This is a genomic window from Bradyrhizobium sp. CCBAU 45389, from assembly GCF_028128625.1.
Taxonomy (GTDB): Bacteria; Pseudomonadota; Alphaproteobacteria; order Rhizobiales; family Xanthobacteraceae; genus Bradyrhizobium; species Bradyrhizobium liaoningense_B.
In genome coordinates, this window is sequence record NZ_LBIY01000073.1 from 1 (window position 1) to 56,491 (window position 56,491).

Below are 56,491 nucleotides of genomic sequence, written 5' to 3' on the forward strand. Positions count from 1 at the left end.
GCTGGCGGGGTTTGGCTTGGCGATGAAAGAGGCCTTGAGGAGCGATCACGCAGCCCTTCGACACCTTCCGCGCGGAATCGCTTGACCCATTTGGCAACGGTCTTCGATGTCGTGTTGAACTGGTGGGCCGCGTCGGCTTGGCTCAGCCCACCTTCGACAACGCTGCGCACCATCGCCTCTCGACCTTTGGGCGTCAAAGGCGCATTCTTGTGGACGTTCATCTGGTCTTTCCTTGGAACACTGAAGCTTCGCAACCTCAGCTTCCTCGGTTCAGACCAGATGGACAACCTCCTGAGACACCAAAGTTAGCCCTGCGGCTGCGCGAAGCGCAGTCGCTCGGCGTAACCCACCACGTCTTTCGACGCGTGGGACGTCAAAGAGGTGGGTTACGCTTCGCTAACCCACCCTACTCAGCTATAATCTGCTCCAAACAAGACCAGGGAGCACGCCATGCAACACACCATGGTTCCCAGTGACCGCGTGCAGCACGTCGCCGTCTATGGTTGTGACGGCACGAAGCTCGGCACGATCGAGCGGTTGATGCTCGACAAGGTGAGCGGAACGGTCGCCTACGCGGTGATCAAGACCGGCGGCCTGCTCGGTACGCACCACCACTATCCGGTGCAGTGGAGTGCGCTGAAATATGATCCGGCCCGCCAGGCCTTCCAGGTCGAGCTGACGTCGGAGCAATTGAGCAGCGGCCCCTGCGAGTTCGATGGCGAGGAGTTCGATTGGGGCGACCGCTCGCGGCCCTACCAGCATCCGAATTACTGGTCGATCTAGCTGTGTCGGAAGCGGGCTACGCCCCGGCGAGCAGCCTCACGTCCGGTTGCGCATCCAGTCGGCGAGGCCTGATATCGCCTTGTCGAGATCCTGCCGCGCGGTGCCATCTGTCACCGTCTCCTCCATCGCGCCGCGCATGCAGAGCATCCACGCATCGCGCTCGGCGTCGCCGATGGCGAAGCCGAAATGGCGCTGGCGCAGCCGCGGATGGCCCTTCTCGGGGGTATAGAGTTTTGGGCCGCCGGTCCATTCGGTGAGATAGCGCTTCAGCACGTCCCTGATCAGGCCGAGATCGGCCGCATGCATGGCACGGATCACTTGCGCTTCCGGCAGCGTATCCATGCGGTCATAGAAGCGGTCGACGAGGGCGTCGATCGTGGCGCTGCCGCCGATCCGCTCGAACATGGAGATTGCGACGTCGCTATCGGTCATCATGGATCCTGTGTGATGCAAGGCCCTTCATATCGTCTCTGTTTCAGAAACGAAAAGGGGGCCGAAACGCTTCGGCGTGCTCAGCTGCGCTCCCTCCCCCCTTGCGGGGGAGGGCGGGGGAGAGGGGTAGCCCAGGTAAAGGTGTTCGTTGTTACGAAGGAGAAGAGGCGCGTAGCGCGAACGATGGAGTCCCCGTGTGGACCCCTCTCCCTAACCCTCCCCCGCAAGGTGGGAGGGAACGCAGCGAGGAACGGAGCTGGCTGTTTGCCTTACAGCGCCACGCTGCGCAGCCCGAAGCTGCGGGCTTCGTTCTGCAGCACCGGCCGCACCGCATCGATCAGCCTTGCTGCCGCCGCGTCGACCGACAGTCCCGCCGTATCCACCACCGCGGTCGCGCGCGAATACAGCGGCTCGCGGCTGAGCAGGATGTTGCGCAGCTCCGTCATCGCCGAGCGATCATCGGCCATCGGGCGCAGGTCGCCCTGGCGGCGCACGCGCGCCATGTGCTCTTCCGGCTCGGCCTTCAGCCAGATCGTGTAGAACGACGACAGGATCTGGTCGAAGGTCAGCGGCTCGGAGACGATGCCGCCGCCGGTCGCCAGCACCATCAGCTCGTTACGCGCGAGCAGCTGTTGCAGCGCCGCCTGCTCCATGCGGCGAAAGCCTTCCTGGCCGTAGAGCGCAATGATCTCGGCGACCGAGAGCCCGTTCTGCTGCTCGACCTCCTTGTTGAGCTCGACGAAGCTCCAGCCGATCTTCTTCGCCAGCATCCGCCCAAGCGTCGACTTGCCGGCGCCGCGCAGGCCGATCAGCGCAATGCCGCAGAACGGCGCACGTCGCGGCGCGGACGCGCTGCCGCCGGTGAGCAGATCTTTTGCTTGTGCGATCTGCGCGGGCGTGGCCTTGCGCAAGAGGTCGCGAAACATCTGCCAGTCCGGCGTCGGATCGGTTGAGGGAAGCAGGTCTTCGAGATGCGCGCCCATCGCGCCGGAGACGCGGCGCAGCAGCACGATGGAGACGTTGCCCTTGCCGCTCTCGAGCTGCGCGATGTAGCGCTCCGAAATCCCTGACACCTTGGCGAGCACTTTTCGCGACATGCCGCGCAGCGCGCGCATGGTGCGCACACGCTGGCCGAGCTGTTCGAGGAAGCGGGATTCGGCGTCGGGACTGTCGGTCATGAGCCTTCTTTAGCGGATGCCTTCTTTGAAGGTCCTGCGGCGCGTTTTAATGAAACATAGTGCCTGCTGGCATTGACAGCAAGCCGCCGGAGTGTCTTTCTATGAATTATAATTCTAAATTCGGGAGAGATGTCCGTGAGCGAGGGATCCTATAACGCGGTGACCTGGCTGCTCGACCGTAACGTCGAGGAGGGCAGGGGAGGCAAGCTCGTCTTCGACGACACCGTCTCGCGGCTCACCTATGGCGAGCTCCAGCAACAGACCCGGCGCGCCGCCAACATGCTGCGCCGGCTCGGCGTCCGCCGCGAGGAACGCGTGGCGATGATCATGCTTGATACGGTCGACTTCCCGATCGTGTTTTTGGGCGCGATCCGCGCCGGCATCGTGCCGGTGCCGCTCAACACGCTGCTGACCGCGGACCAGTACGCCTACATCCTAGCCGACTGCCGCGCGCGCGTGCTGTTCGTGTCCGAAGCGCTCTACCCCGTCATCAAGGACGTGGTCGGCCGCATGCCGGATCTCGAGCATGTCGTCGTGTCCGGCGCCAAGCAGAATGGTCACAAGCAACTCGCTGAAGAGATCGCGGGCGAAAGCGATCAATTCACCACCGCCGCGACGCATCCCGATGAGCCCGCGTTCTGGCTCTACTCGTCGGGGTCGACCGGCATGCCCAAGGGCGTGCGCCATCTGCATTCGAATCTGCAGGCCACCGCGGACACCTACGCCAAGCAGGTGCTCGGCATCCGCGAGAGCGACGTCTGTCTCTCCGCCGCAAAACTGTTCTTCGCCTATGGCCTCGGCAATGCGCTGACCTTTCCGATGTCGGTCGGCGCCACCGTGATCCTCAACAGCGAGCGGCCGACACCGGCGCGCATGTTCGACCTGATGAACCGCTACAACCCCTCGATCTTCTACGGCGTGCCGACGCTGTTCGCGGCGATGCTCAACGACGAGACGATGAAGGGCGAGCGCGGTGGCAAGGCCTTGCGCATCTGCACCTCCGCCGGCGAGGCGCTGCCGGAATCCGTCGGCAACAGCTGGAAATCGCGGTTCGGCGTCGACATTCTCGACGGCGTCGGCTCGACCGAGTTGCTGCACATCTTCCTGTCGAATGCGCCCGGCGACATCAAATACGGCTCGTCCGGCAAGCCGGTGCCGGGCTATGCGGTGCGGCTCGTCAACGAGGCCGGGCAGGACGTCGCCGACGGCGAGGTTGGCGAGCTCCTGGTCGATGCGCCGTCCGCCGGCGAAGGCTACTGGAATCAGCGCCACAAGAGCCGCCGTACCTTCGAGGGACCGTGGACCCGCACCGGCGACAAATACATTCGCGACGCGGATGGCCGCTACACCTTCTGCGGCCGCGCCGACGACATGTTCAAGGTCTCCGGCATCTGGGTCTCGCCCTTCGAGGTCGAGAGCGCGCTGATCACGCACCCTGCCGTGCTGGAAGCCGCCGTCGTGCCCGAGGCCGATCCGGAAGGGCTGTTGAAACCGAAGGCCTTCGTCGTGCTGCGCCCCGGCGTCAAGACGACGGAGCTGCAGGAGATGCTGAAGGAGCACGTCAAGCAGAAGATCGGCCCGTGGAAATATCCGCGCTGGATCGATGTGGTGGAATCCTTGCCGAAAACGGCGACGGGCAAGATCCAGCGGTTCAAGTTGCGGGAAGGGACGAATTGATGGTGCCGGCGGCGGGTGCGCTTTCTTACCCTCCCCTGGAGGGGGAGGGTCGCTTCGCATGGAGCAAAGCGCAATGCGAAGCGGGGTGGGGTGATCTCTCCACACGGGCACCGCATCCCCGGAGGGACTGTCACCCCACCCCGCTTCACATCTCGCTACGCTCGCTGTGAATCGACCCTCCCCCTCCAGGGGAGGGTGGGCATCTCGGCATTGGCTAGGAAAGAGAATTCGACCATGACCAACCTCACCCCCACCGGCTTCCTCAGCATCGGCAGTGCCAGCCTCGAATACAAATGGCTGGCGCCGCAATCAGCCGACGCGCCGACCATCGTCATGCTGCACGAAGGCCTCGGCTCCGTCGGCCTCTGGGGTGATTTCCCCGAGAAGCTGCAACAGGCCACCGGCGCCGGCATCTTCGTCTATTCGCGCGCGGGTTACGGCCAGTCGAGCCCGGCCGCGCTGCCGCGGCCGCTCGATTACATGCAGCGCGAAGCGCTGGACGTGCTGCCGAAAATCCTCGACGCGATCGGATTCAAGCGTGGCCTATTGCTCGGCCATTCCGACGGTGCCTCGATCGCAACGATCTATGCCGGTGCGCACCAGGATCATCGCCTGAGCGGCCTCGTGCTGATTGCGCCGCATTTCATCGTCGAGGACATCTCGGTCAAATCCATCGCTGCGATCAAGACGGCTTACGAGACGACCGACCTGAAGCCAAAACTCGCGCGCTGGCACAAGGACGTCGACAACGCCTTCTTGGGGTGGAACGGCGCCTGGCTCGACCCAAAATTCCGCGACTGGGACATCTCGGAATATCTCGCCTACATCCGCGTTCCCGTCATGGTCCTGCAAGGCGTCGACGACCAATATGGGACATTGCGCCAGGTCGAAATCGCGCAGGAAGAGTGCTATTGTCCGGTCGATTTTAAAGTCATTTCAGACGCGGGTCATTCCCCGCATCGTGAAGCGCCGGGGGCGACGCTTGACGCGATTGAGCAATTTGCAAGAGCGGCCCTGCGCGACGATCAGGGACTTCAGGGACGCGCCGCATGATCCTGCGGAGGCACATCTGTGAATGTGCCTTCACATGTGACCGGTCCGCTGCCGTGGCCGCGATGGGCCTATGTGCCGGGCGAGACCGGCGGGGTCGACGCCGATTACGAGACGCTCGATAGGGCGAAGGCGCTGGTGCCCTCGGCCTTCCGCGGCTATGTGCCGGCACGGCATCCGGCGCTGCGCTACGGGCTCACGCTCAACGACCGCGGCTATTTCTGGGAATCGCAGGAGGTGCTGGAGGCCGTGTGGGCCGCGGCGCCGCAAGGCGGCCGCGAGCGCATCCTGCTGCGCGCCTGCATCCATGTAGCCAATGCGAATCTGCGGCTGCGGATGCAGAGGCTGCATTCGGCCGCGCGCCTGTTCGGCGACGCGCAGGCCGAGCTTCGGGCGCTGAGCGCGCACAAGGCGGCGGCCGGCGGCGACGGCTTTGTCGAGAGCTTTCCGATTCCCGCACTGACCGCGCTGCTCCAGGCCAAGCTCGGCCGTCCCCAGCTCTCCAAGGCGGACTGGATTGCGCTTGGCGCTATCGTGCGGTCCTAGGCCATCTGCATGAAACAAAGTGCATGCGTGAGCGGTTAAGGGCTAGACGCCTTCCAAAAGATGCACTATTGTGCATCTAAAGGTAAACGCCAGAACGCATAATCAAGCTCAAGGGTGGCCCATGGCCGGGGAAGATCGGCGCCTCGCAGGCGGCGCGACATTCATCGATTTCCAGACCGAACCGTCCCGCTACAAGCACTGGAAGCTCGCGGTCGACGGCGATGTCGCGACGCTGACCATGGACGTCGACGAGAATGGCGGCCTGTTCGAGGGCTACCTGCTCAAGCTCAATTCCTACGATCTCGGCGTCGATATCGAGCTTGCGGATGCGATCCAGCGCCTGCGCTTCGAGCATCCCGAGGTGAAGGTCGTGGTGATGCGCTCGGCCAAGAATCGCGTGTTCTGCGCCGGCGCCAACATCCGCATGCTCGCGGGCTCGACCCATGCCCACAAGGTGAACTTCTGCAAGTTCACCAACGAGACCCGCAACGGCATGGAGGATTCGTCCGAGAATTCCGGCCAGCGCTTCATCACCGTGGTGAACGGCTCGGCCGCCGGCGGCGGCTATGAGCTCGCGCTCGCCACCGACCACATCATCCTGGCCGATGACGGTGCGTCGTCTGTCGCTCTGCCCGAAGTGCCGCTGCTCGCGGTGCTGCCGGGCACCGGCGGCCTCACCCGCGTCGTCGACAAGCGCAAGGTGCGCCGCGACCACGCCGACTTCTTCTGCACCATCGAGGAAGGCGTGAAGGGCAAGCGCGCCGTGCAGTGGCGTCTCGTCGACGAGATCGCGCCGAACTCGAAGCTCGAAGGCAAGATCGCCGAGCGCGCCAAGGAGTTTGCCGGCAAGTCGAAGCGCGCCGGCAGCGGCAAGGGCATTGCGCTGTCCCCGCTCAAGCGCATCATCGGCGAGACCGGTATCCAATACGGCTTCGTCAGCGTCGATATCGACCGCGCCGCGCGCATTGCGACCATCTCGATCAAGGCGCCGGAGGCCGCGCCGCCCGCCGACATCGACGGCATGATGGCGCAGGGCGCCTCGTTCTGGCCGCTCCAGGTCGCGCGCGAGCTCGACGATGCCATCCTTCACTTGCGCATCAACGAGCTCGAGATCGCCATGCTCGTGTTCAAGAGTCATGGCGACCGTGCCCATGTGCTCGCGCACGACGCCTTCCTCGAAGCCAACAAGGCGCACTGGTTGGTCAACGAGATCAGGCACTACTGGAAGCGCGTACTCAAGCGCATCGACGTCACCTCGCGCACGCTGGTGACGTTGGTCGAGCCCGGCTCCTGCTTTGCCGGCACGCTGGCCGAGCTCGTCTTCGCCGCCGATCGCTCCTACATGCTGATCGGCGCGCGCCAGGGCGACAACCGCCCGCCGCCGTCGATCGAGCTCTCCGCGATGAATTTCGGCCCGTACCCGATGAGCCATGGCCTGACCCGGCTGGAATCGCGCTTCCAGGCCGATCCGTCCGACGTGGAGCGCGCTGAAGCCACCCTCGGCACCGCGCTCGACGCCGAGCAGGCCGAGGAACTCGGCCTCGTCACCTTCGCGCTCGACGACATCGACTGGGACGACGAGGTCCGCGTGTTTCTGGAAGAGCGCGCCAGCTTCTCGCCTGACAGCCTCACCGGCATGGAAGCAAGCCTGCGCTTCGTCGGCCCCGAGACGATGGAATCAAAGATCTTCGCCCGCCTCACCGCCTGGCAGAACTGGATCTTCCAGCGCCCCAACGCCGTCGGCGAGGAAGGCGCGCTGCGCCGCTACGGCAGCGGCCAGAAGCCGAAATTCGATATGACGCGAGTGTAACGACTTTCGTGTCCCGGGCGCGGCGCAGCGCGAAGCGGTGCGACGCAGAACCGGGACCCACAGACCGAGCAACAGGTCCCGGCTCAGCAGTGCAGCACTTCGCGCCGCACTGCATCCGGGACACGAGACCGATCAAGGAGCACGGCCATGAACATGAACATCATGAACGTCGACTACTCGACCAAGATTCCCAACAACGTGAATCTCGCCGAAGACCGCCAGGTGCTGAAGGCGCTGGAAGGCTGGCATCCCGGCTACATGGACTGGTGGAGCGACATGGGGCCGGAAGGCTTCCAGGAATCGCTGGTCTATTTGCGCACCGCCTACTCCGTCGATCCGCGCGGCTGGGCCAAGTTCGATTACGTGCGCATGCCCGAATATCGCTGGGGCATCCTTCTTGCTCCCCAGGAAGAAAATCGCGTCGTGCCGTTCGGCGAGCATTATGGCGAGCCGGCCTGGCAGGAAGTCCCGGGCGAGCATCGCGCCATGCTGCGTCGCCTGATCGTGATCCAGGGTGACACCGAGCCCGCCTCGGTCGAGCAGCAGCGCCATCTCGGCAAGACCGCGCCCTCGCTCTACGACATGCGCAACCTGTTCCAGGTCAATGTCGAGGAAGGTCGCCATCTCTGGGCGATGGTCTATCTGCTGCAAAAGTATTTCGGCCGCGACGGACGTGAGGAAGCCGATGATCTGCTGCGCCGCCGCTCGGGCGATGCCGACGCACCGCGCATGTTGGGCGCCTTCAACGAAGCGACGCCGGACTGGCTGTCCTTCTTCATGTTCACCTATTTCACCGACCGCGACGGCAAGATGCAGCTGCACTCGCTGGCGCAGTCGGGCTTCGATCCGCTGTCGCGCACCTGCCGCTTCATGCTGACGGAAGAAGCGCACCACATGTTCGTCGGCGAGACCGGTATCACCCGCGTCGTGCAGCGCACCTGTGACGCCATGCGCGAAGCCGGCATCACGGATCCGACCGATATCGCCAAGGTCCGTGCGCTCGGCGTCATCGATCTTCCGACCATCCAGAAGAAGCTGAACCTGCACTACACGCTGTCTCTTGATCTCTTTGGCTCGGAAGTCTCGACCAACGCGGCCAATGCCTTCAACGCCGGCATCAAGGGGCGCTATCACGAGACCCAGATCGAGGACGACCACCAGCTCAAGAACGCCACCTATCCGGTGCTCAAGTTCGTCAATGGTGAGATCAAGCTGGTCGACGAGCCGGCGCTGACCGCGCTCAACATGCGCCTGCGTGACGATTACAGCCAGGATTGCGTCAAGGGTATGCTGCGCTGGAACAAGGTGATCTCGACCGCCGGCTACGACTTCAAGCTGACGCTGCCGAACGTCGCCTTCCACCGCCACATCGGCGAGTTCAAGGACGTGCACGCGACGCCCGACGGCATCCTGATCGACGATGCCACCTGGGCGAAGCGCAAGGACGAATGGCTGCCCTCGACCGCGGATGGCGACTTCATCACCTCGTTGATGCAGCCCGTCACCGAGACCGGCAAGTTCGCCTCCTGGATCTCGCCGCCGAAAGTCGGCATCGACAACAAGCCGGGCGATTTCGAGTACGTGAAGATCGAGTCGTAACGGCTGTCAGCGAAGCGCAATGGCCGCGCCACACACTCACTGTCATCGCCCGGCTTGACCGGGCGATCCAGTATTCCAGAGACGTTCGTGATAGAGTCGAGAGGCCGCGGCGTACTGGATGCCCCGGTCAAGCCGGGGCATGACAGCGGAGTTTGAAGACCCTACCCCGCAATCTCCAGCCCCGCATTGGCGTACACCACGCCGCCGTCCACTGCGATGGTGTTGCCGACCACGTAGTCGCCAGCGCGCGAGGCGAGATAGATCGCCACACCCGCCATATCCTCGTCGGTTCCGATCCGCCGTGCCGGAATGCGCTTTGCGACCTCGTCCGCGTGGTCGCGCGCGGCGCGGTTCATGTCGGACTTGAACGCGCCCGGCGCGATCGCGGTGACGTTGATGTTGTCCTTGACCAGCTTCGTCGCCATGCGCCGCGTCAGATGGATCACCGCGGCCTTGCTCGCGGCGTAGGAGTAGGTCTCGCTCGGATTGACGAAGATGCCGTCGACCGAGGCGATGTTGATGACCTTCGCCGGCCGCTCCGTGCTGGCTGCCGCGCGCAGCGGCTTTGCCAGCGCCTTGGTCAGGAAGAACAGCGACTTGACGTTGAGGTCCATCACCTTGTCCCAGCCGCTCTCGGGGAATTCGTCGAACTCGGCGCCCCAGGCGGCGCCCGCATTGTTGACGAGGATGTCGAGCTTCGGCTCCAGCCTGATGATTTCGCCGGCGAGCCTGTTGCAGCCTTCGACGGTGGAGATGTCGATCGGCAGCGCGATGCACTCGCCGTCATATTGCGCGGTGAGCTCTTGCGCGGTCGCCTCGCACGGTCCGGCCTTGCGTGCGGTGATGTAGACCTTCGCAGCTCCAGCGCTGAGGTATCCCGCCGCGATCATCTTGCCGATGCCGCGCGAGCCGCCGGTCACGAGTGCGATGCGGCCTTTGAGCGAGAACAGATCGTTGAACATGGTACCTCCCTTGGTTGACGCCCGTTGTGGGCGGGGCGGGCAGGGGAGTCAAGGAACGGTGGGAGTGTGGTGCGATAGCCGTTCAACCAACTCGGTGTCCTCCCGGCCTAGTGCGCAATTGCGCACGGGGGGCCGGGACCCGTAACCACAGGGAGAAGTTTGGCGAAAGCTGGTTGTTTGGGATTGATACCGATCGCAATCGAAAAATCACGCGGTATGGGTCCCGGCGTTCGCCGGGACGACAGCGGAGATTGGAGGGACTACGCCGCCGCGATCCGGCGAAAGCCGTTCCACATCGCGGTCGCAGCGCCCGAGGTCAGCACCGGCAAAATCCGCGTGTCCTGGTAGTTGCCGTTGAGCGAGACGCGCGGCAGTGCGGTCATGTGGCCGGCATTCTCGGCGAACAGCATGCCGGGCCGCGTCGTCACCGCGGTCTTGAAGCCGGCGGAGGCGGCCAGGTTGAATTCGCGTTCGCCCGCGGCATCGCGGTCGCCATAGGGATAGGCGAAATGCAGCACGGGACGATCCAGCGCCTGCTCGATCCGCGTGCGGCTCACCGCCATCTCTTGCGCGGCGATCTCTTCCGCCTGCTTGGCGAGATTGCAATGGCTGATGGTGTGGGCGCCGATCGTGACCAGCGGATCCGCGGCCAGCCGCTTCACGCCGTCCCAGGACAGGCAGAGGCCGCGGCACAACGCTTCCATGTCGACGCCATGGCGGGTGCAGAGCGCTGCGATCTCGCGCGCCAGATCATGCTCGCCGGGCAGCGCGCGCAGCCAGTCGTGCAGGCGGTCGAAAGCCGCCTGCTTCGCGGCCGGCGTCGTCGCATCCAGCCGCAGTGCGGAATTGCCGATTGTGACCTCGATCTGCTCGGCCCTGGCGATCGCGGCCTCCAGCGCGGTCCACCACAGCCGTCCGGTGCCTTCCGCAAAATCGCTGGCGACATAGACCGCCAAAGGCGCGTCAAATTCGCGCAGCACCGGCAGTGCATAGTCCAGATTGTCGCGATAGCCGTCGTCCAGCGTGAAGGCGGCGAAGCGGCGGTCGAACCGGCCCTGCGCCAGCCGCTCATGCAGCTCGTCCATGCTGACGATGTCGATGTCGCGCGTGCGCAGATGGCTCAGCGTCGCGCGGAGGAATTCGGGGGTGACTTCGAGGTGTCGGTTCGGCTGGAACGCATCCTCGCGGGCCGGCCGCACGTGATGCAGCATGAAAATGGCGCCGACGCCCGAGAGCAGCGGACGCAGCAAATGGTGCGCGCCACTGAAGTAGAGCGCCCCCAGCCCGGCGCGGATGACGTTGTTGCGCAGTTGTTTCATTGCAGGCTGGCGGACCCCCGGGCATTCCGCCCGCAACTCTAAGGAAGGACCCTTGAAGAAAAAGTTATTCCAATTGTCCACGCAGGGCCCTCGGAAGGGCATGATTTCCGGTTTGACAGCCCGCCAAGGGTTTGTTTTGTCTCCGGTTCCAGAGTTCGGGTCGTCGAATGCAGAAGCTTTTCAGGTGGGCCAGCAAATGGTGGCCGGGGTTGATTCCCCTGGCCGTCATGTGGGGATTTGCGGCCTGGAATAATACCTTGCCGGTCGAGGCGGATTTGTCCGCCCGCAGCTCGGCGGCGTTGAAGGATACCGTTCTGGACAAGACCCGGATCGCGGTGGACGGCCGCGACGTCAGTCTGGCCGCGGACGCCTTTTCCGAGGAGGGGCGTCGCGACGCGGTGATGGCGGTCGAGCTCGTCCCGGGCGTGCGCCTGGTCGACGACCGCACCCGCCTCGTTCCCGAGGCAAAACCCTTCGTCTGGAATGCCGAGCGCGACGTGGTGCGGGTGACGCTGTCGGGTTCCGCCCCCCTGCCGTCGATCAAGGCCCGCCTGACCGAGGCGGCGCGCAAGGAGGTCGGCGGCGTCGAGGTGGCCGATCAGATGGGTCTTGCACGCGGCGCGCCGCCGCGCTTCGAGGCTGCCGCGACGCTGCTGCTCGACCAGATCGGCAAGCTCAAGGACGGCAAGATCACGATATCAGACACCAAGGTCAACCTGTCGGGCATGGCGCGCGAGCTCGGCGGTCGCGAGGCGATCGCGGCCGCGCTGAAGAATTTGCCCGAGGGGTTCTCGATCGCCGCCAACGAGATCAAGGCGCCGCCCTACATCTTCCAGGCCTACAAGGATCCGGTCGCCGCGACCGTGACGCTGACTGGCTACGTCCCCGACAACAATGTCCACGCGGCGATCGGCACCAGCGCGTCGCGCAAGTTCTTTGGCGAAAAGGTCGTCGACAATCTCAAGGCCAGCATCGGCGCACCCGCCTCGTTCAATCCCGCCGTGGTCGCAGCGCTCGGGGCGCTGTCGCGGCTGTCGACCGGCACGCTCGTGGTCTCCGACCGCGAGGTGAAGCTGTCGGGCGATGCGCTCTATGAAGGCGCCGCCAACGACATCCGCGCCGGCCTCGGCAAGGATTTCCCGAAGACCTGGCAGTACAAGCCGGAGATTACGGTGAAGCCGGCGGCGGGCCCGGTGGACGGCACGGTCTGCCAGCAATTGTTCTCCGAGCTTCTGGGCAAGGGCAAGATCCGCTTCGCGGCCAAGCGCGCCGACATCGATCCGGATTCCGCCGGCATCCTCGACCATCTGATCGAGACGGCGCTACGCTGCCCCAACGCCAATATCGAGGTCGCGGGCCACACCGATGCCGACGGCGAGGATTCGTTCAACCAGGCGCTCTCCGAGAAGCGGGCGCAGGCGGTGATCGACTATCTGGTCAAGGCCGGCCTGCCCGCCAACCGCTTCAGCGCGGTCGGCTATGGTGCAACGCAGCCCGTTGCCGGCAACGACACCGACGACGGCAAGGCCCAGAACCGTCGCATCGAATTTCTGGTGAGGTGACGATGCCCTATCTCGTCTCGTTCCATATGGGCTGGCTGATCGGCTCGGTGCTGCTGGGCTTCTGCATGGGCTGGATTTCGGTAGTCCAGCGCGGCAACGGCACCTCGAAGGTCACCGCGCGCTGGCTCGCCTTGCTCGCCGCGGGCCTGGTCGCGGCCTCATTCGCGCATGTGGTCCCCGGCCGCTTCGGCTATTGGCTCGACCTCGGCCTGATCATGTTCGCCTGCTACCTGGTCGGCTGCACCATCGGTGCCTGGCTGCGCGACCGGGTGGTCGCGCGCACCGCGCCGCCCGCCGCTCTGTGATGTTGCTATGCACCCTGACCATTGCGTCAGCAGGTGCCTCCGGCACATCCGAAATCCGTGAACGGGCTCCGGAATGTCCCCCTCTTTCAACCGGCCGGCGCGGCCCATAGATTGATTTCGACTTAAGGCGTGAAGGAACATTGTGCGGCCGAAATCATCAAAACTTCATGGCGACTGCGCAGGATTGCCGCGGAGATTCGCGTCAAGCCTTGCCGCCGAAAGCGCCAAACCGTGCATCCGGAGCTCGCAACCTGCCTAAAACATTGAAGGCACGTGTTTTTGTTCGAATTGCCGAATTCCACTCCGCGCCAAAACGCGCTAGTGGAGAGGCGGGGGGCGTGCGCGATGCCGGAGCCGGCGGTGAGGGGCCGTCGAGTGCCTGTGCGTCGTTCGCCTGTTCGCCGGCCGTCCTGGCCGTTGAAGCGTTGTTCGAGGTCTAGATGCTGGAAGCCATACGCAGGGCGATGACGTTTCTGCGCCAGAAGCAAATCCTGCATAAGCTTGGAGTTGTGATCAGCGTCGCGGTGATCGGCATCGCTTGCTATGTGCTCTACCACATGCTGCGCGGCATCGATGTCAACGAGGTCCTCGAAGCGATCAAGAGCACCGAGCCGAGCCAGATTGCGATGGCCGCGCTGTTCGTCGCCGCCGGCTATTTCACCCTGACCTTCTACGACCTGTTCGCCACGCGCGCGATCGGTCACGCCCACGTGCCCTACCGCATCAACGCGCTCGCCGCCTTCACCAGCTATTCGATCGGCCACAATGTCGGCGCCAGCGTCTTCACCGGCGGTGCGGTGCGCTATCGCATCTATTCGGCCTACGGCCTCAACGCGATCGACGTCGCGAAGATCTGCTTCCTTGCCGGCCTGACCTTCTGGCTCGGCAATGCCGCCGTGCTCGGCCTCGGCATCTCCTACCATCCGGAGGCGGCGGCCTCGATCGACCAGCTTCCGCCCTGGCTGAACCGGACGCTGGCGTTGATGATCATCGTGGCGCTGGTCGCCTATGTGGTCTGGGTCTGGACCCAGCCGCGCGTGGTCGGCCGCGGGCCCTGGACCGTGGTGCTGCCGGGCGGGCCTCTGACGCTGCTCCAGATCGCGATCGGCATCATCGACCTCGGCTTCTGCGCGCTGGCCATGTACGTGCTGGTTCCGGACGAGCCCAATCTCGGCTTCGTCGTGGTCGCGGTGATCTTCGTGTCCGCCACCCTGCTCGGCTTTGCCAGCCACTCGCCCGGGGGCCTCGGCGTGTTCGACGCCGCGATGCTGGTCGGCCTCTGGCAGATGGACCGGGAGGAGCTGCTCGGCGGCATGCTCCTGTTCCGCGTGCTCTATTATCTGTCCCCCTTCGTCATATCTGTAATCTTGCTGACGTTTCGCGAAGTTATAATCGGTGCCCGATCGAAGCGCTTGCAGCAGGCGGCGCTCAAGCTCGACCCCGGCCCGGCGCCTGAAGCCGCCTATGTGAGAGAGCGCAGCGACGGCGGCGTCTGACCGGCGCCAGGCCCTTAAAGACAAGGCCGTTAGGACACGTCCTCCAGGAGAAGCCCGCCCGATGGCGATCGACGCCCCTTCTTCTCCCGCTGCCCAGCCCTGGTCCGACCGGCTGCGGCACTCCACCATCATCCTGATCGCCGCGGCGCTGGCGCTGTCGGTGGTGGTCTCGCTCGGGGAATTGTCGGTGCTGCACGCCATTGCCGTGTTCCTCTGCATTGCCGCCGCGGCGCTGATCCCGTGGCGACTGCACGATCCCGCCGCCTCGCGCGACGATGTCAGGCGCATCAATCCGGTCGAGGGCGCCGCGGTGGCCGCGGTCGTCGCCGGCATGCCGGATCCGGCCGTGCTGCTCGACCGCGCCGGCCGCGTCATCCATCTCAATGCCGCAGCCGCCCAGCTCGCGCCGGCGCTGCGCCGGAACGAGCTGGCCCAGTTCGCGCTGCGCTCGCCGGAGATCATCACCGCGCTGCGCGAGTCGATCGCGACCACCGAGCCGCGGCGTGCGACCTATCTCGACCACGTCCCGGTCGACCGCTGGATGGAGCTCATCATCACGCCGGTGCCGGTGCCGACCACCTTCGGAGGTGCCGACAAATGCATGCTGATGACGTTCCACGACCAGACGCCGCTGCGCCGGGTCGAGGAGATGCGCGCCGACTTCGTCGCCAATGCCAGCCATGAGCTGCGTACGCCGCTCGCTGCCCTCTCGGGCTTCATCGACACGCTGCAGGGCCAGGCCAAGGACGATCCCAAGGCACGGGAACGCTTCCTCGGCATCATGCACAACCAGGCCACCCGCATGGCGCGCCTGATCGACGATCTGCTGTCGCTGTCGCGGGTCGAGCTGTCGGCCCATGTCCGGCCCGACACCCTGGTCGACCTGCTGCCGATCATCCGCCAGGTCGCCGACGGGCTGGAGCCGTTGGCGCGCGAGCGCCAGGTCGAGGTCGAGATCCATCTGCCGGACCCGCCGGTGATGATCGCGGGCGACCGCGAGGAGCTGCTCCGCCTGTTCGAGAACCTGATCGAAAACGCGCTCAAATACGGCGCCTCGGGCGGACGCGTCATCGTGTCGCTGACCTCGAGCGCCGTCGCTGACGGAACTCAGGAAATCCGGGTCATGGTCCGCGATTTCGGCCCCGGCATCGCGCCCGAGCACCTGCCGCGGCTGACCGAGCGGTTCTACCGGGTCGACGTCGGCGACAGCCGCTCGCAGGGCGGCACCGGGCTCGGATTATCGCTGGTGAAACATATTCTTAACCGTCATCGCGGCCGGCTTTTGATCGAAAGCGTGCCGAAACAGGGGGCGACCTTCACCGCCTGTTTTCCCCAGGCGAAGACCTCGGTGCAGGCCTGAAATTCAAGCGATTCCAATCGCTTGGCGGTGTCATCCGACTGTCACGAAACCTTCGTAAAAGCACAGCCGACCGCTCCTAAAGGGGCGGCGCGGGGAGCGCGATCGGGCGCGGATGGCGCTTCGCTCCCCTGTATGGAGACCAGCATGAATTTCATCAAAACGATCGTCGCTGCCGGCTTGGTCGCCGCAACGACGACGGCGGCCTTTGCTGCCGATATCACGGGTGCCGGTGCGACCTTCCCGTTCCCGATCTATTCCAAATGGGCTGACGCCTACAAGAAGGAGACCGGCAACGGTCTGAACTACCAGTCGATCGGCTCGGGCGGCGGCATCAAGCAGATCCAGGCCAAGACCGTGACCTTCGGCGCCAGCGACGCGCCCCTCAAGGCCGAGCAGCTCGAGAAGGACGGCCTCGTCCAGTGGCCGATGGTGATGGGCGCCATCGTTCCCGTCGTCAACATCGAGGGTGTGAAGCCCGGCGAGATGGTGTTCGACGGCGAGACGCTGGCCAGCATCTATCTCGGCAAGATCACCAAGTGGGACGACGCCGCGATCAAGAAGCTCAATCCGAACGTGAAGCTGCCCTCGGAGGCGATCACGGTGGTCCGCCGCTCGGACGGTTCGGGCACCACCTTCAACTTCACCAACTATCTCGCCAAGGCCAGCGCGGACTGGAAGAGCAAGGTCGGTGAGGGCACCGCCGTCGAGTGGCCGGTCGGCGTCGGCGCCAAGGGCAACGAAGGCGTGTCGGGCAACATCAGCCAGACCAAGAACTCGATCGGCTATGTCGAGTACGCCTACGCCAAGCAGAACAAGCTGACCTACACCGGTCTCGTCAACAAGGCCGGCAAGCCGGTGCAGCCGACCGTCGAAGCCTTCCAGGCGGCTGCCTCCAACGCCGACTGGGCCAAGGCTCCCGGCTACTACGTCATCCTGACCGACCAGCCCGGCGACAAGTCCTGGCCGATCACCGCGGCGACCTTCATCCTCATGCACAAGGAAGCCACCGACAAGGCGGCCTCGCAGGAAGCCATCAAGTTCTTCCGCTGGGCCTTCAAGAACGGCGGCAAGGCGGCTGAGGAGCTCGACTACATCCCGATGCCCGAGGGCGTCGTGACCCTGATCGAGAAGACCTGGGCCGCCGAGATCAAGAGCTAAGCAAGCTCTCGTGTCCCGGACGCGCTGCAGCGTGAAACGCTGCGGCGCAGAGCCGGGACCCACAAGAACGGCGCCCCGGATCAGCGTCGCACCTCATCCGGGGCACGGGGCCAAAAACAAGCGTATATAAACTGGTACAGGGGATCGGCGTGGCAGAGATGGCCGTTCAGAGCGATATCGTCGACGACGCCGGACCGTATGATCGCGCCAAGGCCTTGAGCGCGTTCAAGCTCGGCGACGTCACCTTCTACTGGATCACACGGCTGTCCGCGATTTCGGTGCTGCTGATCCTCGGCGGCATCATCATCTCGCTGATCGTCGGCGCCTTCCCGGCGATGAAGGAATACGGCATCTCCTTCCTGTGGACGCAGCGCTGGGCGCCGTCGGCCGATCCGCCCGTACTGGGTGCGCTCGGGCCGATGTACGGCACGCTGGTCACCTCCTTCATCGCGATGCTGATCGCCATCCCGGTCGGTCTCGGCATTGCGATCTTCCTCACCGAGCTGTGCCCGCAATGGTTGCGCCGCCCGATCGGCATGGCGGTCGAGCTGCTCGCCGGCATTCCCTCGATCATCTACGGCATGTGGGGCTTCTTCGTGCTCGGCCCGTTCCTGGCCAACACCTTCCAGCCCTTCATGATCAAGATCTTTGACGGCGTCCCCGTCCTGGGCGCGATCTTCGCCGGCCCGCCGTCCTATCTCAGCCTGTTCAATGCAGCGCTGATCCTTGCCATCATGGTGCTGCCCTTCATCACCTCGATCTCGGTCGACGTGTTCAAGACCGTGCCGCCGGTGCTGAAAGAGGCCGCCTATGGCGTCGGCTGCACCACCTGGGAGGTCGTGCGCAGCGTGGTCATCCCCTACACCCGCGTCGGCATCATCGGTGGCGTCATGCTGGCGCTGGGCCGCGCGCTCGGCGAGACCATGGCGGTGACCTTCATCATCGGCAACTCGTTCCGCATCTCCTCCTCGATCTTCGCCCCGGGCACCACGATCTCGGCGGCGATCGCATCCGAGTTCGCCGAAAGCGACGGCCTGCACCAGTCCGGCCTGATCCTGCTCGGTCTGCTGCTGTTCGTGCTGACGTTCTTCGTGCTCGCAGCCGCGCGGCTGATGCTGCTGCGTCTCGAAAAGAAGGCGGGGAAGTGACATGAACCCGATCTACGCACGCCGCCGCCGCAAGGACATCGTGATCCGCGGGCTCTGCATCGCCGCCGCCGCCTTCGGCGTCACCTGGCTCGCGCTGATCCTGATCACGCTGCTCTATAACGGCCTGTCCGGCCTGAACCTCGAGATCTTCGTCGCCGACACGCCGCCTCCGGGCTCGACCGAGGGCGGCCTGCGCAACGCGATCGTCGGCTCGATCATCATGACCGTGCTCGGCGTCGGCATCGGCGCGCCGCTCGGCCTGTTCGCCGGCACCTATCTCGCCGAGTACGGCCGCAACGACCGCCTGACCTCGGTGATCCGCTTCATCAACGACATCCTGCTCTCGGCGCCCTCGATCATCATTGGCCTGTTCATCTACGGCGCGGTGGTGGTGCCGATGCGCGGCTTCTCGGCCATTGCGGGCGCACTCGCGCTCGCCGTGATCGTGATCCCCGTGGTGCTGCGCACGACCGAGGACATGCTGCTCCTGGTGCCGAACGCGCTGCGCGAGGCGGCCTCCGCGCTCGGCCTGCCGCGCTCGCTGGTGATCAAGCGCATCGCCTATCGTGCGGCCCGATCGGGTCTCATCACCGGCGTGCTGCTCGCCACCGCCCGCGTCGCCGGCGAGACCGCGCCGCTGCTCTTCACCGCGCTGTCGAACCAGTTCTTCAGCCTCGGCCTGAACAAGACGATGGCGAACCTGCCGGTCACCATCAACAACTTCGTGCAGAGCCCCTACGCCTATTGGAAGCAGCTCGCCTGGAGCGGTGCGCTGCTGATCACGATCACCGTGCTTGCCCTGAACATTGGCGCGCGCATCCTCGGCGCCGAGAGGACTGCAAAATGACCGACCTTTCCGTATCCGTGAGTTCCAACGCCCATCTGGCCTCGCAGCCGCTGCCGGAAGCGCCCGCCAAGGTGACGGTGCGCAACCTCAACTTCTATTACGGCGAGCACCACGCGCTGAAGAACATCAACCTGACGCTCGGCACCAACCGCGTCACCGCGTTCATCGGGCCGTCGGGCTGCGGCAAGTCGACCCTGCTGCGCATCTTCAACCGGATGTACGACCTCTATCCGGGCCAGCGCGTCACCGGTCAGCTGATGCTCGACCAGACCAACATCCTCGACCCCAAGCTGGACCTGAACCTGCTGCGCGCCCGCGTCGGCATGGTGTTCCAGAAGCCGACGCCGTTCCCGATGACGATCTATGAGAACATCGCCTTCGGCATCCGCCTCTATGAGAAGATCTCGAAGTCCGAGATGGACGACCGTGTCGAGAAGGCGCTGCGCGGCGGCGCGCTGTGGAACGAGGTCAAGGACAAGCTCAACGCCTCGGGCCTGTCGCTCTCGGGTGGCCAGCAGCAGCGCCTCTGCATCGCGCGCACCGTCGCGGTGCGTCCTGAGGTGATCTTGTTTGACGAGCCCTGCTCGGCGCTCGACCCGATCTCGACCGCCAAGGTCGAGGAGCTGATCCAGGAGCTGTCCGAGAACTACACGATCGCGATCGTCACCCACAACATGCAGCAGGCGGCGCGCGTCTCGGACAAGACCGCCTTCATGTATCTCGGCGAGCTCATCGAGTTCGACGACACCAGCAAGATCTTCACGTCGCCGAGCGATCGGCGCACGCAGGATTACATCACCGGCCGGTTCGGCTGAGGAGACAGGACATGGGTTCTGAACATACCGCAAAGGCTTTCGATACCGACCTCCAGGAACTCACCCGCCTGGTCGCCGAGATGGGCGGCATCGCCGAGCGCATGATCGTCGATTCCGTCGGCGCGCTGATCCGCCGCGACGTCGCGCTCGGCCAGCGCGTCGTCACCACCGACGCCGATCTCGACGCGCTCCAGAAGCGCATCGAGGAGCGCGCCGTGCTCACCATCGCCCGCCGCCAGCCGATGGCGGTGGATCTGCGCGAGATCGTCGGCGCCATGCGCGTTGCGACCGATCTCGAGCGCATCGGCGACCTCGCCAAGAACATGGGTAAGCGCGTCGCCGCTCTGGAGACCGATTTCCATCCGCTGAAGCTGTTCCGCGGCCTGGAACACATGACCGACCTCGTGCAGCAGCAGGTCAAGTCGGTGCTGGACGCCTATGCCGCGCACGATCTGCCGGCGGCGATGGCGGTGTGGAAGGGCGACGAGGAAGTCGACGCCATCTGCACCTCGCTGTTCCGCGAGCTCCTCACCTACATGATGGAAGATCCGCGCAACATCTCGTTCTGCATCCATCTGATGTTCTGCGCCAAGAACATCGAGCGGATCGGCGACCACGCCACCAACATCGCCGAGACCGTGTTCTACATGATCGAGGGCCAGGCCATCACCGACAAGCGGCCGAAGGGCGACATGACGACCTTCGCCACGACGGTCCCGAATACCTGAAGACTTAAGGAGCGACGAGCCGATGGGCGCACGCATTATGGTGGTTGAGGACGAGGAAGCTCTCACCGAGCTTCTCCGCTACAACCTCGAAGGCGACGGCTATGACGTCGAGACGGTGATGCGCGGCGACGACGCCGACACCCGCCTCAAGGAGCACATCCCCGACCTGATCGTGCTCGACTGGATGCTGCCGGGCCTCTCGGGCATCGAGCTGTGCCGGCGGCTGCGCACCCGCCCCGAGACCAAGCAGCTTCCGATCATCATGCTCACCGCGCGCGGCGAGGAGAGCGAGCGGGTGCGCGGGCTTGCCACCGGCGCCGACGATTACATCGTCAAGCCGTTCTCGGTGCCGGAGCTGCTGGCGCGGGTGAAGGGCCTCCTGCGGCGCGCCAGCCCCGAGCGGCTCGCCACCGTGCTCGCCTATGGCGACATCGAGCTCGACCGCGAGAAGCGCCGCGTGGCGCGCTCGGGCCGGCCGATCGATCTCGGTCCGACCGAATATCGCCTCTTGGAGTTCTTCCTGGAGCATCCAGGCCGCGTGTTCTCGCGCGAGCAGCTGCTCGACAGCGTCTGGGGCCGCGACATCTACATCGACGAGCGCACTGTCGACGTTCATATCGGCCGCCTGCGCAAGCTGCTCAATCTCGGCCGCGAGCAGGACCCGATCCGCACCGTCCGCGGCGCCGGCTATGCGCTCGACGACCGCTTCGCGAAGGCCGAGCAGACGTAAGCTGTTTTAGAGAGCTGCCGCCACAACATCGGTGTCGTCCCGGCCTAGTGCGCAATTGCGCACGGGGGCCGGGACCCATAACCCCAGGGCGTAATTGTTGTGCAAAGAGGGTAACTCCGAGTCTTTGTAACCACGTCTGCCGGTGGTTATGGGTCCCGGCCTTCGCCGGGACGACAGCGGAGTGTGTTGAGCCGTCGCCATGCGACGGCTGCTTCTTGATCTCAGAACAAACTCAGCGCGTGCCCGGCTTTGCCGGCGCGCGACGGCGGTCCGCCGCGGGCTGATAGGCCACGCGCGAGTGCTGGGCGCAGTAGGGCAGGCCGGAGAGCGCCTTGCCGCCGCAGAAGAAGAAATCCGGGCTCGAGGGATCGCCGACCGGCCAGTGGCAGGTCGCCTCGTTCAATTCGAGCAGCGACAGCCGCTGGCTCATCGGCACCACGTTGTCGTAGGTGACAGGCTCCGCCTCGACCTCGACCTCGAAGGCCTGCGCCAGCGCGGTGTTGCCGCGCGCAATGGGGCGGCTGACCCTCATCATGTGCTGAGCGGGACGCGCCTTGCGCGGCCGGGGAGCTGCCGATGAGGGGCTCTTGGCGCGGCCGGACAGGCCGAGCCTGTGCACCTTGCCGATCACGGCATTACGGGTCACGTTGCCGAGCTCGGCTGCGATCTGGCTGGCCGACAATCCGGCCTCCCAGAGCTTTTTCAGCTGCTCGACGCGATCGTCGGACCAGGTCAAAACCGTCATTGCACCCTCTTCCCTCGCCGTGCGGCTGCCGTCCTGGCGCCTTGCGGCGAATGCCTAAGCCTCGAAAAACCCGTGCCGCCAGAATCCCTTAAGGCTCGCCGGGCGTAACCAGAACGCCCGAACGTTTACGCCGGTACATGAGGACTTAGAGGATCAGAACTGCTGCACGAGATGTCGTATCTGACAAGCCAAACGCTACAATATGGCGTGACTCACGCGCAAGAGTCAGCCGACTCGCTTCCACATGTTCCGTGGCAAAAACCCTGCAAATCCGGCACCGCAAGACTACGGATTCAGCGTTTCGCGAGGCTTTCGGGCGGCATTGACACCCGTTCTCCCCGGCATAAGATAGTGTCACGTGCCGCCCTTAAAAGGCGGCACGTTTCGTTTTCCGGGCCGGTTGATGGTGCGCTGCGTGAGCGCGTTCAGGCCGTCCGCAACATCAAGTGATCGTCATGACGAACAGCGCCGCGCCGCATTTGCTCCCCGTCTTCGCCAGGGCCGACCTCGGTTTCGAGCGCGGCGAAGGCTGCTGGCTGATCGCGACCAATGGCGAGCGCTATCTCGATTTCACCTCCGGCGTCGCGGTGAACGCGCTCGGCCACGCCCATCCCGCGCTGGTCAAGGCGTTGCAGGAGCAGGCGACAAAACTCTGGCACATGTCGAACCTGTTCCAGAGCCCGGACGGCGAGAAGCTCGCCGCACGTCTGTGCAATGAGAGCTTCGCGGACCTCGTGTTCTTCTGCAATTCCGGCGCCGAAGCGCTGGAAGGCGTGATCAAGCTGGTCCGCCATCATCACTTCTCCAAGGGCCATCCGGAGCGCTACCGCATCATCACCTTCGAGGGTGCCTTCCATGGCCGCACGCTGGCGACGCTGGCTGCGACGGGATCGGCAAAATATCTCGAAGGGTTCGGTCCGCCGATGGATGGCTTCGACCAGGTGCCGCACGGTGACATCGAAGCCGTGAAGAAGGCGATCGGTCCGCAGACCGCCGGCATCCTGGTCGAGCCGATCCAGGGTGAGGGCGGTGTGCGCTCGTCGACGCCGGCCTTCCTCAAGGCACTGCGCCAGCTCTGCGACGAGAAGGGCCTGCTGCTCGCCTTCGACGAGGTGCAGACCGGCATGGGCCGCACCGGCGATCTCTTCGCCCATCGGCGCACCGGCGTCACACCCGACGTGATGTCGCTGGCCAAGGCGCTCGGCGGTGGCTTCCCGATCGGCGCGATCCTGGCGACCGCGGAGGCGGCGTCCGGCATGGGACCCGGCTCGCACGGTTCGACTTTCGGCGGCAATCCGCTGGCGATCTCGGCTGCGAATGCCGTGCTCGACGTCATGCTCAAGCCCGGCTTCTTCGACCACGTGCAGAAGATGTCGCTGCTGCTCAAGCAGAAGCTCGCCTCCGTGATCGACCGTCATCCTGACGTCGTCAGCGAGGTGCGTGGCGAGGGCCTCTTGATCGGCATCAAGGCCGTCGTGCCCTCGGGCGATCTCGTTGCGGCCTTGCGCAATGAAAAGCTGCTCACGGTCGGCGCCGGCGACAATGTCGTGCGCTTCCTGCCGCCTTTGATCGTCACCGAAGCCGAGATCGAGGACAGCGTCGCGCGGTTAGAGCGCGCCTGCGCTGCGATCTCGTCCAGTCAGACCAAGCGGGCGGCAAGCTGATGAGCAAGTCCCCGAAGCACTTCCTGGATATCAACGAGCTGCCGTTGTCGGAGCTCAAGAGCATGCTCGACGCTTCGTCCGCCATGAAGGCGAAGCAGAAGGCGCATCAGCCGGTGAAGCCGCTCGAAGGCAAGACGCTGGCGATGATCTTCGAGCGTCCCTCGACGCGCACCCGCGTCTCGTTCGACGTCGCCATGCGCCAGCTCGGCGGCGAGCCCATCATGCTCACCGGCGCCGAGATGCAGCTCGGCCGCGGCGAGACCATCGCCGACACCGCGCGCGTGCTGTCGCGCTATGTCGACGCCATCATGATCCGCATCCTCAACCATGATGCGCTGCTGGAGCTCGCGGCGAACGCGACCGTGCCGGTCATCAACGGCCTGACGCGGCGCTCGCATCCCTGCCAGGTGATGGCGGACCTCCTGACCTATCAAGAGCATCGCGGCCCGATCGAGGGCCGGACGGTGGCCTGGACCGGCGACGACAACAACGTGCTGGCGTCCTGGGCGCATGCCGCCGAGCGCTTCAAATTCCAGCTCAATGTCGCAACCCCGCCGGAGCTTGCGCCGAAAAAGGTGATGCGCGACTGGATCAAGGCGACCGGTGCGCCGATCGTGCTCGGCACGGATCCCGAGGCCGCCGTGAAGGGCGCCGACTGCGTCGTCACCGACACCTGGGTGTCGATGGGCGACAAGGAAGGCGAGCACCGTCACAACGTGCTCAAGCCCTACCAGGTCAATTCGAAGCTGATGTCGCTGGCGAAGCCCGACGCGCTGTTCATGCACTGCCTGCCGGCCCATCGCGGCGAGGAAGTTACCGACGAGGTGATCGACGGCCCGCAATCGGTCGTGTTCGACGAGGCCGAAAACCGCCTGCACGCGCAGAAGGGCATTCTGGCTTGGTGCTTTGACGCGGTGAAGTAGCGCGGCGGGGTCGGGTAAAATCGGGTCGTCGTCCTGGCTTTCGCCAGGACGACACTGAGTTTGTAGTCGTGCTTGCATGCAATCCATGCGCCGGAACACGCCCCCCTTCCATTCCCCGCTCTCCGACCCCAGATAGAGCCCCATGGTTTTTCAATCCCCTGACATGAAAACCGGGCCTGAAGGCCCGGTTCGCGCGCCATCAGCGGTTCCGGTCGACGACGCCGTGCTGCCCTACGAGGTCGACGCGCTCGACGTGCGCGGCCGCCTGGTGCGGCTTGGCCCTGCGCTCGACGACATCCTGACCAAGCACGATTATCCGGCGCCCGTCGGCAAGCTGCTCGGCGAGGCCATCGTGCTGGCGACGCTGCTCGGCTCGGCACTGAAGTTCGAGGGCCGCTTCATCCTTCAGGCCCAGACCGATGGACCGGTCTCTTTCCTGGTCGTCGACTACAAGGCGCCGGACCATCTGCGCGCCTATGCCCGCTTTGACGCCTCGCGCCTGGGCACGGCGAAGGATTCCGGTACGCTGCTCGGCCGCGGCCATCTCGCCATGACCATCGACCAGGGCCCTGACATGAGCCGCTACCAGGGCCTGGTCGCGCTCGAGGGCGGCAGCCTGGAAGATGCCGCTCACGAATATTTCCTGCGCTCCGAGCAGATCCCGACCAAGGTGCGCCTTGCGGTCGGCGAGGAGTGGCGCTCGAGCGACGGCGGCAAGCATCGCTGGCGTGCCGGCGGCATGCTGATGCAGTTCCTGCCGAAGGCGCCGGAGCGCGCGCGGCAGGCGGACCTGCATCCCGGCGATGCGCCCGATGGCGTCGAAGCGCACAGCGTTGCCGAGGATGATGCCTGGGTCGAGGCGCGCTCGCTGATCGAGACCGTCGAGGACGTCGAGCTGATCGATCCCGAGCTCTCCGGCGAGCGGCTGCTCTACCGCCTGTTCCACGAGCGCGGCGTGCGCGTGTTCAAGCCGCTGTCGCTGAAGGCGCAATGCTCCTGCTCGCGCGACGCGGTCGCGTCGATGCTGAAGAGTTTTTCGCCGGACGATCGCGCCGCCATGGTCAAGGACGATAAGGTCGAGGTCACCTGCGAGTTCTGCAGCTCGGTGTATCAGTTCACGCCGCACGAGGCGGGCGTCGAGGACGCGTAGGCGTCGCATGCAACGACGAGTTCGGGGAAGCTGTTTGCCAAGCCTCGGATATCGTAGGGTGGGCAAAGCGAAGCGTGCCCACGATCTCATGCCGTGATCGAAAATGGTGGGCACGGCGCTTTGCGCCTTTGCCCACCCTACGGCACCACGCTAGTTCAACACCCGCTTATTGTCCGGGCTGTCCAGCGAGAATGTCGGCACGTCGATCTCGAAGCGCTCGCCGGTTTCGCTGACCATCTGGTAGCGGCCGGTCATGAAGCCGGAGGCGGTCGTGAGCGGCACGCCGGAGGTGTATTCGAAGCGCTCGCCGGGGGCGAGCGTCGGCTGCTCGCCGACCACGCCTTCGCCCCTGACCTCCTGCTGGCGGCCGGTGGCGTCGGTGATGATCCAGTGTCGCGTCTTGAGCTGCACGGTCTCGTCGCCGGAATTGGTGATGACGATGGTGTACGACCAGAAATAGCGGGAGCGGTCGGCCGACGATTGCTCCGGAACAAAGTTCGGCTCGACGGTCACTTCGATCTGGCGGGTCACGGCGCGGTACATGGCTGCCATCATACCGAAATCCGGCGCCGGAACCAAACCCCGGAGGCGGTTTTGGCGACATCGTGCCGCCAGAATTGGCGAGGAAGTACACCCCCAAGGGAGACACCCCGAAGACACCCCTATGTGATCCGGCCGCTTTGCGAGATGACGTCCGGACCGGTAAACTCATTTAACGTCGCGATTTGGATGAGGGTTTTTTAGCCCCGATGACCATTGCCGACCAAGTGACGGGATCGACCATCGCGGGAACCGCCAAGCCTGCGGAGCCGCGCGCGGCCGCCATCTCGCTGCCCGCCATCGGCGAGCGCGAGCTTCGGCTCGACCTGTTCCGCGGGCTGGCGCTGTGGCTGATCTTCATCGACCATCTGCCGCCGAGCCTGCTGACCTGGTTCACGATCCGCAATTACGGCTTCAGCGACGCCACCGAGATCTTCATCTTCATCTCCGGCTACACCGCCGCCTTTGTCTACGGCCGCGCGATGCTGGAGGGCGGCGTCGTCATCGCCACCGCGCGCATCCTGCGGCGGGTCTGGCAGATCTACGTCGCCCACGTCTTCCTGTTCACGATCTTCCTCGCCGAGATCTCCTATGTGGCGACCAGATTCGAGAACCCGCTCTACACCGAAGAGATGGGGATCATGGACTTCCTCAAGCAGCCCGACGTCACCATCGTGCAGGCGCTGCTGCTGCGCTTCCGTCCCGTCAACATGGACGTGCTGCCGCTGTACATCGTGTTGATGCTGGCGCTGCCCGTGATCCTGTGGTCGATGAAATGGAAGCCCGACGTCACGCTCGGCCTTTCCGTCTTGCTCTACGCGGTGACCTGGGAATACGACCTCTACTTCTCCGCCTATCCGAACGGCTTCTGGGCCTTCAATCCGCTGGCCTGGCAATTGCTTTTCGTCTTCGGTGCATGGTGTGCGCTCGGAGGTGCGCGGCGCATGTCGCGTATTTTAGCGTCCCCGGTAACGATGTGGATCGCGATCGCCTATATCGTGGCGGCGTTCTACGTGACGCTGACCTGGTATCTGCCGCAGCTGTCCCATCTGATGCCGAAGCGGCTCGAGCAGTGGATGTATCCGATCGACAAGACCGATCTCGACGTTCTGCGCTTCACCCATTTCCTGGCGCTGGCCGCGCTCACCGTGCGCTTCCTGCCGCGGGACTGGCCGGGCCTGAAATCGCCGTGGCTGCGGCCGCTGATCCTGTGCGGCCAGCATTCCCTAGAGATATTCTGCCTCGGCGTCTTCCTCGCCTTCGCCGGCCATTTCATCCTGGCCGAGGTCTCCGGCGGCGCCGCCATGCATGCGCTGATTAGTCTCTCCGGAATCCTGATCATGTGGGGCGTTGCATGGGTGATTTCGTGGTACAAGCGCGTGGCTGACAAAAGCGGTGCGAAAACCAAAAACGCCGTCGGCAACGCCGATCTGGCGGGAGGGGGCTGATGAAGGCGAGGGTTCTCCTGAGCCTGATCCTGCTATGCGGTGGCCTCGCCGCGCCCCAGGCGCGCGCGGGCGATGCTGCGCCTGCCGCTGCGACCGTGCCCGCGGCCTGCGAATTGCCGTCCTATCTGCTCACCAGTGAAAGCCAGCTTCCCAAGGTCGCCGATGCCGTCAAGGCGGGCAAGCCGCTTGAAATCCTGGTCATCGGCAGCCGCTCAACCGCGATTCCGGCCTCGGAGGATGCGTCCTATCCGGCGCGCATGCAGGCCATCCTGAAGGACAAGCTGCCGCCTTCGGAGGCCGTGCACGTCTCCGTAGAAATACAGAGCAAGAAAACGGCAGAGGAGGCGGCCGCCACCTTCGTTAAGCTGATGGAAGCAAAAAGGCCTACTTTGGTCATCTGGCAGACCGGGACCGTGGATGCTATCCGAGCCATCGATCCCGACGATTTTCGCGGCGCTGTGACCGAAGGGGTTGCCGCGCTGCAAAATGCAGGGGCTGACGTCGTGTTGATGAACTTGCAGTACAGCCCGCGCACAGAGACCATGATCTCGGTGCCGCCCTATCTCGACAATATGCGGGTGGTGGCGCAGGAGCACGACATCCCGCTATTCGACCGTTTCGCGATCATGCGGCAGTGGAATGATCAGGGTCAGTTCGACCTGTTCAGCCCGTCCCGCGGGCCAGAGCTGGCGAAACAGGTCCATGATTGCCTTGGCCGGGCGTTGGCACAATTCGTGTTTGACGCAGCCCATCTGGGGCCGGCCCAGCAGCAAAATTGAGGTCTAGCGTTAATGAGTTCTTTTTGCCCTTTTTTCCCGGCGGCACGGCTGGCTGTATCAGCAGCGGCAGCGCTGCTGTTGCTGACGCCGATGTCGCAGTCGCGCGCGCAGGTGCAAGCCGCGCCGGCGACGCAAGCGCCGGCGCAAACCGCTAATCCCGCTCCCGCATCGCCCGCCCAGACCACGGTCGCCGTGACGTCCCCCGAGCAGCGCGGCATCACCGCGCGCGCCATCGACAAGGTGAAGCAGGTCGCGAAGTCCGCCGGCGACATCTTCAGTCGCGTGCCCTGCCTGCCGCCGAAGGGCGGCTCGAAGACGATGGGCTCGCTGCCGCATGTCGCCGCCAAGCTCGTCGCCGGCAAGCCCGTCGTGATCGTCGCGTTCGGCTCGTCGTCGACCGCCGGCTATGGTGCGAGCTCCCCCGATTTCAACTATCCGAACCGTCTCGCCGCGCAGCTGCGCCGGCACTATCCGAGCGCCGACATCACCGTCGTCAATGCCGGCGTCGGCGGCGAGGACGCGCCCGAGATGATGAAGCGTCTTCAGACGCAGGTGATCGACGTGCATCCGGACATGGTGATCTGGCAGGTCGGCACCAACGCCGTGCTGCGCAATCTCGATCCCGGCGACACCGCAAAACTGGTCGAGGAGGGCATCTCCCACATCCAGGCCGCTGGCGGCGCCGACATCGTGCTGGTCGATCCGCAATATTCGCCGGCCGTCAACCAGCGCAAGGAGAGCGCCGGCAAGATGGTCAAGCTGCTCGGCAAGGTCGCCGAGCTGCGCCACGTCGGTATCTTCCCGCGTTTCGAGGTGATGCGCGACTGGCACGAGAACCAATCGATCCCGGTCGAGAGCTTCGTCATCGCCGACGGCCTGCACATGAACGATTGGGGCTATGCCTGCTTCGCCCAGCTCCTCGGTGACGACATCATCCGCTCCGTCGGCCAGATCAAGCTAGGGGTGAACGTGCCGACGGATGTGAGGACGTATCGGCCGATGTAGCTCTGCTTTACCCTCCCCTGGAGGGGGAGGGTCGATCGCGCGCAGCGCGAGCGGGGTGGGGTGATCTCTCCATTCGGGCCGTGCCTTGGGCAAAGGCGCGCTCTTCGCGCGCCGTGCCCACTATCTATCGGCATTGAGATCGTGATTGGTGGGCACGCTTCGCTTTGCCCACCCTACGAGACCTCGATCGCCTCACGCCTTCTCCAGCGCCGCCGTCAGATCCTCGATCAGATCGTCCGCATGCTCCAGCCCCGCCGAGAAGCGGATGAATCCCTCGCTGATGCCGAGCGCGGCGCGGTCTTCCGGCTTGAGGCGCTGATGCGTCGTGGTGGCCGGATGCGTGACGAGGCTCTTGGCGTCGCCGAGATTGTTCGAGATCTTCGCAAGCTTCAGCTCGTTGAGCACGCGGAACGCCGCCGCCTTGCCGCCCTTCACCTCGAAGCCGACCAGCGTCGAGCCGCCGCGCATCTGCTTCTTCACGAGAGCCGCCTGCGGGTGATCGGCGCGGCCGGGATAGACCAGCCGCGATATCTTCGGATGGCTCGCCAGCACCTCGGCGATACGCGCGGCGGTGTCGGTCTGCGCGCGCACGCGCACGCCCAGCGTCTCCAGGCCCTTGAGCAGGACCCAGGCGTTGAACGGCGAGATCGAGGGGCCGGTCTGGCGCATGAAATTGTGGAGGTGCTCGGAGATGAAGGCTTCCGAGGACAGGATGATGCCGCCCAGACACCGGCCCTGGCCGTCGATGTGCTTGGTCGCGGAGTAGACGACGACGTCGGCCCCGAGCGCGAGCGGGCTCTGCCAGATCGGCGTCGCGAACACGTTGTCGACCACGAGCCGCGCGCCGCCGCTGTGCGCGATCTCGGCAATGAAGGGGATGTCGAGCACATCGAGCGTCGGATTGGTCGGGCTCTCCAGGAAGAACGTCTTGGTGTTGGGCCTCAGCGCGCGCTGCCACTGGTCGAGATCGAGCCCGTCCACCAGCGTGGTCTCGATGCCGTAGCGCGGGAGCAGATCCTGAATCACGTAGAGGCACGAGCCGAACAGGGCGCGCGAGGCGACCACGTGATCGCCGGCTTTCAGCGGCGCCAGGATCGCGGTCGTCACCGCGGCCATGCCGGTTGCCGCCGAGCGGGCGGCTTCGGCGCCTTCGAGCTCGATCATGCGGCGCTCGAACATCGCAATGGTCGGGTTCGAATAACGCGAATAGATAAAGCCGGGGTCCTCGCCCTTGAACCGCGCCTCGCACTCCTCGGCGCTGTTGTAGACATAGCCCTGCGTCAGGAACAGCGCCTCCGACGTCTCGCCATATTGCGAGCGCAGGGTGCCGGAATGGACCAGGCGGGTTTCGGGGCGGTAAGCAGCAGGCGACTTCGACATAGGACCCTCCGACATGACCGTTTCGTCGAAAACGGTCACAAAAAAACCGGCCTGGACAAAACCACGGGCCGGGATCACAGAGGTCCCCGGCCTGTTTAGCGACTTATTTAACGTGGCTGCAAGCCGGCCGGCTCAAATCACCACGGGATAAGTGATGCTCATATTCCGCAATGGCCTTTCCGTCAAGGCGTCCATCGGATAGCCGTAAAAGGCTAGTATTTCCTGCATGTCCGGATGCGTTTGACCCCTGATGAGGACCCCCGGTTGAGCTTTTCGATCGCCGCCGACGCCAATGGTATCCTGCCCGACCGCATGATCGCGGCGATGGCGGAGGCAGGTCTCATCCTGCCCGCATACGATTTCGTCGAAAGCCAGATCCAGCCGGCGAGCCTCGACCTGCGCCTCGGCGACATCGCCTATCGCGTCCGCGCCAGCTTCCTGCCCGGCCCCGGCGCCACCGTCGCCGAGCGCATCGACGAATTGAAGCTGCACGAGTTCAGCCTCGCCGACGGCGCGGTGCTGGAGACCAACTGCGTCTACATCGTGCCGCTGCTCGAGAGCCTCGCGCTGCCGCCGGAAATCGTCGCGGCGGCGAACCCGAAAAGCTCGACCGGCCGCCTCGACGTCTTCACCCGCGTCATCGCCGACGGCACCCGCCGCTTCGACATGATCGGCGCCGGCTATCACGGCCCGCTCTATGCCGAGATCAGCCCGAAGACGTTTCCGGTGCTGGTGCGCGAGGGCTCGCGCCTGTCGCAGGTGCGCTTCCGCACTGGGGACGCCATCCTCAACGCCGACGAGCTCGATGGCTTGCATGCCGCCGAGCGTCTCGTCGACATCGACGATGCCGATCTCTCCGGCGGCGTCGCCGTCTCCGTCGATCTCTCGGGCGAGAAAGCCAATGGCTTCGTCGGTTATCGCGCCAAGCGCCACACCGGCGTCGTCGACGTCGATCGCCGTGCCGGCTACGCGGTGGAAGATTTCTGGGAGCCGATCGCGGCCCGTCCCGACGGCAGCCTGATCCTCGATCCCGGCGAGTTCTACATTCTCGCCTCCAAGGAAGCCGTGCAGGTGCCGCCTGATTACGCCGCGGAGATGGTGCCGTTCGATCCCTTGGTCGGCGAATTCCGCGTGCACTATGCCGGCTTCTTCGATCCCGGCTTCGGCTATGCCGGCGCCGGCGGGCAGGGCGCGCGCGCCGTGCTGGAGGTGCGCTCGCGCGAAGTGCCGTTCATCCTCGAGCACGGCCAGATTGTCGGCCGTCTCGTCTATGAAAAGATGCTGGCGCGCCCCGACGCGATGTACGGCCAGCGCATCGGTTCCAACTACCAGGCGCAGGGCCTCAAACTATCGAAGCATTTTCGGGTGTAGCCCGATCCTGTAGCCCGGATGGAGCGCAAGCGTAATCCGGGACTCTCTCGCTTGTGGGATCGATCCCGGATTACGCTTCGCTCCATCCGGGCTACATTCGGGCGAGGTGGCGAGATGACCGATCAATCCCAACTCGACGCAAACATCCTCAACGACGTCGCGGACGCACTGATCTGTTCGGATCGCTCCGGCACGATCACGCGGTGGAATCGCGCCTCGACAGCGCTGTTCGGCTTCACCGCCGATGAAGCGCTCGGCCAGAATCTCGATCTGATCATTCCCGAGCATCTCCGCGCCGCGCACTGGAAGGGTTTCGAGGCCGCACTCGCGAGCGGCACGATGAAGCTTGCAGGTAAGCCGACGCTGACCCGCGCGCTGCACAAGAGCGGCCGCAAGCTCTACATCGAGATGACGTTCGCGCTGGTGCGCGACATTGATGGCGCAATACAGGGATCGGTGGCGATGGCCCGCGACGTCACCGAACGCGTCGAGCGCGAGCGTGCTGCTAGAGCATGATCCGGAAAAGTGTGCAGCGGTTTTCCGAAAAGATCATGCTCAAACAATAACCTAAAGCGCGATGATGATTCGTCCCAATCTCATCGCGCTTTAGGCCTGCGCAAAATTCGTGATGCGGAATTGCCGGGGCCCCGTGCAGGGGCCCTTGCACGCAGGTCAGGTTGCCTGTCACCGGACGCAGTGACACACTCGATCGCAACAACGATCGGGAGTGAACATGACCACGCCAGCGGACACCGCGCAGGAAGCCCAATGGAAGCGCTGGCGCGCGGTCGCTGATCTCTATCACGCCTATTTCACCGGCCTCATCCTCACCGTCGTCACGCGCCGCGGCACGGCGGATGCGGCCGAATTCGTCTTTCGCGTGTTCCGCCGCCAGCAGCAGGAGCGCTTCCTGCCAGGGCTCAAGAAGCTCGGCATCGACCATCTGCCGCCGGCGGTGGCTGCAGCGCAATATCACTATCTCTCCAACTGGATCGGCGGCGTGCATGTCGAGTGCATGTACGAGAGCGACCGCAAAGCCTGGATCCGCTATCCGCCGCCGCGCTGGATCTGGAAGGGTACCGCGATCTGCGGCGTGCCGGGCGAGGTCTCGCGCGCGATGCTGCGCGGCTGGCACGCCAACAACGGCGCAGCCCTCGGCGATCTCCGCCTCGGCTTCGTCTGCACCAAGCAGAGCGTCGACGGCCAGGACGGGCTCGAAGGTTACTATCACCAGTACGGCCACCCGCTTGAGCTCGATCAGCGCCTCGTGTTCGCGCGGCATCTGGAGGCGCCGATGTTCGACGCTGCGACCGCGCCGGCATTGCCGGTCGCGAGCTGGCCGAAGCCGCGGCTGGAAAAAGCCTATCGCAACTACGCGATGGAATATGTCCGCACCGCCGCGCCCGTGATGGTGCAGCTGTTCGGCCCGGAGGATGCCGGCTATCTGCTGCGCCTCACCGGCAAGCTGATCGGGATGCAATATTTCGACGAGGTTGCAGCGGCGCTGTCGATGACCCGCGGCGGCGCATGCGAGTTCGCATCGTTCCTCAACGCGCTGTTCGCCGCGCAGGATGACGCAGCCGAGATGGCGCAGTCCGAAGGCGGGTTCGAGCTCCGCCAGCAGAGCTGGAAGCTGATGGACGACGTCGCCGACTATCACCGCGCCTGTGCCAAGGTGCTGGAGGGATTGTTCGAAGGGCTCGCCGCAGGTTGCGGCCGACACATCGGCGTGCAGATGCGTCCGAGCGCGGGCGGCCGCCCGCCGCTGGTCTGGACGATCGGCTAATTCCACCCGTTGGAATGCGCTGCCGCAGGGCACGCCTGCATCAGGCGCAGGAGGAATCGGCAATCGCCGTGCTAACAAGCCCCTGCCGCGCCTTTCGCGCGAACGAAGCCATTGGCACACCAAATGATTGCCGCGCCGCAAATGGCGCCTGCGTCCGGGAGAGGACATGTCCGACATCGCCGAGATCCCGGTCGATGAGCAAGAGCGCCCGCTGCCGCCGCCGCCGCGTCCCGTGCGGAGCGCGCTGACCGACGGGCCGATCCTGCGCACGCTGCTCGGACTCGCCTGGCCGAACGTGATCGCGCTGTCGGCCGGCACCTGTACCGTGATCGCGGAGACCTCCTATATCGGCCGGCTCGGCGTCGAGGCGCTGGCCGCGATGGCGCTGGTGTTTCCGACAGTGATCCTGACCATGACGATGTCGGGCGGCGCTATGGGCGGCGCGGTTGCTTCAGCCATCGCACGCGCGCTCGGCGCCGGCGATCGCGAGCGCGCCGGCACGCTCGCCGCGCATGCGCTGCTGATCGGCATCAGCTTCGGTCTCGTCTTCATGCTGGGCATGTTGATCTATGGCCCCACGGTGCTCGAAATGCTCGGCGGCCGCGGCGATGTGCTGACGCATGCGATCGCCTACACGCAGGTGTTCTTCGGCGGCGCCGTGCTGCCCTGGCTGCTCAACACCATGGCGGGCATCCTGCGCGGCACCGGCAACATGAAGCTGCCGTCGTTCCTGATCCTCAACTCCGCGGCCTGGCAGATCGTGCTCGGCGGCACGCTCGGCCTCGGGCTCGGTCCGGTGCCGCAGCTCGGCATGCGCGGCGTCGCGGCCGGCGCACTGATCGCCTATTGCATGAACATCTCGATCATGGGCTGGTACCTGTTCTCGGGCCGCGCCCGCGTCGTTCCGAAGCTGCGCGGCCTGCGCATCCAATGGGCGATGTTCTTCGACATCCTCAAGGTCGGCGCCATCGCCTGCTTCTCGCCGCTGCAATCGGTGCTGACGATCTCGATCTTCACCCACATGCTGGCGAAGTTCGGCACGGCGATCCTAGCCGGATACGGCATCGGCGCGCGGCTGGAATTTCTGCTGACCTCGATCGCGTTCTCGTTCGGCATCGCCTCGGTGCCGATGGTCGGCATGGCCATCGGCGCCGGCCGCATCGCGCGTGCCCGGCGCATCGCCTGGATCGCAGGCGCGAGCGCGTTCGTCGCCGTCGGTGCGCCGGCATGCCTCGTCGCGCTGTTCCCCGATCTCTGGGTCAACATCTTCACGGATAGTGCGACCGTGCGCGCCACCAGCCATCAATATCTGTCCACGGTGGCGCCGTTCTACGCCTTCATCGGACTGGCCTCGACGATGTATTTCTCCTCGCAAGGTGCGGCGAAGGTGATCGGCCCGGTGCTGGCGCAGACCGCGCGGCTGATCTACATCTCGGCGGTCGGCTGGTGGTTGCTGACGCACGAGGCCACCGCGCAGAGCTTCTTCTGGCTGGCCGCGAGTTCGATGGTCGTGCTCGGCCTGCTGTCCTGCTCCAGCGTCGTGCTGACGCGCTGGGGACCGCGCGAGGGCAAGCCCGCGATCAGGCCGGCTCTGTCCGGCGCGGCGGATTAGGACGCGCGCCGGATTTTTGTTTCTGAATGTTTCCATCGGTTGCTTGGCAATGCGCGGTAACCGATGCCGCGCCATGCCGAAGGCTCCGCGCCAGCTCCTGGCGACAACTTCGCCGCGAGTTCATCAGCACGGAAAGCCACCATGACCTCGATTTCGTCGCTCTCCTCCCATCACCACACATCGCCGTTGCAGCGACTGCAGGATGAACTGCAGGCGGAAGTCAGTTCCGGCGCGATCAGCTCGTCCGATCAGACGGCGCTGTCGTCAGCGCTCAGCGACATCGATTCCGCCCTGCAGTCGAGCAGCGCGAGCGATCAGTCCAGCGGCAGCAAATTGTCGCCCGACGAGTTCGCGTCCAAGATCGACGATCTCATCCAGCAGGAAGTCTCGAACGGCAAGCTGACCGACGAGCAGGCCACCGAGCTGCAAGGTGTGTTCAAGGCCGCGTTCTCCCATGGTCCGGGTGGACCGGGCGGCGCAGGTGGACCGCCGCCCGGGCCGCCGCCGGATGGTGGCGCTTCGGCGGCCAGTGGCACCGACAGTTCATCGAGCGGCAATCCGCTGGTGGATCTGCTGCAGCAATTCCTTCAGTCGCTGACGAACTCGTCGACCGATTCGACCTCGTCCAGCACGACCGGATCGAGCGACACGACGACCGAGAGCAGCACAGATAGTTCGTCCAGCACCACGTCCGCGACGGAGTTGCTGCAGCAATTTCTCCAATCACTGAAAGACGCGTTCGCCGACCACACGTACGACGCGGGATCGACCGACGCTGCGACTGCAACCGCTTCGGTGTCCGGCGTCCTTCTCAACGACCGGGTCTGATAGCCCCGACGCATCACGCCCCTGACCCGGTGCAACCATCCTTCGTGCCCCCGAAGGGTGGTTGCTTCGTTGCCGGAGTTGCCACGCGGCAGCAGCCAGTGCGTACAGTCTAGCGATGCTTGTGGCGGCGATGGCCGCCGCCGCCCACATTGGCGAGCCGCATCAGTTGCGGGATCATCGCCATCATGTCGCCGCCGCCCACGCCGCCGAGGCCGGTCGGCACGCCTCCGCCCATCGGCGCGTAGCCGCCGTAATTCGGGGCACCAAATCCGCCGCCGCCGTTCTCCATCATGCGGCTCATCATCGGGCCCATGGTCTGCATCAGCATGGCGAAGCGGCGCTTGCCCATCTTCGCCTTCATCATCTCCAGCATCGGCGCCATCTGGGTCATCATGTCCTCGCCGCCGGCACCTCCGCCGCCGAGGAACTGCGCCTTGGCCGGCACGCTCGACATCGAAAACAGCAGCAGCACGGCGGCCGCCTGACAGATCACCTTGTCCGCACCTCTCATGGCATGCTCCTCGCGTGCGTGGCGCCGCCGGGAGAGCGGAGCCAACCGGACGCACGCGGGCATGGTTACGGCCGGCGAGGGCGCGGCTCTGTGAAAAACATCACGCAAGCGAGCATGATCCGGAAAAGTGTGCAGCGGTTTTCCGAAAAGATCATGCTCAAACAAAGAGCTACGCGGGCGGGAACGCCCGGTGGATCGCGGCGACGGCCTCCTTCGTTTGTCCCTGAACGTAGGCCGAAAGCTCGTTCGGCAGCATGTCGATGATCCAGACCAGCCGGCACCGCGCCTCGCCCTCGGCGATCACCTGCACCGAGGCGCTGTAATGCTTCAGCCGTTCGTTGTTGATCGCATAGACCAGACGCCGTCGCGCGTCGTCGCAATCGACCAGCACCTCGCGTGCGACGGAGCCGTTGGCGAAGGTGACGATACGCGCATCGCCGTCGAGTGTGCAGGCCGTGACGAAGCCCGGCGCCAGCCGCTGCGGCAGCGCGCCGAAATCGCGCACCGCGTCCCAGACGTCGCGGGCGGGAACGGGCAGGGGGATGTCGTTGTGGATGGAGGCCATATGTTGTTCCTCATGAGATGGAGCTCGTAGGGTGGGCAAAGGCGCAACGCGCCGTGCCCACGATCTGTCAATGATCGCGACAGATGGTGGGCACGCTACGCTTTGCCCACCCTACGGCATCTGCGTATGTGGAGCGCTTGGTCGCGCCTCACACACAAACCGCCTCGACATTGTTGCCATCAGGATCGATCAAAAACGCCGCATAATAGGTCGGGCTGTAATCCCTGCGCGGCCCGGCGCCGCCATTGTCGCGGCCGCCGCTCTTCAGTCCTTCGCTGTGAAACGCCTTGACCGCGTCGTGATCCCCGGCGCGAAACGCGATATGCGCGCCGTCGGCCTTGCGCCCCTTGTTCAGATGCAGCCACAGCCCCGGCTCGCCCTTCGGCCCGAAGCCGGCATAGCCGTCGCCGCTTGAGCACAGGACATAGCCGAGCGGTGCCAGCACCGCGGTGTAGAAGCGCGTGGCGGCGTCGAGGTCGGCAACGCGCAATCCGATGTGGTCGTACATATTCGTCTCCATTGCAAAGCGCGCCGCAACTGGCGCGCGCCGGAGACGACCCTAGTCAGTTGAGGGCAACCCGCTCTTGGAGAATCTTGCGCTCCGCCCCTGCTAGACCGGGTAGCGCCATTTTAGGGCACGGCGCAGCAGCAGGATGATGACGGCCAGGACGACCACGATCGGCCAATAGAGCCATGGGATTGGCCCCTCGTGCCCGAGATGAGCCATGTACAGGGAGAGCCCGAGCAGCGTCATGGTGAGTGCCACGGTCGACCAGTACAGTGGTGATCGCGCCATACCGGTTGCGGCATATTCGGCGGCCTTCTCGTTCGCACGCCTCATGCGGTAGCAGGCGAAGGCACCGAAGCCGATGATGATGAGGATCCATTCCACGTTGCGTCTCGCCGCGCGCTCCGACCGAACGTTAGCGTAGTGCGCTGTGGGCGGCGATCTATTCCGCCGCACCTGGTCAACTAAGGCTTAGCGCGCGGCTGCCTCGTCAGTTCAGGGCCAGCCGTTCGCCGAAAATCTTGCGCTCGCCCTTCGAGGCCTGTCGGAACTTCGTCGGCGACACCCCGGCGGCGCGATGGAAAGTGCGGACGAAGTTGGAGAGGTCGCCGAAGCCGACGTCATAGGCGACATCGGTGACGGCAATGTCATCATCTGTCAGCAGGCGCGCGGCGTGCCGTAGCCGCGAGCGGACCAGATATTGATGCGGGGTGACGCCGAGCACGGCGGAGAACAGCCGCAGGAAATGGAATGGGCTGAGGCCGGCCTGCCTTGCTGCCTGTTCGAGGTCGAGCTCGGCATGCGAATTGTCGTCGATCCACAGCGCGGCCTCGACGGCGCGGCGGCGGTCGCGCGCGGTCGGAGTGGCCGGCTTGCGGGCCTTGCCCGAAACCACATCAATGAAACGGCCCGCAAGAATTTGGCCGATCTCGTCGAGACCCAGGTCGCTGTTGCCATCTGCTGCCGTCTGGGCCAGCTCGCCCAGCACCATCAGCTCGGGCAGCGGCGGTGTCGCGCCGACCTGCCAGATCTCGCGCCGTCCTCCGAGGGCATCGACCAGGTTTTCGCTGAAGAAGAAGCCGAGGCAGACGTCGCCCGAGACATGCTCGTGCGTGCAGGTGTATTCCTCGCCGGGGGCGCCGACCAGCATCGAGCCCGCCACCAGCTCGAAGAAGCCGGCACGGCAATGGCAGCCAAAACTGCCGGAGCGGACATAGGCGATGGAATGGCCGGTGCGGCATTCCGCGAACGGCGTGTCGTCCGGTCCCGCATCGCAGCGAAACTCGGAGACGGTCATCGAACGTGTCGTCAGCAGCGTGGTGGCATCCATGCCGCCTTATCTAGGCATGATCCGGACAAGTGTGTAGCGGTTGTCCGACAAGATCATGCCCAAAAAGACAAGGCTAAGGTGCGATCGGGATCGCGCCTTAGCCGGACGGCCTCGGCGGAGCAACGGGCAGCAGCACCTCGAACAGCGTCTTGCTGGCGACCGGATGGGCGCCCTCCAGCGACAGCAGCCGCCGCTTGGAGATCACCCCGCCGTAAGGCGAGATCCGGCCGGTGTAATTGCCGGCCTCCAGCACCCGGTGGCACGGCACGATCAGCATGTAGGGATTTTTCGCGATCGCCTGCGCCACCGAATGCGCTGCGCCGGAGGCGCCGAGTGCCTTGGCGATCTCGTGATAGGTGCGCGTCTCCCCGCGCGGAATCGTGCAGGTGTATTCATAGACCCGCCGGTTGAAGCCGGGCACGCCGCCGGCATCCAGGCTGACGTCGGAAAAATCGGGATCGTTGCCCTGCAGCAGGCTCACGATGCCCTCGATCGCAAGCTCGGTATTGGGCAAAGGCCGCTGCTCGCGCGCCTCGGGATGAGCCTGGAAAATGCGGCGGCGCGTGTCGATCTCCCGCGCCTCCGGCAACTGCACGGCCACGACGCCGGTGCTGCTCCAGATGATGCCGCAACGGCCTATCGCCGTGTCGAATACCGTGTAGCCACGCCCCACCATGCACACGCCCCACTCAGTGCACGCTCTTCCCCCGACAGGCCGATCATAACACCGCCACAATCCAGCGCACCCAGAATCTTGCCAGGACATTAACAACCGTCCGGGCGGACGCGCCAAACCGCTTGGCGGGAGGCGCCGTCTCGGCTAATCAGGATGTGCGCGGAGCAGCGCATCCGCGGGCGTAGTTCAATGGTAGAACGGCAGCTTCCCAAGCTGCATACGAGGGTTCGATTCCCTTCGCCCGCTCCAATCCCTTCCCCCGGCCCGATCGGCCCTTTGGTGTTGCGGCCCGAATTCTCCCGCGGTCTTGAACCGGTGCGCCAACGAACGGGCACGTCGAGCTGATGTGCCGCGCTTAGTCCATTGCGCTTAGCACGAACTGCAGTCTGTCGGCAGGCCGACGCGGAGTTCATGTTTCCGGGCACCGCCCGCGTAAATCCGCACGCAGCATCAACGGCTCAAGGGCCGGATCGAGATCGAACGAGTTGCACCGCATGTAGAGCGCAAGACCCAGAGGGGAGATGGTCCATGCCTGATGCACGAATCCATATCGTCACAGCCATGATTGCCACATTTGCAATCAGCTCGGCATATCCCATGACCTCGATGCAACAGCAGCAGGGCTCTGCGATCACGGCGCGCGCCATGGTCCCGAAGAAGCAAGCCGCGGTCCGCCCGGCCAAGCCGGCTGCGCATCGGCTCGTGATCCAGGTCAACCAGAACGATCCCGCCGTGATGAATCTGGCGCTCAACAACGCAACCAACGTGCTCGAATACTACCGCAAGAAGGGCGAGGAAGCCGACGTCGAGATCGTGGCGTTCGGTCCCGGGCTGCACATGCTGCGCAAGGACACGACACCGGTCGCCGATCGCATTCACGCCATGAACGAGCTCGCCTTCCCGAGCAGGATCAGCTTCGCGGCATGCGGCGTCACCAGGGAAGGGATGGAAAAGAAGGAAGGCAAGCCGCTGGAGCTGCTGCCGGAGGCGTCCATGGTGCCCTCGGGCGTCGTCCACATGATGGAGCTGCAGGAGAAGGGCTGGAGCTACGTCCGGCCATAGACATAGGAGGCCGCGATGATGCGCAGGCTGCTGTTCGTACTGGCCTTGTCGCTGCTCGAGCTGCCCGCTTCTGCGCAAAAGGCCAGCAGGGCCGGTGCTGACAAGCGGTCCGTCGAGCGTGCCGCAACCGCGCCGGCGCGCAGCAGTTCCGCGGCGCGCCCGGTTCAACCGCGAAGCTCGGAAGCGGAGGTGAGGGATCGCATCAACGCGGGCTCGGTCGGTCTCGCCGCCGGATTGCTGGAAGGCGCGCCGCTTCGCTTCGCCACCGAGATCTCGCGCGTCGTCAACGAGGGCGGAAAGCTGAACGTGCTTCCGATCGTGACGCGCGGACCGACCGAGAACGTCAACGATCTGCTCTATCTCAAGGGGGTCGATGTCGCGATCATCAACAGCGATTCGCTCGACGAATACCGCGCGCAGGTGCCCGAGATCGGAAACCGTATCGTCCACGTGATGAACCTGTTTCCGTCGGAGCTGCACATCTTCGCGCGTCCGGAGATCAAATCGCTCGCCGACCTCGCGGGCAAGAAGGTGAATTTCAACACGCAGGGCACCGCCGCCGCCTATTCGGGGCCGCTCATTCTCAGCCGCCTCGGTATCGAGGTCGAGAAGACCTTCATGCCTCACCCGCTTGCACTCGAGCAGATGCGCAAGGGCGAGATGGCGGCCGTGGTCTTCGTCACGTCCAAGCCGGTCGACGCGTTCGTGAAGCGCAAATGGGACGAGGGCTTCAAGTTCCTGCCGGTGCCGTTTGGCCCTGGATTGATCGACTATTACGTGCCCGCCTCGCTGACCTCGGCCGACTATCCGGCGCTCGTGCCGGCGGGCCAGACGGTCGAGACGATCGCGGTACCGACGGTTCTGGTCGCCTACAACTGGGCCCCGGGTTCATCGCGCCATGACCGTGTGACGGCCTTCGTGAACGAGCTGTTCGGCAAGCTCGACGAGCTGCGTGTGTCCGGCTTCGATCCGAAATGGAAGGATGCCGATCCCTCTGCCGGCGTTCCCGGACTGCAGCGCCTGAAGGCGGCCGAGAGTTGGCGGGATCCCCAGATCGCCAATCGGACGGCGCGCCCATGAGGCGGCTCGCCGCTCTCCTGTTCGCCATGATCGAGATCGCGGAAGCCCACGGTCAATCCGCGTCCAGTACCTTGAAGGGCCTGGACGAATGCTTCGCGCAGACACGCAACGCTGAAGCAGCCTGCGATCAGGTCGGCAGCGACACTGCGGCTCGTCTTGGCTGCAGGTTGAAGGCGCACAGTGCGGAGAAACAATGCCTCGATCATCTGTTTGCCAACAAGGACGAGGCCCGGCAGTCCGGCGATGTGCCCGCGACGCCGCGCGCCCGCATGCCGCCCGCGCCGGCCGCATCCGAGCCGCCGCCAGTGGCGGCACACCCCGATCGAGACGATCCGACCGCAGCACTTCCGGCCGCAAGAGGATGGCTGATCAGCGAGACCACGTCTCCGCGCGACTTCTCGCCGCTTTTCGTGGCCAAGCTCTATGCGCTTCCGCCCATTGCTGCCGACGCGCCGCAGACGCTGGTCCTGCGTTGCCGGAACCAGCGGACCGAGATGTCCCTTGGCGCCAACGGCGTCTGGCGCGCCTCGCGCGGTGGTGACGTCGAGGTCGTGATGTCCTCCGATCTGCCGGCGGCAAGACCGCTACGCTGGCGGTTGGCAGTCGATGGCCGCACCGCCTCCATGGCGGATGACCCGGTCGATCTGGTGCGCGCGCTCGTCGGCGGGCGGATGTCGATCGCCGTGACCGACGGTGCGGGGCGCACCATCAGCGCGACCTTCGACCTCGCCGGCATCGACATTGTCCGCGCCAGGCTTGCGAATGCCTGCCGCTGGCCGAATGCGACGGTCGAATCGCGGGGGCGGTGACGGCATCCGGCGTGCAAGGCTCGAACGTCTTCCGGGCGCATCGAACGCCTTTCGACGATTCGATCAATGACCTCAGCGCCAAGGACGAAGCAGCCTTCGGAGCAGTCACAGCGGCCAAAATCTGCTCAAGTGTTGATCGGAGACGAAGCAAGACTCATGGATGCTGATTGCCCGAGCATGCGTGTTGTCGTTCGAGCCATGCCGGAATCCATGCCCATCATTCGCATCTTTGCAGCGATGACGCATCGCGCGACATCAAGCGTTCGTCATCCAGGGGCACTAGACTTGCTTTGATCAGCAGTCTGGTCGGCAGCGACTTATTGGCGCCGCGTTTTTGTTTCTGATCATCGAACAAAACATTCGGACCCGGCCTGTTGCCGGGCAAACGGAGGCATTGATGACAAATTCAGCACCTGGTTTCACCACTGGCGGTGGCAACGCCGATGCGTTCACGCGCGTGTCGACCAGCGCAACCGGGGCGCAGGCGGATGGCGCGAGTGTCCAGGCCGTGTTCTCGCCCGACGGCACGAAAGTGGCGTTCGCATCCTATGCCGACAATCTGGTGCCCGGCGATACCAACGGTGCACCCGACGTCTTCGTGAAGGACCTTTCGACCGGGGCGATCACGCTTGTGTCGACCGATGCCAGCGGGGTTCAGCTGGGTGGCTACCAGCCGATTTTTTCGCCCGATGGCACCAAGTTGGCGTTCGCAGCGGGCGCCGACATCTTCGTGAAGGACCTGGCCACCGGTGCCCTCACGCGCGTGTCGACCAGTGCCAGTGGGGGGCAGGCGGACGGCTTCTCGACCACCAATCCAATATTCTCGCCTGACGGCACCAAGGTTGCGTTCCTTTCCGATGCCGACAATCTCGTGCCTGATGATACCGACCACCTGCGCGACATCTTTATCAAGGACCTCACCACTGGCGCGATAACGCTCATAGCGCCCAATCCATACAACGGAGGACCCGGCAACGGCGGCGATGAGAATGGCTTTACCTTCCCCCCTCGTTCTCGCCCGATGGCACCAAGATCGTGTTCGGGTCGAATACAGGATTTGGCGACACCACCGAGATCTACATCAAGGATCTTGCCATCGGGACCACCACACTGGTGTCGGTCAGCGCCAGCGGCGCTCGCGGGGATCACGGCAGCTTCGACCCGGTGTTCTCGCCAGATGGCACCAAGGTGGCGTTCTATACCTTTGCCGAAACTCTTGTGCCGGGTAGTAACAACAACCGAATCGGTAACATCGTCATTAAGGATCTGACCACAGGCGCGGTCACGCTGGTATCGACCGATGCCGACGGAATCCCGCAGAACAACGGCGAAGCCCAGAAACCTGTATTCTCGCCTGATGGCACCAAGATTGCGTTCTATTCCAGTGCCACCAATCTCGTGCCGGGTGGCCATGGCGATCAGGTCATCTTTGTGAAGGACCTGGTCACCGGCGCCATCACGGCCGTCTCGACCAATGGGGGCTTCCCGTGGGAAATCGGAGGCGGCAGCCGGCTTCCCGTATTCTCGCCTGATGGCACCAAGGTGGCATTCGAGTCTTTAACCAGCATTCTGGTGCCGGGCGATACCAACAAAACCTACGACATCTTTGTGAGAGATCTTACTACGTCTTCCTTCACCGCAGCGAAGCTGACGGACAATGGCGCTGCCCATGTTTCGACATCGCAGGCGGGTTTCTTTGCCGGTACCGACAGGATCGCGGTGACACCGCAAGACGGCAATCTCGGCACACTCACGGCCACCGCCGACGCTGCCGATGGCAAGGTGACGTGGACCTATGATGTCTCTCATGCCAACATCGCTCCGCTCGCGGCCGGACAGACCCATACCGACATCTTCATCTTGGCCCTCGGCGGCTTCTACGGGGCACAGAGCGTCACCGTGACGCTGACCGGAATCGATGATGCGCCCGTGATCAGCTCGGGCACGACGGCAAGCTTCGCGGAGAATGGCTCTGGCGTCTCCTACCACATCGCGGCGACCGATGTGGACAGTCCCGCGCTGACCTACTCGCTGTCCGGCACTGACGCGGCTCTGTTCGACGTGTCGGCGACGGGCGATGTGACGTTCAAGTCCGCGCTCGACTTCGAGGCGCCGAAGGACGCGAATCACGACAACGTCTATGACGTCACCGTCGCGGTCAGCGACGGGACAGAAATCACCACAAAGAACGTCGCGATCACGGTCACTGACGTGAATGACGCCAGCGGCGGCGTTCTGACTGTCACCGGCTCGACCGGCTTCACGTCGATTGACCGGGCCACGATCAATATCAGCGTGACCGGCAATTTTCACGAGACCGGCAGCGCCGGTGTGATCAGCAACAGCACGATCAGCAATCTCGGCTCGCTGAGCGAAACCCAGGCGATGCTCGCGTTCGTGAACGATACGATCGCCGGCGGTTCCCTCGGTGCGATCGTCGCCAATGGCGGCACCATCACCTTCGACAATGTGCATCTGGACGGGACGTCGCTGGATGCGACATCAGGCGGACTCATCGAATCCGTTGCGGGCAGCGGCAACAGCTTCAACAATGTGACGCTCAAGGCTGGTGCCGTGTTCGACGACGGCGCCGGAAGCGTTCTGAATGTCGGCGGCCTGCTGAACAACGGCGGCAGGATCGAGCTCTTCAATGCCGCGAAAGTCATCCTGACCGGCGACGCCACGGTCATCGGCAATGGCGAGATCAAGCTCGATCCGGGCTCCCTAATCCTGAACAGCGGCGCGCATCACACGCTCGACCTCGAAGGCGGCGCGATCGACGGCGCCGGCACCATCGGAAACGGGGATCACAGCCTCACCCTGGATATCGGCGTCTCCGGCACGCTCGAGGCGAACGGGTCCCAGCCGCTTACGGTGAGCACCGGCAATTCCGTCACCAGCAGCGGCCTGATCGAAGCCGTGCATGCCTCGCTCAATTTCGACGACGCCGTTTTCAACACGTTTGGAACGATCACCGCCGACCAGGGCGGTACGATCGATTTCGGGAATGGCCTGACCAATGGCGGTATCGTCAATGTGCACGCCGGCAGCGAGGTGGATGTCTCGGGCAATTTCGTCAACAACGGCACTGTCCTGGATAGCGGCGTGCTCAAGGTCGATAATTTGAGCGGGGCTGGAGCCGTCAACGTCAACAACGGGACATTGGTGGTCACCGGCAATCTGAGCAGCAACGTCGTCCTGACGGGGACGGACACATTCGTGTTCGGGCCCAACGCCAAGCAAACGTCCGGTGTCATCTCGAACTATACGCCGGGCACAACGCTGGTGCTGGATGGCTTCGACGCCAAGGTGAACGTGGCCTTCGACCCTCAGACCAATATTTTGACGCTGACCGACGCGGATCATCATGCGATGGCGCTTCACCTCGCGCCCGGGTCCATGATCCCGCAGGCCCACGGTGCGGCGCCGGATTTTCTCATCTAGCGAATTTCCCCGGGGACACCGCCATGTCCTGGCGGGCTCTGGCAAGATTCCAGAGAATTTGCCGCGCAAAGATTCTAATATATTAGCTCCTCGTTCCCGGCACGCGCGGCTCGCCCGGCTTAAGCTTCTGTTGCCCCGATGGGTGCGGTCCTCGTGTCGGGCAATGTTCGGATGACAACCATGGACCAGCAGAAACTCGACCGCGCGATCGGTCGTCGCTTGAAGACCTTGAGGACGCAGGCGGGCATGACGTTGAACGAACTCGCAGGCCGCTCCGGCGTCAGCCGGGCCATGATCGGGCGGGTGGAGCGGGCGCAGAGCAGCGCGACGGCGGCGCTGCTCAACAAGCTCTGCGCGGCGCTCGACGTTACGCTCAGCGACGTCGTCGCGCTCGCGGAGAAGCCGCCGGAGCGCCTGATGCGGCTCGCCGACCAGCCGCATTGGCGCGATCCCGACAGCGGCTACCGCCGGCGTCATGCCTCGCCGCCGGATGCGGCGAGCGGCATCGAGATCATCGTCGTCGACCTGCCCGCCGGCGCGCGCGTCTCCTACAGTCCTTGGGGCCGCAACGCCTTCACCCAGCAGCTCCTGATGCTGGAGGGCGCGGTCTGCGTGCATATCGACGCCAAGACGGTGCGCCTGCGCGACGGCGACTGTCTCGACTTCGACGTGATGCGCGCGGTGACCTTCGAGAACGAAACCAGACAGGACGCGCGCTACGTCATCATCACGCGGCGCGGCACCTCTTACGGGAAGATGTGATGCCGCTGATCGTGCGGGACGCCACGCTGGAGGACGCCGCGGATATCCTCGCGATCTATAATCATGCTGCGCTCAACACCACGGCGGTGTGGACCGACGGTCCGGCCGATCTCGCCTCGCGGCGCGCCTGGATGGGCGCACGGCAGGAGGCGGGCTATCCCGTGCTGGTCGCGATGAAGGGAAGGGACGTCGTCGGCTTCGCCTCGTTCGGCGACTTCCGCCCCTTTCCCGGCTATCGCCATACCGTCGAGAACTCGGTCTACGTCGGTGAGCGGCATCATCGGCTCGGCGTCGGCCGCTGCTTGATGGCAACGCTGATAGAGCGCGCCACTGCGCTGAACAAGCACGCCATGATCGCCGGCATCGAGGCCGCCAACGCCGCCTCGATTGCCTTGCACGCCTCGCTCGGCTTCGCCGAGGTCGGTCGCATGCCGGAGGTCGGCTGCAAGTTCGGCCGCTGGCTCGATCTCGTCTTCATGCAGAAGCAGCTTGCAAGCGGAGTGCGGCCGTGACGATTGAGATCCGCACCGGCGACACCTTCGATCCCCGCGTCGTCGCGCTGCTCGATTATCACGTCACGGCGGCGCGGGCGCAGACCGCGCCGGGCAGCGCGCATGCGCTCGATCTCGCGGGCCTTCGCGCCAGCGACATCGCGTTCTGGACCGGCTGGGACGGCGAGACGCTGGTCGCCACCGGCGCGCTGAAGACGCTTTCGCCTGGTCACGGCGAGGTCAAGTCGATGCATACGCTGCAGACCGAGCGCCGGCGCGGTTTTGGCGGCCAGATGCTTCGCCACATCATCGCGGAGGCCCGCGGGCGCGGCCTGCAGCGGCTCAGCCTCGAGACCGGTTCGTGGGATTATTTCAAGCCGGCGCATGCGCTCTATCAGGCGCACGGTTTTGTGCTCTGCGGCCCGTTCGAGGGCTATGTCGAGGATCCCAACAGCCTGTTCCTGATGTTGGATCTGACCGGCGGCTAGCCGCGGCCCGGCTCAACCCGGGCTCGAAAATGCCCTGCCGCCCCTCAAAATGAGTTGCGTACCTCAAAACGCCTCTGCTAGCCTTCAGCCATGGCCGACACGCTGACCACCGCCGCGCTGACGCTGAAGGACATCGCCCGCGAGGCGGGGGTGAGCCTGGCGACAGTCGATCGCGTGCTGCACAACCGCCCGGGCGTACGGCCGGACACGGTCCGGCGCGTCAGGGAGGCGATCGAGCGCAATTCATTCCAGCCGCATGTGGCGGCCGCCGAGCTCGCGCGCGGCCGCGCCCGCCGCTTTGCCTTCGTGATGCCGTCGGGGCCGAACCCGTTCATGCAGCAGATCGAGGCCTATCTCGGCGAGATGTCAGGCTGGCTCTCGGCGCGCCGGCTCAATGTCGAGATGGTCGCCACCGACGTGTTCGACGCCTCCGTGCTGGCCGCCTCGCTAGAGGCGCTGTCCGGCGATTACGACGGCGTCGCCGTGGTGGCGCTGGATCACCCCACCGTTCGCGCCGCCATCAATGATCTGGTCGATGCCGGCACCAGGGTCGTGACGCTGGTCTCGGACGTGCCGTCGTCGCGCCGCCACCATTATGTCGGCATCGACAACATCGCCGCCGGCCGCACTGCCGGCGCGCTGGTCGGGCGGCTGGTCGGCGGGCGCTCAGGCAAGGTCGCCGTCGTCGCGGGATCGCAGGGCCTGCGCGACCACGCCGAGCGCATCTTCGGCTTCAACCAGGTGATGGCGAGCGAATTCCCCGACCTCAGCGTGCTGCCGGTGCTCGAGGGGCGCGACGAGGACGAGCGCTCGGAGCAGCTGCTGGCCCGGCTGTTGGGCAGGCATGCTGACATTGTCGGCCTTTATAACGTCGGCGCCGGCACGCAGGGTGTCGCCCAAGCGTTGAACAACAAAGCGTTGAGCGAGGCCGGCCGCGACAAGGTCGTGTTTGTCGGGCACGACGTCACCGCGCTGACGCGCCGGCTGCTGTTGCAGGGTGTGATGGATGCCGCGATCTCGCAGAATCCGGGACATGAGGCGCGCGCCGCAGTGCGCGTGCTGCTCTCGCTCGCCCGCGGCGAGCCGATTCTGCGCGAACAGGAGAAGATCAGGATCGACATCGTGATGCGGGACAATCTGCCTTAGCGGCAGGTCGATCTGGAAACGGCCCGTTGCGGGGAAGGCGACATCAAGCTCGCGCACCGCGGCGGAAGAAGGGGAGGATGGCGTGTATCTCGGACTGGACATCGGCACGTCCGGTGTGAAGGCGGTTCTCGTGAACGAAGCCGGCGCGGTGGTCGCGACGGCGGCGCGCGAGCTCGCGCTGTCGCATCCGGCGCCGCTGTGGTCCGAGCAGGATCCCGACGCCTGGGTCGCGGGCGCGATCGGCGCGGTCGACGATCTCGCGAGCCATCATCCGCGCGAGGTGGCGCGGGTTGCCGGCATCGGCCTGTCGGGCCAGATGCATGGCGCGACGCTGCTCGGCGAGGACGGACGGCCGCTGCGTCCCGCGATCCTCTGGAACGACGGCCGCTCGCAGGCCGAATGCACCATGCTGGAGCGGCGCTGTCCGTCGCTGCACGCCATCGCCGGCAATCTGGCGATGCCCGGCTTCACCGCGCCAAAGCTGTCTTGGGTCGCGCGGCACGAGCCGGAGATCTTCAAGCGCGTCGCCAAGGTGCTGCTGCCCAAGGCCTATGTCCGCTACCGGCTGACCGGCGAGATGGTCGAGGACATGTCGGATGCGGCCGGTACGCTGTGGCTCGATGTCGGCCAGCGCCGCTGGTCGGCCCTGCTGCTGCATGCGACCGGCCTCGATCTCCACCACATGCCGCGCCTCGTCGAGGGCAGCGCAGTGAGCGCCGTGCTCGCGCCGGAATATGCGCAGCGTTGGGGCATGGCGAAGGACGTCGTGGTCGCCGGCGGCGCCGGTGACAACGCGGCGAGTGCGATCGGGCTCGGCGCCATCGCACCTGGTGATGCCTTCCTGTCGCTCGGCACCTCCGGAGTGGTGTTCCGCGTCACCGATCGTTTTGCGCCGGCGCCGGCGTCAGCGGTGCATGCGTTCTGCCACGCGCTGCCCGGCCTCTGGCACCAGATGGGCGTGATGCTGTCGGCGGCGGCTTCGCTCGCCTGGCTGTCCGATGTCATGGAGACGCCGGCGGCCGCGCTGCTCGCGCCGCTCGGCGAGCGCGTCGATGCACCGAGCCCGATCAAATTCCTGCCCTATCTCGATGGCGAGCGCACGCCGCACAACGATGCTGCCGCGAGCGGCGCCCTCGTTGGCCTGCGCGGTGCGACCGGACGTGGCCAGATCGTGCAGGCCGTGCTCGAAGGCGTTGCCTTTGCCGCACGCGACAATCTGGCGGCACTCAGCGCGGCGAGCGGGCCGATCAGCGAAGTCGATCTCGTCGGCGGCGGCTCGCGCTCGCCGCTGTGGGCCCAGATCTGCGCCGACGTGCTCGGCATTCCCGTCCATCGCGTCGAGGAGGGTGAGGTCGGCGCTGCGCTCGGCGCCGCACGGCTCGGCCGCCTCGCCGTCACCGGCGAAGATCCCGCGCAAATCTGCACCCGTCCGCGGCGGCTCGCGAGCTTCGCGCCCCGCGCATCCGTGACCGCCGCCTACGACCAGGCCTATCGCCGCTGGCGCGCGCTTTATCCCGCATTGAAGGAGATCTCTTAAGTGAACGCGTCAGCCAAATTCTTCGATGCAAATACCCCCGTCGCCTTCGCCGGCAAGGATGCGGCGAACACGCATGCCTTCCGCTGGTACGACAAGGATCGCCTCGTGCACGGCCGCAGGCTCGAGGATCATCTGCGCTTCGCGGTCTGCTACTGGCATTCCCTGTGCTGGCCGGGCGGCGATCCCTTCGGCGGCGAGACCTTCTTGCGGCCGTGGCACCACGGCACCGATCCGATGGCCATGGCGCGCGCCAAGGCCGATGTCGCCTTCGAGCTGTTCCGCCTGCTGGACGTGCCGTTCTTCACCTTCCACGACGTCGATGCGGCGCCGGAAGGCGCTTCCCTCAGCGAGTCCGTCGCCAATCTCAACGCGATCGCCGATGTCTTCGAAGCGAAGATGGCAACCGCAAAAGTCCGACTGCTCTGGGGTACTGCAAACCTGTTCACGCATCGCCGCTACATGGCGGGCGCCGCGACCAACCCGGACCCCGACATTTTCACCTATGCCGCCGGCCAAGTCCGCGCCGCGCTGGAGGTGACGCACCGGCTCGGCGGCCAGAACTATGTGCTGTGGGGCGGCCGCGAGGGCTACGAGACGCTGCTCAACACCGATCTCAAGCGCGAGCTCGACCAGCTCGGCCGCTTCGTCTCGCTCGTCGTCGAGCACAAGCACCGAATAGGCTTCAAGGGCCCGATCCTGATCGAGCCCAAGCCGAAGGAACCGACCAAGCATCAATATGATTTCGACGTCGCCACCTGCTATGGCTTCCTCGAACGCTACGACCTGCTCAAGGACGTCAAGCTCAACATCGAGCAGAACCACGCCATCCTCGCCGGCCACTCCTTCCATCACGAGGTCGCGCTCGCCGAGGCGCTCGGCGTGTTCGGCTCGCTCGACGTCAACCGCGGCGACGATCTGCTCGGCTGGGACACCGATCAATTCGCGATGAACATCAGCGAGCTCGCGCTGGTGTTCCACGAGATCCTGAACCGCGGCGGCTTCACCTCGGGCGGGCTGAATTTCGACGCCAAGATCCGCCGCCAGTCGATCGACCCCGATGATCTCATTCACGCCCATGTCGGCTCGATGGATGCCTGCGCGCGCGCCTTCCTCGCCGCCGCGGACATGCTCGATGCCGGCGTCCTCACCGCGCCGCTTGCGACGCGCTACGACGGATGGGCCGGCCCGGAAGGCCGCGCCATTCTCGGCGGCCAGCGCTCGCTTGCCGATCTCGCCGACCGTGCGATGAGTCCCGGCTTCGATCCGCAGCCGCGCTCGGGCCGGCAGGAATATCTGGAATCCCTGGTCAACCGCTATGTCTGAGGAACGCCGCTGATGACGAAGGCTGACGCGACACCGGTGCTCGAGCTCACCGGCATCGGCAAGGAGTTTGGCGCAATCCGCGCATTGCATGACGTCGACATGCAGGTCTTCCCCGGCGAGGTGGTCGGGCTGATGGGCGACAACGGCGCCGGCAAGTCGACGCTGGTCAAGATCATCGCCGGCAATTTCCGCCCCACGCATGGCGAGATGCGCTTTGCCGGCAGCGCAGTGCATTTCAATCGTCCCGTCGATGCGCGCGCCGTCGGCATCGAGGTCGTCTACCAGGATCTCGCGCTATCGGACAATCTCACCGCGGCCGCCAACGTCTTCCTCGGCCGCGAGCTCAAGCGCAAATTCGGACCCATCGCCTTGCTCGACCACAAGACAATGGCGGCGCGCGCGCTGGAATTGTTCGGCGAGCTGCGCTCGGAGACGCGGCCCGACGATCTCGTCAAGCAGATGTCGGGCGGCCAGCGCCAGGCCGTCGCGATCGCGCGGACACGGCTCTCCAATGCGCGGCTGGTGATGATGGACGAGCCGACCGCCGCGATCTCGGTCCGCCAGGTCGAGCAGGTGCTCGGCCTGATCCACCGGCTCAAGGAGCAGGGCGTCGCCGTGATGCTGATCTCGCACCGCATGCCCGACGTGTTTGCCGTGTGCGACCGCGTCATCGTCATGCGCCGCGGCGAGAAGCGGGCCGACAAGCCGATCCACGAGACCTCGCCGGAGGAAGTCACCGCCCTCATCACCGGCGCGAAGGAGGCGGCGTGATGGCCATGCCCATGGAATCCCCGATCACCTTCTCCAACGTCGGCAAGATCAGATGGTGGCAGCGTGGCATCTTCGCCTCGCAGACCGGCTACGTCCTGCTGGCGCTCGCCGTGCTGCTGGTGATCATGCATTTCGCCAGCCCGTACTTCTTCACCCAAGGCAACATGCAGAATGTGGCGAAGAATTTTTCCTTCATCGCCATCGCCACGCTCGGCGTCACCTTCGTCATCATCACCGGCGGCATCGATCTCTCGGTCGGCTCGATGATGTGCTTCTCCGCCATGATCACCTCGATGGTGATGACCGAGCTGTCGGCGCCCGGCTCGCCGTTGGTGCACATGGCGGCCGACGGCAAGACCGTGCTCGCCAATGTGCCCGGCCTGATCCTGCTGGTCTCGATCCTCGCCGGCCTCGGCGTCGCGCTGATCGCCGGCCTCGTCAACGGCTTCTGCATCGCCGTGCTCGGCCTGTCGCCCTTCGTCACCACGCTCGGCATGCTCTCGATCGTACGCGGGCTCGGCTATGTCGTCTCCAACGGTCGCGGCAGTTTTCCGGGCGGGCCGGATGCCGATTATTTCTACGCGCTCACCTCGGGCGACGTGCTCGGCGTGCCCGTGCCCTTCATCTATCTCGTGGTCCTCGCACTGACGATGGCGGTGGTGCTGCACCACAGCGCGTTCGGCCGCCACGTCTTCGCGCTCGGCGGCAACGAGAAGGCGGCGGAGCTGACCGGCATCCCCGTGGTGCGGGTGAAGATCGAGGTCTATGTGATCTGCGCGCTCGCGGCAGGGCTCCAGGGCATCATCATCTCCGGTTGGCTCGGATCGGCGCCGGCCAACATGGCGACCTCCTACGAGCTCAACGTGATCGCGGCCGCCGTGATCGGCGGTGCCAACCTCGCCGGCGGCATCGGCGGCCCGCTCGGGGCCATCGTCGGCTGCGTGCTGCTGGAGGTGATCCGCAATGGCCTCGTGCTGGCGCAGGTCTCCTCCTACTGGCAGCAGACGCTAGTGGGCGTGATCATCATCCTGGCCGTTCTGGTCGATCGCATCCGTTCGCGGATGACCTGACGTGACGTCATCCCGGGAAGGCAACGAAAATGTCGCCTGTCCACTTCCCGGGCGCTTTCGAAGGGATGGGCACCAAACAAGGGTGGAGGAGACAATGAGGAAACTGCTTCTGGCCGGCATCGCCGTTGCGATGATGGCGACGCCGGCGTTCGCCGCGAACTACCGCTTCGTCATCGTGCCCAAGGCGATGAACAACCCGTTCTTCGACTTCGCGCGCGACGGCTGCCTGAAGCGTGCCAAGGAGCTCGGCAACATCGAGTGCATCTACAAGGGGCCGGTCGAGCACGAGCCGGCGACGCAGGCCCAGATCATCCAGGACTTCGTCACCCAGAAGGTCGACGGCCTCGCCATCTCGGTCGCCGACGTCGCCGCCATGACCAAGTCGATCGAGGCGGCGACCGCGGCCGGCATTCCCGTCATCACCTTCGATGCGGATGCACCAGGCTCCAAGCGCATCGCCTATATCGGCACCAACAACAAGGAGTTCGGCGTCGCCCTCGGCAAGGAATTGCTGAAGCTGCGGCCCGACGGCGGCAAGTACGCGATGGTCTCGGGCGGTCCCGGCGCCAAGAACCTCGCCGAGCGCGTCGACGGCGTGCGCGAGGCGCTGAAGGGCTCGAAATGGACCGAGGTCGCGGGCTCGCCGACCTTCTGCAACGACGACCCAGCGCTCGCGGTCCAGCAGATGACGGACATGCGAACCGCAACGCCCGACCTCGCCGCGATCGTTCCCATCGGCGGCTGGCCGATGTTCGCCCCTGAGGGCTTCAAGGCCTTCGCCTCCAGGAACAAGAAGGACATCGATTCCGGCAAGTTCACGCTGGTTGTCGCCGATACGCTGAAGATGCAGCTGGAGCTGCTGCGTGACGGCTACGCCAATGCGCTGGTCGGCCAGCGTCCGTTCGAGATGGGCGAGAAGGCGATGGACACGCTGCTCGCTATCAAGAAGGGCGAGAAGGTGCCGGAGATCGTCTACACCGGCCTCGATCTCGTCACCAAGGACAACGTCGCGCAGATGCTGAAGTAGGAGCGCCGCCAGCCCCGTGCTCCTGCGTGCCTCCCCCGCTTGCGGTTTCCGCAAGCGGGGGAGATGATGTTTGGACTGCCAGAAGAAAATTGGAAGACTGGAATGAAACGCTCGCGGCTCGGTTCGCTCGACGTCACCTCACTCGGGCTCGGTTCCGCCCCGCTCGGCGGATTGTTTGCGCCTGTCAGCGATGCCGATGCGGAGGCGACCCTCGCAAGAGCCTGGACGCTCGGCGTCCGCTTCTTCGACACCGCGCCGCTCTACGGCTTTGGCCTCGCGGAGCGGCGGCTGGGCGCGTTCCTGCGGCAGCAGAAGCGCGAGTCCTATGCCATCTCGACCAAGGTCGGCCGCCTGCTGCGCGCCCCCGATGGCGGCGCCGCCGAGGACGAGCATTACAAGGGCACGCCGCGCGAGCGGCCGGTGTTCGATTTCAGCTACGACGGCGTGATGCGCTCGGTCGAGGAGAGTCTTGCCCGCCTCGGGCTCGACCGCGTCGACGTCCTGCTGGTGCATGATCCCGACGATCACTATGACGAGGCCGTCACCGGTGCGTTCCGCGCGCTGCAGCGGCTGCGCTCCGATGGCACGGTCAGCGCGATCGGCGCCGGCATGAACCAGTCGGAAATGCCGGTCCGCTTTGCCGAAGCTGTTTCGGTCGACTGTTTCCTGCTCGCCGGCCGCTACACGCTGCTCGACCAGGGCGCGCTGGATGCCCTGTTTCCGGTCTGCACGGCCAGGAATATCGGCATCCTGCTCGGCGGCATCTACAACAGCGGCATTTTGGCCAATCCGCACGCGGGTGCGAAGTTCAATTATCAGGACGCCGATCCGGCGCTCGTCGCGCGGGCGCTCGCGCTCGATGAGCTCTGCCGCAAGCACGGCACCGAGCTGAAGGCCGCCGCGCTGCAGTTCTGCATGGCCCATCCGGCGGTGACGGTCGCGGTGATGGGCGCGCGCAATGCCGGCGAGGTCGCCGACAACATCGCGATGTCAGAGACGGCGGTGCCGCCGGCGTTCTGGCAGGAGCTGCGCGCGCGAAACCTCGTCGACGCCCGCGCGCCGCTGCCCGGTGGAGCGTAAGCCATGATCGTCGACGCCCATCAGCATTTCTGGGATCCAGTGCGCGCCGACTATCCCTGGATGGACGCGCCCGAG

The 56,491-nt window shown here is 65.1% G+C and carries 57 protein-coding genes, 1 tRNA gene and 1 riboswitch (1 of these 59 cut by a window edge); of the genes, 44 read left to right on the forward strand and 14 right to left on the reverse strand.

Annotation, left to right across the window (positions count from 1 at the left end; genetic code table 11):
• On the reverse strand, nt 1-221 hold a 221-nt coding region (locus XH79_RS08790; RefSeq protein ID WP_271581406.1), incomplete at its 3' end, for a helix-turn-helix domain-containing protein.
• Between the two features lie 229 nt (nt 222-450).
• Here XH79_RS08790 and XH79_RS08795 point away from each other — a divergent pair.
• Nucleotides 451-783, forward strand: a complete 333-nt coding sequence (locus XH79_RS08795) for a PRC-barrel domain-containing protein (protein ID WP_271581407.1) — start codon at nt 451-453, stop codon at nt 781-783.
• A 36-nt stretch (nt 784-819) separates the two neighbouring features.
• Here the strand turns inward: XH79_RS08795 and XH79_RS08800 are convergent, their stop codons facing one another.
• Complete coding sequence (locus XH79_RS08800) at nt 820-1,215, reverse strand: group II truncated hemoglobin (protein ID WP_271581408.1); 396 nt, start codon at nt 1,213-1,215, stop codon at nt 820-822.
• A 269-nt stretch (nt 1,216-1,484) separates the two neighbouring features.
• Complete coding sequence (locus XH79_RS08805; RefSeq protein ID WP_018644502.1) at nt 1,485-2,393, reverse strand: helix-turn-helix transcriptional regulator; 909 nt, start codon at nt 2,391-2,393, stop codon at nt 1,485-1,487.
• A gap of 135 nt (nt 2,394-2,528) precedes the next feature.
• Here XH79_RS08805 and XH79_RS08810 point away from each other — a divergent pair, with 135 nt between their 5' ends.
• From XH79_RS08810 to boxB, 5 genes are all read left to right on the forward strand, one after another.
• On the forward strand, nt 2,529-4,070 hold the full coding sequence (locus XH79_RS08810; RefSeq protein WP_271581409.1) for a benzoate-CoA ligase family protein: 1,542 nt from the start codon (nt 2,529-2,531) through the stop codon (nt 4,068-4,070).
• 234 nt (nt 4,071-4,304) lie between these two features.
• Nucleotides 4,305-5,123, forward strand: coding sequence for an alpha/beta fold hydrolase (locus tag XH79_RS08815; protein ID WP_271581410.1), 819 nt, complete (start codon nt 4,305-4,307; stop codon nt 5,121-5,123).
• Nucleotides 5,124-5,141: 18 nt separating this feature from the next.
• Nucleotides 5,142-5,666 carry a DUF309 domain-containing protein gene (locus XH79_RS08820; protein WP_271581411.1) on the forward strand — a complete coding sequence of 175 codons (525 nt, stop codon included), beginning with the start codon at nt 5,142-5,144 and terminating at the stop codon, nt 5,664-5,666.
• Nucleotides 5,667-5,787: 121 nt separating this feature from the next.
• Complete coding sequence (gene boxC, locus XH79_RS08825; protein ID WP_271581412.1) at nt 5,788-7,476, forward strand: 2,3-epoxybenzoyl-CoA dihydrolase; 1,689 nt, start codon at nt 5,788-5,790, stop codon at nt 7,474-7,476.
• Between the two features lie 147 nt (nt 7,477-7,623).
• Nucleotides 7,624-9,075: a benzoyl-CoA 2,3-epoxidase subunit BoxB gene (boxB, locus tag XH79_RS08830; RefSeq protein WP_271581413.1), complete on the forward strand. Its 1,452-nt coding sequence runs from the start codon at nt 7,624-7,626 to the stop codon at nt 9,073-9,075.
• A 161-nt stretch (nt 9,076-9,236) separates the two neighbouring features.
• Here the strand turns inward: boxB and XH79_RS08835 are convergent, their stop codons facing one another.
• Nucleotides 9,237-10,037 (reverse strand): SDR family oxidoreductase, encoded by an 801-nt coding sequence (locus XH79_RS08835; RefSeq protein WP_271581414.1) that lies wholly within the window; start codon nt 10,035-10,037, stop codon nt 9,237-9,239.
• A 260-nt stretch (nt 10,038-10,297) separates the two neighbouring features.
• The gene (locus tag XH79_RS08840; protein ID WP_271581415.1) at nt 10,298-11,356 is read right to left on the reverse strand and encodes a polysaccharide deacetylase family protein; all 1,059 of its coding nucleotides are present in this window, start codon (nt 11,354-11,356) and stop codon (nt 10,298-10,300) included.
• A 167-nt stretch (nt 11,357-11,523) separates the two neighbouring features.
• Between XH79_RS08840 and XH79_RS08845 the strand changes: the two genes are divergently transcribed.
• The 10 genes from XH79_RS08845 (at nt 11,524) to phoB (ending at nt 21,505) form a co-directional block, all read left to right on the forward strand.
• Nucleotides 11,524-12,918 (forward strand): OmpA family protein, encoded by a 1,395-nt coding sequence (locus tag XH79_RS08845; protein WP_271581416.1) that lies wholly within the window; start codon nt 11,524-11,526, stop codon nt 12,916-12,918.
• 2 nt (nt 12,919-12,920) lie between these two features.
• Nucleotides 12,921-13,223 carry a hypothetical protein gene (locus tag XH79_RS08850; RefSeq protein ID WP_212340750.1) on the forward strand — a complete coding sequence of 101 codons (303 nt, stop codon included), beginning with the start codon at nt 12,921-12,923 and terminating at the stop codon, nt 13,221-13,223.
• A 440-nt stretch (nt 13,224-13,663) separates the two neighbouring features.
• On the forward strand, nt 13,664-14,719 hold the full coding sequence (locus XH79_RS08855) for a lysylphosphatidylglycerol synthase domain-containing protein (protein WP_271581417.1): 1,056 nt from the start codon (nt 13,664-13,666) through the stop codon (nt 14,717-14,719).
• A 61-nt stretch (nt 14,720-14,780) separates the two neighbouring features.
• Entirely contained in the window at nt 14,781-16,079 is a 1,299-nt protein-coding gene (locus XH79_RS08860; RefSeq protein ID WP_271581418.1) for an ATP-binding protein, read from the forward strand.
• Between the two features lie 144 nt (nt 16,080-16,223).
• Nucleotides 16,224-17,237: a phosphate ABC transporter substrate-binding protein PstS gene (gene pstS, locus XH79_RS08865; protein ID WP_026312226.1), complete on the forward strand. Its 1,014-nt coding sequence runs from the start codon at nt 16,224-16,226 to the stop codon at nt 17,235-17,237.
• Between the two features lie 158 nt (nt 17,238-17,395).
• Nucleotides 17,396-18,385 carry a phosphate ABC transporter permease subunit PstC gene (gene pstC, locus XH79_RS08870; RefSeq protein WP_212341527.1) on the forward strand — a complete coding sequence of 330 codons (990 nt, stop codon included), beginning with the start codon at nt 17,396-17,398 and terminating at the stop codon, nt 18,383-18,385.
• 1 nt (nt 18,386) lies between these two features.
• Entirely contained in the window at nt 18,387-19,232 is an 846-nt protein-coding gene (gene pstA / locus XH79_RS08875) for a phosphate ABC transporter permease PstA (RefSeq protein ID WP_212340759.1), read from the forward strand.
• Nucleotides 19,229-20,047 carry a phosphate ABC transporter ATP-binding protein PstB gene (pstB, locus tag XH79_RS08880; RefSeq protein ID WP_130363637.1) on the forward strand — a complete coding sequence of 273 codons (819 nt, stop codon included), beginning with the start codon at nt 19,229-19,231 and terminating at the stop codon, nt 20,045-20,047. Before pstA ends, pstB begins: the two co-directional genes overlap by 4 nt.
• Before the next feature lie 11 nt (nt 20,048-20,058).
• The gene (gene phoU, locus XH79_RS08885) at nt 20,059-20,775 is read left to right on the forward strand and encodes a phosphate signaling complex protein PhoU (RefSeq protein ID WP_271581419.1); all 717 of its coding nucleotides are present in this window, start codon (nt 20,059-20,061) and stop codon (nt 20,773-20,775) included.
• 22 nt (nt 20,776-20,797) lie between these two features.
• Nucleotides 20,798-21,505, forward strand: coding sequence for a phosphate regulon transcriptional regulator PhoB (gene phoB, locus XH79_RS08890; RefSeq protein ID WP_074122952.1), 708 nt, complete (start codon nt 20,798-20,800; stop codon nt 21,503-21,505).
• Between the two features lie 232 nt (nt 21,506-21,737).
• Here the strand turns inward: phoB and XH79_RS08895 are convergent, their stop codons facing one another.
• The gene (locus XH79_RS08895) at nt 21,738-22,250 is read right to left on the reverse strand and encodes a GcrA family cell cycle regulator (RefSeq protein WP_018644522.1); all 513 of its coding nucleotides are present in this window, start codon (nt 22,248-22,250) and stop codon (nt 21,738-21,740) included.
• A gap of 455 nt (nt 22,251-22,705) precedes the next feature.
• Here XH79_RS08895 and XH79_RS08900 point away from each other — a divergent pair, with 455 nt between their 5' ends.
• The 3 genes from XH79_RS08900 to XH79_RS08910 all read left to right on the forward strand — a co-directional run bounded on the left by XH79_RS08900 (nt 22,706) and on the right by XH79_RS08910 (nt 25,987).
• Entirely contained in the window at nt 22,706-23,914 is a 1,209-nt protein-coding gene (locus XH79_RS08900; protein ID WP_212340764.1) for an aspartate aminotransferase family protein, read from the forward strand.
• Nucleotides 23,914-24,837 (forward strand): ornithine carbamoyltransferase, encoded by a 924-nt coding sequence (argF, locus tag XH79_RS08905; RefSeq protein WP_212340766.1) that lies wholly within the window; start codon nt 23,914-23,916, stop codon nt 24,835-24,837. The genes XH79_RS08900 and argF overlap by 1 nt, the downstream gene beginning before the upstream one ends.
• 142 nt (nt 24,838-24,979) lie before the next feature.
• Nucleotides 24,980-25,987 carry an Hsp33 family molecular chaperone gene (locus XH79_RS08910; protein WP_271581420.1) on the forward strand — a complete coding sequence of 336 codons (1,008 nt, stop codon included), beginning with the start codon at nt 24,980-24,982 and terminating at the stop codon, nt 25,985-25,987.
• Between the two features lie 150 nt (nt 25,988-26,137).
• On the opposite strand, the gene apaG is transcribed toward XH79_RS08910, so the two are convergent.
• Nucleotides 26,138-26,530, reverse strand: coding sequence for a Co2+/Mg2+ efflux protein ApaG (gene apaG, locus XH79_RS08915; protein WP_212341528.1), 393 nt, complete (start codon nt 26,528-26,530; stop codon nt 26,138-26,140).
• Nucleotides 26,531-26,736: 206 nt separating this feature from the next.
• Here apaG and XH79_RS08920 point away from each other — a divergent pair, with 206 nt between their 5' ends.
• Genes XH79_RS08920 through XH79_RS08930 form a run of 3 tightly spaced genes read left to right on the forward strand, consistent with a single transcriptional unit; the run spans nt 26,737 to nt 29,759 of the window.
• The gene (locus XH79_RS08920; RefSeq protein WP_271581421.1) at nt 26,737-27,975 is read left to right on the forward strand and encodes an OpgC domain-containing protein; all 1,239 of its coding nucleotides are present in this window, start codon (nt 26,737-26,739) and stop codon (nt 27,973-27,975) included.
• The gene (locus tag XH79_RS08925) at nt 27,975-28,754 is read left to right on the forward strand and encodes an SGNH/GDSL hydrolase family protein (RefSeq protein ID WP_271581422.1); all 780 of its coding nucleotides are present in this window, start codon (nt 27,975-27,977) and stop codon (nt 28,752-28,754) included. The genes XH79_RS08920 and XH79_RS08925 overlap by 1 nt, the downstream gene beginning before the upstream one ends.
• Nucleotides 28,755-28,766: 12 nt before the next feature.
• Nucleotides 28,767-29,759 (forward strand): SGNH/GDSL hydrolase family protein, encoded by a 993-nt coding sequence (locus XH79_RS08930; RefSeq protein WP_271581423.1) that lies wholly within the window; start codon nt 28,767-28,769, stop codon nt 29,757-29,759.
• A gap of 192 nt (nt 29,760-29,951) precedes the next feature.
• Here XH79_RS08930 and XH79_RS08935 read toward each other — a convergent pair whose 3' ends face one another.
• Nucleotides 29,952-31,139, reverse strand: a complete 1,188-nt coding sequence (locus tag XH79_RS08935; protein ID WP_271581453.1) for an O-succinylhomoserine sulfhydrylase — start codon at nt 31,137-31,139, stop codon at nt 29,952-29,954.
• A gap of 74 nt (nt 31,140-31,213) precedes the next feature.
• Nucleotides 31,214-31,293: riboswitch (SAM riboswitch) on the reverse strand.
• 110 nt (nt 31,294-31,403) lie between these two features.
• Here XH79_RS08935 and XH79_RS08940 point away from each other — a divergent pair.
• The 5 genes from XH79_RS08940 to XH79_RS08960 all read left to right on the forward strand — a co-directional run bounded on the left by XH79_RS08940 (nt 31,404) and on the right by XH79_RS08960 (nt 36,736).
• Complete coding sequence (locus tag XH79_RS08940) at nt 31,404-32,510, forward strand: 2'-deoxycytidine 5'-triphosphate deaminase (RefSeq protein WP_271581424.1); 1,107 nt, start codon at nt 31,404-31,406, stop codon at nt 32,508-32,510.
• Nucleotides 32,511-32,624: 114 nt separating this feature from the next.
• Nucleotides 32,625-33,026: a PAS domain-containing protein gene (locus tag XH79_RS08945; protein ID WP_271581425.1), complete on the forward strand. Its 402-nt coding sequence runs from the start codon at nt 32,625-32,627 to the stop codon at nt 33,024-33,026.
• A 217-nt stretch (nt 33,027-33,243) separates the two neighbouring features.
• Entirely contained in the window at nt 33,244-34,296 is a 1,053-nt protein-coding gene (locus XH79_RS08950) for a hypothetical protein (protein ID WP_271581426.1), read from the forward strand.
• Between the two features lie 166 nt (nt 34,297-34,462).
• Complete coding sequence (locus tag XH79_RS08955) at nt 34,463-35,908, forward strand: MATE family efflux transporter (RefSeq protein ID WP_271581427.1); 1,446 nt, start codon at nt 34,463-34,465, stop codon at nt 35,906-35,908.
• 63 nt (nt 35,909-35,971) lie between these two features.
• Entirely contained in the window at nt 35,972-36,736 is a 765-nt protein-coding gene (locus XH79_RS08960; RefSeq protein ID WP_271581428.1) for a hypothetical protein, read from the forward strand.
• Between the two features lie 109 nt (nt 36,737-36,845).
• Here the strand turns inward: XH79_RS08960 and XH79_RS08965 are convergent, their stop codons facing one another.
• The 6 genes from XH79_RS08965 to XH79_RS08990 form a co-directional block, all read right to left on the reverse strand.
• The gene (locus tag XH79_RS08965) at nt 36,846-37,247 is read right to left on the reverse strand and encodes a hypothetical protein (protein ID WP_271581429.1); all 402 of its coding nucleotides are present in this window, start codon (nt 37,245-37,247) and stop codon (nt 36,846-36,848) included.
• Between the two features lie 169 nt (nt 37,248-37,416).
• The gene (locus tag XH79_RS08970; RefSeq protein ID WP_271581430.1) at nt 37,417-37,812 is read right to left on the reverse strand and encodes an SRPBCC family protein; all 396 of its coding nucleotides are present in this window, start codon (nt 37,810-37,812) and stop codon (nt 37,417-37,419) included.
• Nucleotides 37,813-37,960: 148 nt separating this feature from the next.
• A complete protein-coding gene (locus tag XH79_RS08975; protein ID WP_271581431.1) occupies nt 37,961-38,320 on the reverse strand; it encodes a VOC family protein in 360 nt (119 codons plus the stop codon).
• A gap of 102 nt (nt 38,321-38,422) precedes the next feature.
• Nucleotides 38,423-38,704, reverse strand: coding sequence for a hypothetical protein (locus XH79_RS08980; RefSeq protein WP_271581432.1), 282 nt, complete (start codon nt 38,702-38,704; stop codon nt 38,423-38,425).
• 106 nt (nt 38,705-38,810) lie between these two features.
• Nucleotides 38,811-39,650: a helix-turn-helix transcriptional regulator gene (locus XH79_RS08985; RefSeq protein WP_271581433.1), complete on the reverse strand. Its 840-nt coding sequence runs from the start codon at nt 39,648-39,650 to the stop codon at nt 38,811-38,813.
• A 97-nt stretch (nt 39,651-39,747) separates the two neighbouring features.
• Nucleotides 39,748-40,326, reverse strand: coding sequence for a methylated-DNA--[protein]-cysteine S-methyltransferase (locus XH79_RS08990; RefSeq protein WP_271581434.1), 579 nt, complete (start codon nt 40,324-40,326; stop codon nt 39,748-39,750).
• A 175-nt stretch (nt 40,327-40,501) separates the two neighbouring features.
• Here XH79_RS08990 and XH79_RS08995 point away from each other — a divergent pair.
• The 17 genes from XH79_RS08995 to XH79_RS09075 form a co-directional block, all read left to right on the forward strand.
• Nucleotides 40,502-40,575: transfer RNA gene (locus tag XH79_RS08995), tRNA-Gly, on the forward strand.
• Nucleotides 40,576-40,854: 279 nt separating this feature from the next.
• A complete protein-coding gene (locus XH79_RS09000) occupies nt 40,855-41,388 on the forward strand; it encodes a DsrE family protein (RefSeq protein WP_271581435.1) in 534 nt (177 codons plus the stop codon).
• A 15-nt stretch (nt 41,389-41,403) separates the two neighbouring features.
• Complete coding sequence (locus XH79_RS09005; RefSeq protein WP_271581436.1) at nt 41,404-42,468, forward strand: TAXI family TRAP transporter solute-binding subunit; 1,065 nt, start codon at nt 41,404-41,406, stop codon at nt 42,466-42,468.
• 26 nt (nt 42,469-42,494) lie between these two features.
• The gene (locus XH79_RS09010) at nt 42,495-43,277 is read left to right on the forward strand and encodes a hypothetical protein (RefSeq protein ID WP_271581437.1); all 783 of its coding nucleotides are present in this window, start codon (nt 42,495-42,497) and stop codon (nt 43,275-43,277) included.
• A 334-nt stretch (nt 43,278-43,611) separates the two neighbouring features.
• Nucleotides 43,612-44,547: a TolB family protein gene (locus XH79_RS09015; RefSeq protein ID WP_271581438.1), complete on the forward strand. Its 936-nt coding sequence runs from the start codon at nt 43,612-43,614 to the stop codon at nt 44,545-44,547.
• Nucleotides 44,548-44,996: 449 nt separating this feature from the next.
• Entirely contained in the window at nt 44,997-46,721 is a 1,725-nt protein-coding gene (locus tag XH79_RS09020) for a VCBS domain-containing protein (RefSeq protein ID WP_271581454.1), read from the forward strand.
• A gap of 180 nt (nt 46,722-46,901) precedes the next feature.
• Entirely contained in the window at nt 46,902-47,483 is a 582-nt protein-coding gene (locus tag XH79_RS09025; RefSeq protein ID WP_063921603.1) for a helix-turn-helix domain-containing protein, read from the forward strand.
• Nucleotides 47,483-47,995: a GNAT family N-acetyltransferase gene (locus tag XH79_RS09030; protein WP_212340864.1), complete on the forward strand. Its 513-nt coding sequence runs from the start codon at nt 47,483-47,485 to the stop codon at nt 47,993-47,995. Before XH79_RS09025 ends, XH79_RS09030 begins: the two co-directional genes overlap by 1 nt.
• 2 nt (nt 47,996-47,997) lie before the next feature.
• Entirely contained in the window at nt 47,998-48,462 is a 465-nt protein-coding gene (locus XH79_RS09035; protein ID WP_271581455.1) for a GNAT family N-acetyltransferase, read from the forward strand.
• A 90-nt stretch (nt 48,463-48,552) separates the two neighbouring features.
• Nucleotides 48,553-49,608: a LacI family DNA-binding transcriptional regulator gene (locus XH79_RS09040; protein ID WP_271581439.1), complete on the forward strand. Its 1,056-nt coding sequence runs from the start codon at nt 48,553-48,555 to the stop codon at nt 49,606-49,608.
• A gap of 82 nt (nt 49,609-49,690) precedes the next feature.
• The gene (gene xylB / locus XH79_RS09045) at nt 49,691-51,145 is read left to right on the forward strand and encodes a xylulokinase (protein ID WP_271581440.1); all 1,455 of its coding nucleotides are present in this window, start codon (nt 49,691-49,693) and stop codon (nt 51,143-51,145) included.
• A complete protein-coding gene (xylA, locus tag XH79_RS09050; protein WP_271581441.1) occupies nt 51,146-52,468 on the forward strand; it encodes a xylose isomerase in 1,323 nt (440 codons plus the stop codon). It begins immediately after the preceding gene.
• 12 nt (nt 52,469-52,480) lie between these two features.
• Nucleotides 52,481-53,239, forward strand: coding sequence for an ATP-binding cassette domain-containing protein (locus XH79_RS09055; protein ID WP_271581442.1), 759 nt, complete (start codon nt 52,481-52,483; stop codon nt 53,237-53,239).
• Nucleotides 53,239-54,309 carry an ABC transporter permease gene (locus XH79_RS09060; protein ID WP_271581443.1) on the forward strand — a complete coding sequence of 357 codons (1,071 nt, stop codon included), beginning with the start codon at nt 53,239-53,241 and terminating at the stop codon, nt 54,307-54,309. Before XH79_RS09055 ends, XH79_RS09060 begins: the two co-directional genes overlap by 1 nt.
• Nucleotides 54,310-54,403: 94 nt before the next feature.
• Nucleotides 54,404-55,336: a sugar-binding protein gene (locus tag XH79_RS09065; protein WP_026312292.1), complete on the forward strand. Its 933-nt coding sequence runs from the start codon at nt 54,404-54,406 to the stop codon at nt 55,334-55,336.
• A 102-nt stretch (nt 55,337-55,438) separates the two neighbouring features.
• The gene (locus XH79_RS09070) at nt 55,439-56,416 is read left to right on the forward strand and encodes an aldo/keto reductase (RefSeq protein ID WP_271581444.1); all 978 of its coding nucleotides are present in this window, start codon (nt 55,439-55,441) and stop codon (nt 56,414-56,416) included.
• Between the two features lie 3 nt (nt 56,417-56,419).
• A protein-coding gene (locus XH79_RS09075) for an amidohydrolase family protein (protein ID WP_271581445.1) crosses the window boundary here: on the forward strand, nt 56,420-56,491 show its 5' end (the start). Its footprint extends 780 nt past the window's final position; 72 of the gene's 852 nt are visible here — the first part of the coding sequence; its start codon is at nt 56,420-56,422; its stop codon lies off the right edge, out of view.

Coding starts and splice junctions, on each gene's coding strand:
- XH79_RS08795 (WP_271581407.1), top strand. CDS start 451: ATGCAACACACCATGGTTCCCAGTGACCGCGTGCAGCACGTCGCCGTC.
- XH79_RS08800 (WP_271581408.1), bottom strand. CDS start 1,215: ATGACCGATAGCGACGTCGCAATCTCCATGTTCGAGCGGATCGGCGGC.
- XH79_RS08805 (WP_018644502.1), bottom strand. CDS start 2,393: ATGACCGACAGTCCCGACGCCGAATCCCGCTTCCTCGAACAGCTCGGC.
- XH79_RS08815 (WP_271581410.1), top strand. CDS start 4,305: ATGACCAACCTCACCCCCACCGGCTTCCTCAGCATCGGCAGTGCCAGC.
- boxC (WP_271581412.1), top strand. CDS start 5,788: ATGGCCGGGGAAGATCGGCGCCTCGCAGGCGGCGCGACATTCATCGAT.
- boxB (WP_271581413.1), top strand. CDS start 7,624: ATGAACATGAACATCATGAACGTCGACTACTCGACCAAGATTCCCAAC.
- XH79_RS08835 (WP_271581414.1), bottom strand. CDS start 10,037: ATGTTCAACGATCTGTTCTCGCTCAAAGGCCGCATCGCACTCGTGACC.
- XH79_RS08840 (WP_271581415.1), bottom strand. CDS start 11,356: ATGAAACAACTGCGCAACAACGTCATCCGCGCCGGGCTGGGGGCGCTC.
- XH79_RS08845 (WP_271581416.1), top strand. CDS start 11,524: ATGCAGAAGCTTTTCAGGTGGGCCAGCAAATGGTGGCCGGGGTTGATT.
- XH79_RS08850 (WP_212340750.1), top strand. CDS start 12,921: ATGCCCTATCTCGTCTCGTTCCATATGGGCTGGCTGATCGGCTCGGTG.
- XH79_RS08855 (WP_271581417.1), top strand. CDS start 13,664: ATGCTGGAAGCCATACGCAGGGCGATGACGTTTCTGCGCCAGAAGCAA.
- XH79_RS08860 (WP_271581418.1), top strand. CDS start 14,781: ATGGCGATCGACGCCCCTTCTTCTCCCGCTGCCCAGCCCTGGTCCGAC.
- pstS (WP_026312226.1), top strand. CDS start 16,224: ATGAATTTCATCAAAACGATCGTCGCTGCCGGCTTGGTCGCCGCAACG.
- pstC (WP_212341527.1), top strand. CDS start 17,396: ATGGCCGTTCAGAGCGATATCGTCGACGACGCCGGACCGTATGATCGC.
- pstA (WP_212340759.1), top strand. CDS start 18,387: ATGAACCCGATCTACGCACGCCGCCGCCGCAAGGACATCGTGATCCGC.
- pstB (WP_130363637.1), top strand. CDS start 19,229: ATGACCGACCTTTCCGTATCCGTGAGTTCCAACGCCCATCTGGCCTCG.
- phoU (WP_271581419.1), top strand. CDS start 20,059: ATGGGTTCTGAACATACCGCAAAGGCTTTCGATACCGACCTCCAGGAA.
- phoB (WP_074122952.1), top strand. CDS start 20,798: ATGGGCGCACGCATTATGGTGGTTGAGGACGAGGAAGCTCTCACCGAG.
- XH79_RS08895 (WP_018644522.1), bottom strand. CDS start 22,250: ATGACGGTTTTGACCTGGTCCGACGATCGCGTCGAGCAGCTGAAAAAG.
- XH79_RS08900 (WP_212340764.1), top strand. CDS start 22,706: ATGACGAACAGCGCCGCGCCGCATTTGCTCCCCGTCTTCGCCAGGGCC.
- argF (WP_212340766.1), top strand. CDS start 23,914: ATGAGCAAGTCCCCGAAGCACTTCCTGGATATCAACGAGCTGCCGTTG.
- XH79_RS08910 (WP_271581420.1), top strand. CDS start 24,980: ATGGTTTTTCAATCCCCTGACATGAAAACCGGGCCTGAAGGCCCGGTT.
- apaG (WP_212341528.1), bottom strand. CDS start 26,530: ATGTACCGCGCCGTGACCCGCCAGATCGAAGTGACCGTCGAGCCGAAC.
- XH79_RS08920 (WP_271581421.1), top strand. CDS start 26,737: ATGACCATTGCCGACCAAGTGACGGGATCGACCATCGCGGGAACCGCC.
- XH79_RS08925 (WP_271581422.1), top strand. CDS start 27,975: ATGAAGGCGAGGGTTCTCCTGAGCCTGATCCTGCTATGCGGTGGCCTC.
- XH79_RS08930 (WP_271581423.1), top strand. CDS start 28,767: ATGAGTTCTTTTTGCCCTTTTTTCCCGGCGGCACGGCTGGCTGTATCA.
- XH79_RS08935 (WP_271581453.1), bottom strand. CDS start 31,139: ATGTCGAAGTCGCCTGCTGCTTACCGCCCCGAAACCCGCCTGGTCCAT.
- XH79_RS08945 (WP_271581425.1), top strand. CDS start 32,625: ATGACCGATCAATCCCAACTCGACGCAAACATCCTCAACGACGTCGCG.
- XH79_RS08950 (WP_271581426.1), top strand. CDS start 33,244: ATGACCACGCCAGCGGACACCGCGCAGGAAGCCCAATGGAAGCGCTGG.
- XH79_RS08955 (WP_271581427.1), top strand. CDS start 34,463: ATGTCCGACATCGCCGAGATCCCGGTCGATGAGCAAGAGCGCCCGCTG.
- XH79_RS08960 (WP_271581428.1), top strand. CDS start 35,972: ATGCCGCGCCATGCCGAAGGCTCCGCGCCAGCTCCTGGCGACAACTTC.
- XH79_RS08965 (WP_271581429.1), bottom strand. CDS start 37,247: ATGAGAGGTGCGGACAAGGTGATCTGTCAGGCGGCCGCCGTGCTGCTG.
- XH79_RS08970 (WP_271581430.1), bottom strand. CDS start 37,812: ATGGCCTCCATCCACAACGACATCCCCCTGCCCGTTCCCGCCCGCGAC.
- XH79_RS08975 (WP_271581431.1), bottom strand. CDS start 38,320: ATGTACGACCACATCGGATTGCGCGTTGCCGACCTCGACGCCGCCACG.
- XH79_RS08985 (WP_271581433.1), bottom strand. CDS start 39,650: ATGGATGCCACCACGCTGCTGACGACACGTTCGATGACCGTCTCCGAG.
- XH79_RS08990 (WP_271581434.1), bottom strand. CDS start 40,326: ATGGTGGGGCGTGGCTACACGGTATTCGACACGGCGATAGGCCGTTGC.
- XH79_RS09000 (WP_271581435.1), top strand. CDS start 40,855: ATGCCTGATGCACGAATCCATATCGTCACAGCCATGATTGCCACATTT.
- XH79_RS09005 (WP_271581436.1), top strand. CDS start 41,404: ATGATGCGCAGGCTGCTGTTCGTACTGGCCTTGTCGCTGCTCGAGCTG.
- XH79_RS09010 (WP_271581437.1), top strand. CDS start 42,495: ATGATCGAGATCGCGGAAGCCCACGGTCAATCCGCGTCCAGTACCTTG.
- XH79_RS09025 (WP_063921603.1), top strand. CDS start 46,902: ATGGACCAGCAGAAACTCGACCGCGCGATCGGTCGTCGCTTGAAGACC.
- XH79_RS09030 (WP_212340864.1), top strand. CDS start 47,483: ATGCCGCTGATCGTGCGGGACGCCACGCTGGAGGACGCCGCGGATATC.
- XH79_RS09040 (WP_271581439.1), top strand. CDS start 48,553: ATGGCCGACACGCTGACCACCGCCGCGCTGACGCTGAAGGACATCGCC.
- XH79_RS09055 (WP_271581442.1), top strand. CDS start 52,481: ATGACGAAGGCTGACGCGACACCGGTGCTCGAGCTCACCGGCATCGGC.
- XH79_RS09060 (WP_271581443.1), top strand. CDS start 53,239: ATGGCCATGCCCATGGAATCCCCGATCACCTTCTCCAACGTCGGCAAG.
- XH79_RS09065 (WP_026312292.1), top strand. CDS start 54,404: ATGAGGAAACTGCTTCTGGCCGGCATCGCCGTTGCGATGATGGCGACG.
- XH79_RS09070 (WP_271581444.1), top strand. CDS start 55,439: ATGAAACGCTCGCGGCTCGGTTCGCTCGACGTCACCTCACTCGGGCTC.